Raw genomic sequence first — 56570 nt, forward strand, 5'->3', positions numbered from 1 at the left:
GAAGGAGACCGAGCAGTAGGATATACAGCGTATGAAGAAACACAGCAGCAGATTTATTTAAGTAAATTGTATCTCCATCAATCCACTAGAGGCAAAGGCTATGCCAGCCAAGTCTTTGATTGGTATGAGGAGATCGCCTCAGGCAAAACACTGCATTTAAACGTCAACAAACAAAACCAGCAGGCGATCGCTGTTTATGAGCATCGCGGCTTTACGCGCGTTTCTGAACGTACTGTTATGATTGGTTCGGGATTTGTGATGGATGATTTTATTTATGAGAAGAAAGTATAATTAAGTAGAAAATTCATTTGAAAAACTAAAAAACATTAAATGAATCAAGAATACTATTTTTGATTTTAATATCGTGCCTATTGGAAAACATTGCCAATAGGTTTTTTTGTATCAAGCTATTCAAAAATCCCTTATCAACACATAAATTTTTAAGTTTTGATATTGTGTAAAATTACGATGAATAAATGTTATTTTGAGTTGTTAAAAATAGTTTCGTCTATTCGTAAAAAACATATTTACTCCCAGGAAGCACTGTGCTATTATCCTTGTATAAACATTATAATGTTATAAACTAAGGAGGCAATTATGAAAGGGTTTGTAGAATTTATTGAACAGAAGTTGATGCCGATTGCAAATAAAGTGGGGATGCAACGGCACATGGTAGCGATTCGTAAGGGGATCATCGCTACGTTACCATTAACGATCGTTGGGTCTTTCTTCACGATCTTACTGAATTTTCCCATCGAATCAGTCGCTGCGGTGATCGAACCGTATCGGGAAGTTTTGGATATTCCCTTTCGTTATACAGTCGGATTATTGGCATTGTATGCAACATATGGGATTGCTTCATCGCTAGCCAAAAGCTACAAGCTGGATTCATTGACTGCGGGTATCTTAGCAACGATGTCCTTTCTTGTAACCGCTGCACCACCATTGCGAGTCTTTGATTCTGTGGAAGGCATCATTGATGCGGGACGTTATATCAATGTGGCAAACTTAGGATCAGGCTCTTTGTTTGGCGCGATCGTCACGGCGATCTTGTCCGTTGAAATCTATCGTTTCTTTATCGTAAAAAACATTACCATCAAAATGCCAGATGGTGTGCCACCAGAAGTAACGAATTCATTTATGGCGTTGATTCCTGGAGGAGCGATCCTGATTTTGTTCTGGGTGATCCGTCATATGTTAGGCTTTGATATCAATGGCTTTTTAAGTAACTTGTTGATGCCGTTAAAAGACGTGCTAGCTGGTAACAGCTTGTTTGGTGGTTTATTGACTGTCTTCTTGATCTGTTTCTTCTGGGTACTGGGGATTCATGGACCAGCCATCATGGGTCCTGTCATTCGTCCATTCTGGGATATTTCCATTGCTGAAAATATGGAAGCGTTCCAAGCATCTGGCAATGCGCATGAATTGCCTAATATTTTTACGGAACAATTTTTACAATGGTTCGTCTGGATCGGTGGAGCCGGTACGACCTTAGCGTTGGTCGTTTTGTTCTTCTTCTCCAAATCAAAATACTTGAAACAATTGGGCCGTTTGTCCATCTTGCCAGGCCTATTCAATATCAATGAACCAGTGATTTTCGGTGCACCGATCGTAATGAACCCAATCTTAGGCATTCCGTTCTTGGTGGCACCATTGATTACGACAACGATTTCTTACTTCGCGACTATTACGGGTGTCGTACCGATGATGGCTGCCAGACTTGGGTTTGCCATTCCAGCACCAATCGCCGCCTGGATGAGTACGGACTGGAGTATCGCAGCAGCGATTTTAGTAATCGTCAACTTCTTTATCACACTCGCAATCTACTACCCATTCTTTAAAGTCTTTGAGAAACAGCAGATTGCCCGCGAACAAGAAGAAACAGCCGCTTAAGCAAGACAAAAAAGAGTGAGGTGCAAACATGGGGATTTATGCCATTTGTTTATTTTTTGGTTGTCAAATTTGGTTAACAAAATCAGCACAAGGGAAAAAAATTCAAGAAGTGCCGTTTTGGCGGATGCTTTTGTTCGGGATTCTTGGCGTTGCTGCAGCGATCCTACTGAGCCGTCAGTTTCCGTGGGGACCATTTTTGACGATAACGGCGACGATTGTTTGCAGTTCGCTTTTACTGACACGTTTTACTGCTTTTTATGAAGAAATGAGGATGAGATAAGTTGAAAAGACAACTAGGAGTATCGGTGTATCCCGATCACAGTGATTTTGAAACAGACAAAGCCTATCTGCAATTAGCCCATGATTATGGCTTTAGCCGCATTTTTATGAGTATGCTGGAAGTGAGTGACGGCAAAGAAAACGTGCAGAAAAAATTTAAAGCGTTGATTGATTTTGCCAAAGGATTAGGCTATGAAACGATTTTAGACGTGGCACCAGCCATCTTTTCGGAACTAGGCATCTCCTATGATGACTTGACCTTTTTCCATGAACTAGGTGCCGATGGGATTCGTTTAGATTTAGGCTTTGACGGCAATAAAGAAGCGATGTTGACCTACAATCCCTTTGGTTTAGCTGTTGAATTGAATATGAGCAATGATGTGGCGTATTTAGACAATATTTTGACCTATCAAGCCAACATTCCTTACTTATACGGCTGCCACAATTTCTATCCGCAAGAAGGGACTGCCTTACCCTATGATTTCTTTGAAAAATGCAGTCGTCGTTTCAAGGAAAAAGGCATTCGAACCGCCGCATTTATCTCTTCTCAAACGGGAACGATCGGACCTTGGGATATTAATGATGGCTTACCGACCTTAGAAATGCACCGAAGAATGCCTGTAGAAACTGCCGCAAAGCATTTGTTTGCCACAGGCTTGATCGACGATGTCATTATCGGAAATGCTTATGCTTCTGAAGCAGAATTGGCAGCGTTAGGAGCGATTGATCGCTACCAGACTGCATTTGCTATTGAATTTGTGCCTGAAATCAATGAAGTTGAACGCCAAATCGCCCTGGACGAGCAGCATTACCGTCGAGGCGACATCACCGATCGGATGATCCGTTCCACAGAAGTTCGTAAAAAGTATAAGAACCATGACAATCCTGTCCATGACCACGAAGGCGTCTTTCAACGAGGGGACGTTGTGATTGGCAATGATCGTTTTGGCAAGTACAAAAACGAGCTGCAAGTCGTGCTAGAGCCTCACTCAGATCCACGAAAAAATAAAATCGGTTCGATCGTCGAACAAGAGTTAGTTCTGCTGCCCTTTATCCATCCGTGGTCGAAATTCACTTTCACAGAGAGGAAGGTGTAACGAAATGTTTGATTTGATTATTCGTCAAGCCCGCACGATCGATGAAGAAGTATTTGATATTGGGATTCAAGACGGCAAAATCACTGCTCTGGCACCCACGTTGCAGGAGCAGGCGAAACAAGAGCTGACCTTAGCAGAAGGGGAGTTCTTGTCAGCTGGTTGGATCGATGACCATGTCCATTGTTTCGAGGAAATGACGCTCTATTATGATTATCCAGACGAGATCGGTGTCAAACAAGGCGTCACGACCGTTATTGATGCGGGGACGACTGGCGCCGAAAATATCCATCGGTTTTATGATTTAGCCAAAGAAGCCAAAACCAATGTCTTTGCTTTAGTCAACATTTCCAAATGGGGCATCGTAGAGCAGGATGAACTTGCGGATCTGTCAAAAGTCAAAAAAGAATTGGTCAAAGAAGCGCTGCAGAAGTTTCCTGACTTTATCGTCGGGATCAAAGCCCGAATGAGCAAAACGGTGATCGGCGAAAATGGCATCACGCCGTTGAAATTAGCGAAAGCGATCCAAGCTGAAAATCAACCGCTGCCTTTGATGGTCCATATTGGTTCAGCACCACCGAATTTAGCAGAGATTCTTGCTGAATTGGAAACAGGCGATGTGGTGACCCATTGCTTTAACGGCAAAGCCAATGGGATTTTGGATCAGACGAACCAAACCATCAAGCCTTTCGTCTTTGGTGCCTATGAAAAAGGCTTGGTCTTCGATATTGGTCATGGGACAGACAGTTTCAATTTTGACGTGGCGGAGACAGCCTTTGCCAATCAGCTGAAGGCTTCTTCCATTAGTACAGATATCTACATTCGCAATCGTACCAATGGACCAGTCTTTGATTTAGCGACGACTATGGAAAAATTAGCGGTCGTAGGGTATGATTGGCGTGAGATCATCGAGAAGGTGACCAGTGCCCCTGCGAAGCAATTTCATTTACAAAACAAAGGCGAGATCGCATTGGGATATGATGCTGATTTTACGATTTTCCGCTTTGAAGCGGGCGAAAAGGAATTGACGGATTCTAACGGCAATCGTCGAATCACGACACAACAGATCGTGCCGCAAAAAGCGGTGATAGGAGGGGAACTTTTTGACACTGAATATTGAAGAATTAGGCTTGAAAGAAGTCATCAATGCTTCTGGCAAAATGACGATTCTAGGTGTCTCGAAAGTCAGCGAAAGTGTGCTTGTAGCCCAGCGCTATGGCGGGGAGCATTTCTTTGAAATGGCAGATCTAGCAGAAAAAACTGGTGCCTATTTAGCAAAATTGTTGAAAACGGAAGATGCACAGATCGTTTCTTCCGCTTCAGCGGGGATCGCCCAATCAGTGGCGGCACTCATCGGTCAAGGCGACAGCTATCATTTGTATCATCCATATAGTGAGAAAATCAGTAAGCGGGAGATCATTTTGCCCAAAGGCCACAACGTAGATTATGGCACACCAGTGGAAGTGATGGTGACACAAGGTGGTGGGAAGGTAGTGGAAGCAGGCTATGCCAATATGTGTACACCCGAGCACATTGAAGAGATGATCACACCCGAAACGGCGGCGATCCTCTACATAAAGAGTCATCACACCGTTCAAAAAAGTATGCTGACGGTAGCAGAAACGGCCCAAGTTGCCAAGGCACACGATCTTCCATTGATCGTTGATGCGGCTGCTGAGGAAGATTTGTTTGCCTATACCCAAGCTGGTGCTGATTTAGTGATCTATTCAGGTGCCAAAGCATTTTCAGGACCGAGTGCTGGCTTAGTGATCGGCAAGCAGCCCTATGTCTCTTGGGTGCGCCTGCAATCCAAAGGGATAGGTCGAGCAATGAAAATCGGTAAAGACAATATTTTCGGATTTACCCAAGCCGTGACGGATTATCTAGCGGAGGGAACAGAATCTGGTGCTTCGATGCAAGAGCGTCTGCAACCATTTATTGCGGCAATCAATGAAATCACTGGTTTCGAAGCAAAAATCGTTCAAGACAGCGCTGGCAGAGACATTTATCGGGCGAGTGTTAAAGTGAAAGAACCAAGTGCCAAAGCAGTGATCGACGCGCTAAAAGCAGGAGAACCAGCGATTTATACCCGTGAGTACCAAGCCAATAACGGCATTATTGAATTTGATATCCGAGCAGTCAATGAACAAGAAATGGCAGTGATCACTGATCGCTTACAAGAAATTATGTTAGGAGCAACCCAAAAATGAAAACTTCACCCAATTATTTCGCTGACCGTATCTGTCTAAATGTGTTAGCAAACTCCATCGACAATGCGAAAGCTTGTTACGAAGCAGCAGAGGGCAACATCGTCCTAGGTGTTTTATCAAAAAACTATGATAGTGACGAGGCGGCTATCGCTGACATGAAGAACTATCAAGTGGCAACAAATAATGCCCTTTCTGTAGGGCTTGGTGCTGGCGACCCCAATCAAAGTGAAATGGTCTCCCGAATTTCCGCTGTTCTTCAACCACAGCATGTTAACCAAGTGTTCACGGGAGCGGGGACCTCACGAGCTTTGCTAGGACAATCTGAAACGATCGTCAATGCCCTTGTTTCACCAACGGGAAAAGTCGGCTATGTCAATATTGCGACTGGTCCATTGAGTTCACAAACTCCAGCTGCAGAAGTCCCAGTTGAAACAGCGATCGCTTTATTAAAAGACATGGGCGCTAGTTCTATCAAGTATTTTCCAATGAAAGGGTTGGCTCATAAAGCAGAATATCAAGCGGTAGCCGAGGCTTGTGCCGCGAATGATTTTTATTTGGAACCGACCGGCGGTATCGATTTAGAAAACTTTGAAGAAATCTTGCAGATCGCTGTTGATGCAGGAGTGAAAAAAATCATTCCACATATTTACAGCTCGATCATCGATGGAGAAACAGGGGACACACGCCCTGGAGATGTACAGACATTAGCAGAAATGACGAAAAAGGTGTTGGCAGCAGCCAAATAGGGGGGATCAATGATGCGGATCGGTGCTTACGGTGAGGTAATGATGCGGTTGACGCCACCAGAATATCGAACGTTGGAACAGACCCACTCTTTGCGAATGGATTTTACGGGAACAGGGGTCAATCTGTTAGGCAATTTGGCGCATTTCGGCTTGACGACGTCGATGCTGACGCAGGTGCCAGCCAACCGATTAGGAGATACGGCAAAAGCCAGCTTGCGTTCCTATGGGATTCAAACGGCATTTGTTGGCAAAAAATATAGTCATATCGGCAGTTATTTCGCCGAGATCGGCTACGGCGCTCGTCCGACCTATGTGACGTATCAAAATCGCCATCATAGTTCCTTTGGCGTTTCAGGTCCAGAAGAATATGCTATCGATGGATTTTTAGAAACGGTCGATCTCATTCATATTTGCGGGATCTCTCTTAGTTTGACTGAGAAAACCTGGCAAACAGCTTTGGCTTTGGCGAAACAGGCCCATGCCAAGCAGATTCGCGTCTGCTTTGATTTCAACTTCCGTCCAAGCTTGAATGAAGAATTAAATCGGGAGGTACTGAAACGACGGTATGAAACGATCCTACCCTATTGTGACCTAGTTTTCGGCTCTGTCCGTGACTTGGAGGAGCTATTGGCTTATCCCTTAGAGGAAACAGAAGGCGCAGAGCTTGCATTGATCCAATCCTTTATTGACCAGTATCAACTAGAATGGTTCTGCGGGACACGGCGTCTAGCCGTGGAAGACAAGCAGTTTATCAGCGGAAGGATCATTACGGCACAAGATACCTACGAAACGGCACCGCAGCTGCTGCAAGTGTTGGATCGGATCGGTGCAGGGGATGCCTATGCTGCTGGCGTATTATTAGGCTATGCCGAAAAATGGTCGCTCCAACGCACCGCTGATTTTGCTATCACGAATGCAGTTTTGGCTCATACGATGCTGGGGGATGTCCCCTTAACGACCAAAGAACAAGTTGAACAAGTCTTACAGGCACCAGGGAAAGACTTAATTCGCTAGAAAAAACACTTGCGTCCTTCTCTTGATGGATGACTGCGCAAAAGTAGACCAATCGGCTGCTTGTGCGCAATCATTCACCGCTTTTAGGAGAAGGACGCAAGTGTTTTTATTGTTTTAAAAAGGTTTCTACTTTTTTCTCAGGGATCACCCACAACAATAGTACAAGACTATCCAGTGTGATGATAAATAGGGGATGGATCAGCCAGCCGAGGAGCAATGCCAGCACGTTGATAAACAACGTAAAGTAGAGTTTCTTGTATCCGCGAAACAGTTCCACGATGGCTTGATTGTCAGGATTGGCACGAACCAAGGATTTTCCAACTAGGAAATAGCTGAAATCCGTCAATAAAATGACAGCCCCGTATAGCAGCTGTGGGGCAAGAGCGACTGGATAACGACTGACCCATGACGTTACAAAAGGAAAGAGGGTCAGTGCCAGAATCAACAAATGATTCGCCCACAAGGTCCAACCGTCGATTTTAGACACTACTTGAAATAGATGATGGTGATTGTTCCAGTAGATCGCTAACATCAGAAAGCTGATCAAATAAATAATAAATTGCTGTTCCACTCCTAAAAAAGAAGCAAAGGTATCGCCTTCGGGCTGGTGCAATTCCAATACTAATAAGGTCATTACGATCGCAATGACCGCATCCGTAAAGGCTTCGATTCGATTTTTTGACATGTACATCCATCCTTTTAAGTTTCTGTTTACTGGATCAGTGTACGCGATTGTCAGAAATTCGTCGAATGATTATTCTCGGGACAAAAGCCAACGTTCCAGCTATTTCGCAATTGGCCCATTGCCTAGTGCACCGAATAAAAACAAATCGATCGCTTCTGGCATCTTGTCTTCTTTTTCTGGTGAGTCCAAATGAGCCGCCATCAGTACTAACAATTGACTGGTGACAAATTCTGGGTCGACATCCGAACGGAGATTGGAATCACTGCGACGAAACAAGTCAAGAAACGGTTCTTTGTAATTTTTCCGCCAAAGCAAGTACAGTTTTTTAGAAGTGTCCTCAGAAACGGTATGCTGAATGTCGTGCATCATCATATAAAAATTGATCCGATGCCGACTTCTTAAAAAAAGAAACATGTTCAAGATTTTTTCAGAGATCGTCAAGGAAGTATCTTCAACGGTCTGATTTAGCTTTCCAGAAACCTCTTGTGCCAAAGAGACCATCACTTCATAATAGATGGCTTCTTTGCCTTTGAAGTGATAATAAAGATTGGGTTGGGTGATGCCGACGGCTTCTGCGATCTGTCTAGTAGAAGTTGCTTGATACCCCTGCTGCATAAACAGGTTCTCTGCGACTCGTAATATTTTTTCTCGCAAGTTCAAAGTCAGCCCTCCCAACGTTCCTGACGAAGCATTTTTTTCGCGGTAAACAAAAGTTGGATTTTCCGTTGTTTCGGTACCGCTGTTTTTTCAGCAAATACTTGATAGTTGTTTTTGCGAATCACAGTCAAGATTTCCCGATAGATCAAAGCAGCTGCTAATAGAGCTTCACGGCAATCTTCATCGATTTGCGGCATCATGACAAAAGATTCTTGATAAAGCGTCTCTGCCAGTTGCGCCTCGTGTTCCCACATCTCGATAAACTGCGGGTTTTGATTGCCAGCTGCTAAAGCCTCTCGCGAAAGGTTGTATTGCGCCAAGACCGTTTGCGGCAAATAGATGCGGCCCATCCGCAGATCCTCGCCAATATCACGTAAAATATTGGTGCGCTGCATCGCTTCACCCAATTTGATGGCAGGCTCTTGAATCGCAGTGGCTGCTTGCGAGAGAATCGGCAAGAGCATCAGACCTACACTGCCAGCTACGTAGTAACTATAGTCAGAAAGCTCTTTTTCAGAGGTGGGCTGCTGGAAGTCAAGGTCTTGTTTTTGCCCCACCAATAGGTCGAAAAAGGGTTGAAATTGCAGATCAAACTGTTGGAAAGAAAGGGTCAATGCCCGCCAAATGGCTTCATCAGGATCTTCTTCCTTGACGGCTTGCGGCAAGTCGATCGTATCGTCTGATACTTGTTTTTGCATTTCTTCCAAGCGTTTTTTCATGGCTTCGATCAACAATGGGTCTTGCTTTTCATCGACGGCATCATCGGCACGTCGGCAAAAGGCGTAGACGGCATAGACGGCGCGGGCTTTGTCTTTTGGCAATTGAGAAAAGGCGGTATGAAAATTTTTCGAATGCTTTTTTATGATGGCCTCACAGTATAAAAAATCGTTGTCGTATTCATCAAAGACGCTTAATGATTTAACGGTCATCTTTTAACAACTCCTCCACAGCTAACTTGGCACTTTGCATCACGATTGGCACACCCGCTCCTGGATGCGTACTGCTGCCGCAGAAGTATAGGCCTTCTGCATAATCAAATTTATTATGGGGACGATAGTAATTGCTTTGGGCTAAGGTCGGTTTCAAGCCAAATGTCGCACCGTTGTAGGCATTGAACCGATCATTGAACGTATCTGGCGTATACATTTTTTCATACACGATGTGTTCATCGATATCCGTAAAGATCGTTTTTTCTTTTAATAATCCAATGATCTGCTGGCGGTAGCTTTGGATCGTTTCATCTGTCCATTGATCAAATTTAGATAATTCAGGTACTGGGACTAAAACATAAAGACCTTCTTGACCATCAGGTGCTAAGGAAGCATCTTTCAGGGTTGGACGATACAAGTAGAAGGAAGGATCTTCTGGCAGCTTGCCAGCCTCGAAAAGATCGTCTACATTGCGTTTGAAATCATTGGCAAAATAAATGCTGTGGAGTGCGCTATCCTCATATTTTTTGTCCAGACCTAAATAAAGCAAGAAACAAGAACAAGAGTAATCCATCGAAGCGATTTTTTGATTGGTGTATTTGCCGCGTTTTGATTCATCAGGAATCAAGCTTTCCATGGCATAAGGAAAATCAGCCGCACAAATCACGGCATCTGCGGTGATCGTTTCTCCATTGACACGAACGCCTTTGGTTTGCTTGTTTTCGATCAATAATTCATCGATCGGCGTATTGTAATGGATCGTACCGCCTAATTCTTGGAACAAACGTGCCATACCAGTGGCTAACGTATACATGCCACCTTTGATGAAATAGACCCCATACATCAACTCGATCATAGGGATGATCGTATAAAGGGACGGCCCTTGGTAAGGGGAGACACCGATATACAAGGTTTGAAACGCCAATGATTTACGCAGGCGATCATCTTTGACAAATTTAGAAATGGAAGAGTAGGCGTCACTAAACGTTCGCAGCTTTAACCCTGCCCATAATGATTTGGGATTGTAAAAATCTCGCCATGTCCGAAACGACTTGGTGATGAAGGACTCTTTGGCGATCACATAGCGTTTGTAAATATCTGCTAAAAAGGCAAAATAGCCTTGAGCATCTTCTTCTGAGATCGCTTCTAGCGTTTTGGTCAATTCTACTAAGTCATTTGAGAAGGTCAGCGGTTCGTCTTGGGCAAAATACAGCTGCAGCATCGGATCGACTTTCTCCATAGGAATATAGTCATTCGGATCAACGCCAGCAAATTCAAACACTTCACGATAAATTTCAGGCATCATCACGATGGTGGGGCCCACATCAAAGGTAAAGCCGTTTTCCTTGATCTGATTCATTTTGCCCCCAGGTTGACCTTCTTTTTCGTAGAGGGTGACGTCATAGCCAAGTTTTTGCAAACGGACAGCAGCAGCTAATCCTGACACGCCCGCACCGACAACAATAATTTTTTTCATGCTTGCTCCTTCTGCGAATCATCTGATTCGGCTTCTTTTTTCGTGTGTTCTTTTTCTTCTAAAAAGCCATCTTTCATGACGAGAACCCGATCACAATAATCTGTTAAACGGGTATCATGGGTCACCATAATGGTGGCTTTTTGTTTTTCTTTGGTTTCTTTTGCTAAGATTTTGACGACTTCGACGGCTTTTTTTGAATCAAGACTCGCCGTTGGTTCATCTGCCAATATGATGGTGGGATCATGATAGAGCGCTCGGGCAATAGCCACACGCTGTCTTTCACCACCAGAAAGTTCATCGGGGTATTTGTTCTGCAGCTTTTCGATCCCAAGTTGTTCAAACAATTCAGTTGCTGATTGCTCTTGGGTTTCTTTGCTGACCTTATCCACTAATTGGAGTTGCTTTTTGACCGTCAAAAAAGGGACAAGGTTGGAAGCTTGTAAAATAAAGCCGATCTTTTTGAAACGAGTTTTTGCCCGTTGCTTTTCTTTTTGTTTACTGAAGGGTTCGTCATTGATAAACACTTCGCCTTCAGAGGGGGCTTGCAGACCACCGGCGATCGTTAGAAAGGTACTTTTCCCAGAGCCAGAAGGACCGATGATGGCGACAAATTCGCCTTTTTCTACCGAAAAGTTGGTTTCTTTCAAGGCTTCAATTGTCGCGTCCCCATCTTTAAATGATTTTTTGACTTGTTTGAATTCAATGGCACTCATGTTTTTTCCTCCTATCCGATTGCTTTCAATGGGTCGATTTTTACAATCGTTCGCACCGAGAAGAAAGCACCTAGCATCGCGATCAGAATCATCATGACACTGATACTAGCAAAGAATAATAGATTGATTTGGAATGGCACTGCCGCAGGTAACACGAGGGCGGTACCGATCGTTGCCAAACCACCGATCAAAACACCCGAGGTTGCCAATAAGAACGTTTGGGCGATCACCGAAAAAGCAATGTAGCGGCTAGAGATCCCTTGAGCTTTCATGACACCAAAAATTTCTGATTTTTGCATCGTTAGCACATAGATAAAAATACCGATAACGATGGCAGCGATCACGATCAAGAACCCGATCATAAAGCCAAAGGTCAGCACTTGTGCGTTGTAACCAGGCAATTCATTAATAAATTTGCTGATATCCGTAGCGACCAGATCATCTGGCACTTCTTTGATTTTGCCGCGAGTCACGATCGCGTTGATACGGGCATTTTCAGAATCATCTTCTTTTTCAAAACGAATTTCTTGATAAGCACCGATCGAGGTGTAGAGGACCGGAGCGACACTGAAGCGGGCGTTATCTGTAAAACCGACGATTTTCAATTTTTTGTCACTGCCTGCTAATTTGATGGTGTCACCAATGGAAATCCCGTATTCTTCCTCAATACTGCTGTCGGCGACCGCTTCATCATCTGAAGCAAACATCTCGCCATCGGTAATATTGGGTGCTAAAAATTGATCTGGATCAATGCCGAAAAAGGTGACATCGACTTTTTCACCGTTGTCTTCTTTGGTCACAACTCCAGCGGTTTGCGCCAAAACTGCTTTTTCTGGTGCATCGACTTCATCATAAAGACTGCGAGGAAGCATCGACATGTTTAAATTATCATTTGCTTCTTCGGTCAACAAAATTTGATCTGCCTCCCATTTGTCGACCGCCATCCGATTATCTTGAGCCAACCCATAAGCTAACCCAGTTAAAAAAAAGACCAAATAGGCGATTAAAAACATGACCCCTGTGACTAGGGCGTAACGCAATTTGGAATGGCGTATTTCATTGATTGCCAAAAACATAACGATTCCTCCTAATATTTTATCACTTGATAAAATAAAAATACCATTTTTTTTATTTTCAGCAAACTATCTTGCTTACAAAGAGTAAATTCGGTGAAAAAAGGAAGGTTATTTAGAAGGGGCGTCTGTTGATTGAAGAAAACCACTTGCTACCCTTTGATTTGAATAGGCGCGTAGGAGCAACGAAGGAGCGGGGGTTTTTAGTGGAGAAAGAACGTTTAGAATAACAGTAAAAGCCCTCTGATTCAGTGCAGACACAACTGCGGCGCTGAATCAGAGGGTTCCTATTTGAAGTCTGGTGCTGGATCAAAGTGTCAATCGTCAGTTTCTTTGCTTGTAGCGATAACTAACGGCACGATTTTTTCAAAGGAGTGACGGAAGCTTTCAGGTTGTGCTAATTTTTGATAGATGATCGCCAAACCGTCTTGGTTTTTGCGATAATCCAACCAAACCTTCAGCTCACTTTGAGGACCGTATTTCTTTGAAATGTACTGATACGCTTCATGATGCAATTGTTCTAAATCTGTCAGCTGCTTTTTCTCATAAGCAAAAAGCAAGGTTCGATTGAGGATTCGCTCAAAATCTAAGTCGCGATCGGCTTCGGAAATAATTTTGCCATAAAGCGAGCGAGGCTCATAGGGCAGCGAGGCGCGATGATCTTCTACAGCTTCGCCGATCATTGAAATGACTGGAGGAGAGAAAAAGCGTGGCAACACAGCATCTTGTTCAACGATCTTGCGGGAATTGCTTTCGTGGTTTTTGCGGCCATAGAGCAAGCCGATATCATGGTAGGCAGCTACCGTATAGACGATATTCAGGTCAACGGGCAATGTTTCAGCAATTTCAAAACTATTTTGGATCACTTGGTGGACGTGCGCTGGGGAGTGACTGCTATCCAATTGGTTGTATTGCGGGATGATGGAGCTTTCAATATAGTGCTTTAGTTGTGGATCAATCGGTGCATCAATCTTCATTTGTCTGGTTCTCCTGCCTTTCATGTGCTAGATGAGGGGGAATTGAGCCAGTGCCAAATCGATCAATTGTTTCTAGACCTAGCGGCTGACGACAAAAGCCAAAGGGCTGTCCATCAATGGTGATTTGCTGCTTGAGCCACGGAAGGTAACTGATAGTATTGGTTGGATCGCCAGCAGCTGCTTGTTCCATATTCTGCCATTCATTCGACGTAGAAATCGTTGCATCACCTTTCAATAAGCCCTGCCAAATCACCTGGATCTCCTTGGGACAAAGGTTTCCTGCCATTGATGACAGCCCGTTAAACCCTAGTGCGACCTTTTCCTCCAAGTCCGCTTCACCACCAGCATAAAAGCGAAAATCGGCAGCCATCTTTGTTTTTAGTTGAGGCACTCGCTCCTTCCTGCCAGCTTCTTTTAAGCCGATCACCCGAGGGTCAGCGATCAAGGTCAAGATACTTTCTGCAGATAAATCAAAGCCCGTGCGGCGGGGATTGTTGTATAAAATAACTGGTTTTTCGCAAGTATGGATCAATCCCTGAGCATAGAGCACGGCTTCCTTTTGCGTCAGGAAAAGATAAGGGGGAAAGCCTAAAACCACACCATCGATTCGGGGATTTTTGCTGACTGCTTCTGCCAACGCGAGCGTTTCATGAAATACGATGCCAGCTAAACCGAAGAGGACTTCGAAATCGGCTGCCCAGCTGGTTTCTTGCGCTAAGGCATGTAGAAGCTGTTTTTTTCTGTCAAGGTCAATGAGTGCTGTTCACCGGTGGAGCCGCACACCAAAACCGATTTGATCCCTTGCTTTTGCAGTTGCAAGATATGAGCGATCGTTCTTTTCGTGTCAAGTCTTTCTGCATGATCAAATGCTGTTGGGACGGCAACATGCAATGAGTGATTCAATGAAGTCATCCGATTCATCCTTTCTTGTGATACGTTTAGCCAGCGTTGTTCTTCTTGCTTCTGGTGCAAGCCAAGGAAGACGAAACAACTGATTATCCACTAAGTGTAGCAAACTTCTCGTTTCAGCAAAAGGCTTAGCAAAATATTTTTCAAACGGTGGTTGCGTTTTCAAATAAAGCATGATATTATGCAAGTAATAAAACAGGCATGTGACTGGTAATGCAGGCAGGACCTATAAAAAACATGGAAGGGATCGTTGGATTCCGTTCAATGTTTTTGTAGGTGCTGCCTGCTTTTTTCTTTGTTTGGCCAACAAAGGAAAACTAATTAAAGGAGAAGAAAATTATGAATGTAAAAGAAACGGCAACTGCCATCGTTGAGTTGATTGGCGGAAAAGAAAATATCGCACATTTGGAACATTGCTCCACACGCTTGCGCTTTACCTTAAAAGACAATAGCCTCGTACAAAAAGATGCCTTGGAAAAAGTCGATGGCGTGATTGGGGTGCGACAAAATGTCCAATGCCAAGTCATCATCGGCAATGATGTCGTCGAAGTGTATGATGAGGTTATGAACGTGTTAGGTCATGAGCTAACAGCGGATGGAGGAAGTGAAACGAAACAAAAACAATCGTGGGGTGCGGTCCTGCTTGATTTTATTATCTCGATTTTTCAACCGTTGATTCCAGCGGTCGCTGGTGGGGGCGTCTTGAAATCCTTACTGTTACTTGCTTCTGTCACTGGATTGATGGACAATACGAGCCCGACGTATCAAATTTTGAATCTGATCGGTGGCGCACCATTGTATTTCTTACCGATTTTAGTGGCGATCACCACGGCAAATAAATTAAAGGTCAACCAATTGGTGGCGGTTTCCGCTGTCGGTGCCTTGATTTTGCCTGAACTAACGACACTATTGACAGATGGCGCAGCGTTCATGGGCTTCGGTTTACAAAATATCGCCTATGCGTCACAAGTATTTCCAGCCATTTTAACGGTTTTATTTTACGCTCAAATTGAAAAGCTGTTTACCCGAATCTCACCAAAACCGATCCGTATCTTCTTTGTTCCAATGATGAGCTTAGTTATTACGGTTCCAGTTGCTTTATTGATTTTAGGCCCATTAGGCTTTGAAGTCGGAACGATTTTTTCAGCCGCGATCATTTGGCTGTATGCCCATTTAGGTTGGGTGGCAACAGGGATTTTAGCCGCTGTTTTACCATTGATGGTGGTTACTGGTATGCACAAAGCCATGATTCCCTATGCTGTTTCGTCCATGAGTGAGATGGGGGCAGAGCTGTTATACTTGCCTGCCTCATTGGCACATAACATTGCAGAAGCTGGTGCTTGTTTTGCGGTGAGTGTTCGGACCAAAGACCAAAAACTTCGTTCAACCGCTGTTTCTGCAGGCATCTCCGCCCTTTTTGGCATCACCGAGCCTGCTTTGTATGGGGTGACGATCCTGCATAAACGAGTGCTTTACGGCGTGATGGCTTCCAGCTTAGTTGGTGGTGCGGTGGCAGGTTTGTTTGCCATCAAGGCCTTCGCATTAGTTGGCCCTGGTCTAGCAAGTATCACTATGTTCGTGGATGAAGCCAACCCGATGAATCTTGTGTGGGCATTGGTCACGTTAGGGGTATCCTTTGCTGTTTCTTTTGTCCTTGTCCTTTTCTTATTCAAAGACAAAGTGGTAGAAAACAAGACGACGGTTGCCGATCCCAAAGCCGAAGTATTGAGCAAACCAGTAGATGGGCAAGTGGTAGCTTTATCTGAAGTCAACGATGAAGTCTTTTCAAGCGGTATGATCGGAGAAGGGTTCGGGATCATCCCGACATCTGGCGAATTGATCGCACCGGAAGATGGCGAGATCACGATGTTGTTTGAAACCAACCATGCGATCGGGTTAAAAACTCGTAATGGCGCAGAATTGCTCTTCCATATCGGCTTGGATACCGTTCAATTAGAAGGCAAACACTTTACCCCATACGTAAAAGCGGGGGATCAAGTGAAACAAGGACAACCGCTGATCCAATTTGATCTAGATGCCATCAAAGCAGCTGGGTTTGATCCAATCGTGATCTGTGTGGTCACCAATCAAGAAAACTTTACGGTCAAAACGATCGAATCAACCGATGAGCAAAGCGACCAAGGCGTTCTATCGATCGCACCGCTCGTCTAAACCAATGAGCAAAGCAACAAAAACAATGTAAAAGGGGATTGAAAAAATGACTGAAACAACTTTTCCAAAGGACTTCTTATGGGGTGGCGCTATCGCCGCAAATCAAGTAGAAGGAGGTTGGAATCTTGGCGGCAAAGGCTTGTCGGTGGTGGATGTGGCGACCTACAAACCTCATGTCGATAACAAAGATTATGCGGCGCACATGAGCGTGACCGTAGAAGCCGTCAAAGAAGCGATGGCAGATCCAACAGATACCATCTATCCAAAACGGCGAGGAATCGATTTCTATCACCGCTATCCAGAAGATTTGGCTTTGTTTGCGGAGATGGGCTTTAAAGTGTTGCGATTGTCGATTGCGTGGACCCGTTTGTTCCCAACCGGGGAAGAAACGACACCCAATCAAGAAGGGATCGCTTTTTACCGCAATGTCTTTCAAGAAATGCAGCGCTTGGGGATCAAACCGATCGTAACGTTGTCTCACTATGAAATGCCGCTAGCGCTTAGCTTGAAGTACAATGGCTGGGTGGAACGCAAAGTGATCGATGACTTTGTCCGCTTTGCAACTGTCTGTTTCGAAGAATTTGGGGAGTATGTGGAATATTGGCTGACCTTTAACGAAATCGACAGTATCCATCGTCATCCCTTTACAACAGCAGGCATCATTCCAGAACAATCAGAAGCAGGCAAAGAAGAACAGGATGTGTATCAAGCGCTCCATCACCAATTTGTTGCCAGCTCATTAGTGACCAAAATCGCTCATGAGAAAAACCCAAACAATAAAGTTGGCTGCATGTTAACGAAGCTAATGACATATCCATTGACTTGTGACCCATTGGATGTTGAATTGACCTTAAAGAAAAACTTGGAAAATGATTTTTATGCGGACGTTCAAGTCAAAGGGGCTTATCCCCGAATGATTGAAAAAGATCTGGAAAAACGCGGCATCAAAATTGAAATGGCACCAGAAGACCGCCAAATCTTAAAAGATCACACCGTTGATTTTCTTTCCTTTAGTTATTATATGTCTATGGCCGAATCAGGTGATCCAAATGCCGAACGGACACCGGGCAATACGGTTTTAGGGGTAAAAAATCCCAAGCTGCCATCAACTGAATGGGGCTGGCAGATCGATCCTAAAGGCTTGAAAATCTCCTTGCTTTCATTGTATGATCGGTATCAAGTGCCATTAATGATCGTTGAAAATGGTATGGGCGCCGTGGATGTCCTTGAAGACGGCCAAGTGCATGATCCGTATCGGGTCGATTATTTCAAGGCACACTTCAAACAAATGAAGGAAGCCATCGATGAAGGGGTCGATTTGATTGGTTATACTTCTTGGGCACCGATCGATCTGGTCAGTGCTGGTACGTCACAAGTGACGAAACGCTATGGCTTCATTTATGTGGATGCCGATGATGAAGGAAACGGCAGTTATGACCGTTTGAAAAAAGATTCCTTCGACTGGTACAAAGAAGTGATCGCCACCAATGGCGCAAGTTTGGCAGAATAAACAGTGAGGAGCGAGAGTGCATGATTTACATCAAGAAAGTCTTAAATTCAAGTGTCGTACTTGTTGATAAGGAAGGCCAAGAAATGATTGCACTTGGGAAAGGCATCGGCTATGGAAAGAAAGTCGGCGACAGCATAGCCGATACCCAGATCGATCAAGTTTTTCTGCCAATCGATGAAAAAAAATCAGGTCAGTTTGCCGATTTAGTGGATGAGATTCCGTTGTACTATTTTGAAATGACCAAAGAAATCGTCCAGCTGGCGCAAAAAATGCTGCCATATCCGCTAAATTCAACGATTTACCTCACCTTATCGGATCACTTGCACTTTGCTGTAGAACGTCAGCAAAAAGGCTTGAGTGTGACGAATCGGCTCTATTGGGAAATCAAGAATTACTATACAGATGAATTTCGAGCCGCCGAACAGGCACTACGTTTGTTGAAAGAGAAGTATCAAATTGAGCTGCCAGAAGAAGAAGCCTCCAATATCGCGTTTCATTTGATCAATGCCCAGTCGAACACCGAGGAAAATCAAGATGGGTTGAAAAAGGCCAAATTGATCGGGTTGATCGTCAATATGGTGCGCTACTCGATCCAGCAAGACGTCAACACCAATTCGATCCATTACAATCGCTTTATCACCCACGTGCGTTTCTTCGTTGACCGATTCTTTTTGGATGGGCTGCTGCAAGAAGAAGATGAAGGACTATACCGTCAAATGTGGGCTCTTTATCCGAATGCTATGGAGATTGCGACAAAAGTCAAAGCCTATATCGATAAAGAATACCAAACGAAGATCCCTGTCAATGAAATCGTCTATCTAGGCGTTCATATCAATCGATTGATGAATCATTCAGCAATCAATTCCTAAGCGTCCTCATTTTAACAAACATAAACAAGCCGTTTCCCTTTGCTGGAGAAACGGCTTGTTTGTGTTTAGTAGGCTTGCTTGTTAGGAATCACGCCTCGAACGCCGCCGTTTGGCTGCTCCACGTCGCCTTGGTAGCGTGGGATCAAATGACAATGGCAATGAAAGATCGTCTGTCCAGCAGCCTCCCCGCAATTGAAGCCGATGTTGAAGCCGTCTGGTCGATAGGTTTCCAATAAATAAGCTTTGCCTTCCTGCAACAAAGCCTGCAAGTCTTGTAATTCCTCTTGGGTGAGAGCAAAATAATCCCTGCGATGCGCTTTGGGGATCAATAGCAAGTGTCCAGGGGTGACGGGGTACTTATCAGGGATCGCATAAAAGCGTTCGTTTTCAATGATCGCATGTTTTGAGGCAGTACAAAAAATACAAGTCAAAATTTTCCACTCCTTTTTTTCAGCTAAAAAGCGTATCAATATCTGATCTTAGTGTACCAAAAGCTGATTTGAAATGAAACGCACGACAAAAAGCATGTCCTTTTGAGTCAATTGACAGTAAAATAAAAAAAAGTTTATAGATTCGCTTGACTTAGAGTGCACTTCAACCTGTATGCTTAGTGTAACTTAAAAAAACAGGAGGACGTAAAAATGGACTATGTAAAATTTGGCAATACAGGACTTGATGTGTCACCTTTGTGTTTAGGGACAATGGGATTTGGCGATCCCAACAGCGGGTTTCATGAGTGGGTGTTAGAAGAAGACGACAGTCGTGAAGTCATCAAAAAAGCCTTGGATCTGGGCATCAACTTTTTTGATACGGCAAATGTCTATTCTTATGGAGCGAGCGAAGAAATCGTCGGTCGAGCATTGAACGATTTTGCGCCCCGGGATGAGATCGTGGTTGCCACAAAACTATATTCTAAAATGAAACAGCGACCTAACAGTGGAGGCTTGTCCCGAAAAGCGATTTTTTATCAAATCGAACAAAGCTTAAAACGCCTGCAAATGGACTACATTGATTTGTATATCATCCATCGTTGGGATTACCACACGCCAATTGAAGAAACCATGAAGGCATTACATGATTTGGTAGTTTCTGGAAAAGTACGCTATATCGGCGCATCTGCGATGTACGCTTGGCAATTTGCCAAAGCACAAGCAGTTGCAGAGAAAAATGGCTGGACCAAATTTGTTTCGATGCAAAATCACTTGAACTTGCTTTATCGAGAAGAAGAGCGGGAAATGATGCCCTTGTGTGCCGATCAAAAAATTGCCGTGACGCCATATAGCCCATTGGCTGCTGGACGGTTAACAAGAGATTGGGGTGCAGAGACTAAACGGTACTTAACGGATAAAACCGCCAATCAAAAGTACGACAAAACGATGGAACAAGACCGAGAGATCGTGGCGCGGGTCGCACAGATCGCTGACAAACACCAAAGCAAACGGGCGCAAATCGCCTTGGCTTGGTTATTACAAAAAGAACAAGTGGTCGCACCAATTATCGGCGCAACAAAAGAAAGCCATTTATTGGATGCATTGCCTGCCCTTGATCTAAAGCTGACTGCCGAAGAGATTGCGTATTTGGAAGAGCCTTACTTGCCTCATGCAGTGGTAGGAGCGGAATAACGAGTAATAAAAGGGCTTCTGGCTCGTAGCATACAAAACGATCTAGGAAAAAATGCAAAATAAGGAAGTGAAGCCATGAATATCAAGAAAGTCAGTGAATTGAGCGGTGCTTCCGCTGATACCATCCGTTATTATGAAAAAATTGGGCTGATCCCGGCAGTCAAACGCAACAAAAATGGCGTTCGTGAATTCGATGAAGATGATTTAAAATGGATCACCTTTACCAGACAAATGCGCAACGCTGGACTATCGATTGATGGGCTAAGTCATTACCTGGCTTTATTTGAAGAAGGGCGAGGAACGGTTCCTGAGCGTAAGCAGCTGTTAGCCGAACAAATTGCAGTTTTGCGGGAGAAAATCTCAGATATGACGGAAGCTGTTGAACGTTTAGAATACAAATGGGAACATTACGACGAGCATGTTCTGCCGACTGAAGAACGACTGCGTCAACGCAAAGCCAATCTCGTCAACCAGACTTTATGACAAGCCATTTTTTCTACTCAAAGAACGAGGCTTGAATTTTTCAAAAATGAAAGGGAGCTTATGAAACGACTTGCGATTTTAGGTGCTGCTGGCACGATCGGTCAGCGATCACGGCGAAAACTTTTGGAAAGAACCAATCGACCACTCGTACTCTATGACCGCCGTGCAACGGAGCGTTTGCATGAGATCGATGCTGCGCGTGAGACGATCATTGATGGTGACTTTCTCGATTTAGGACGACTCGTTCGGGCATTGCAAGGCTGCCAGTCGGTTTTTTTGACGGATATCCATGATCCTCGGGCAACGCTGCGGGTGATCGAGGCAATGAAATTAGCAGAGGTCAACCAATTGATCAGTGTCGCACCCGAAAAAGGACTTTGTACATCGGAGGCATTGAAGCAATTGGCAGACTTAACAGCGCCTTTTCTTGCCCCTGAAAAGCATCAGCTGCTCTTGCAGCAAAAAAATCGCTTAATGTCCTACCAATTGATTGTAGGCTCAGAGTTGGCTGTTCGCTTTGTTCATTTGCCATCAATGGAAGAATGCCTGTTACAGCCAGTGGGATGGCAAGAAGCAGTCGCAGAAGAAATGCTTGCGATGTATCACTGCTATACAGCCTAAAGCCTGTGCATTTGTGATGAAAACCAACATGCTTTCTTGAAGTTCAGAATCATTTTTTTCATGTTTTCATGAAAAAAATGGTTCTTTCTTTTGAGCTTTTTTTGATAGAATAGACAGAAGCTTTTATCCATAAAATTAGTTGCCAGATTGAAAGGAGAACGTTGATGGAATCACTTATCAAAAAAAATCTTGCTTTATTGCTTGGGGTGCTGTGGATCTGCATCGCATTAAACTTTTTCCTTTTGCCTCACAGTATTGCTTCTGCTGGTGTCGGGTCGATCGGCTACCTGATCGAAACCGGCTGGTCGATCAATCGTCATATCGTTGTCTGGGGGATTAATTTATTGATGCTGGCGTTGGCATTTTTGCTTTTAAAGCGAGAGGTCTTTGTCAATACGGTTATCGGCAGTCTGGCATTTCCCGTTCTTCTGGCGCTTTTACCAGAAATTATGCTGCTGCGCTTTTATTCCATCTCATTGATTTTAGGTAGTTTCTTCTTTAGCTTTGGTATCTTTTCGCTCTACAAAATCGGCGCGTCTAATGGCGGTGTGACAATTCCGCCACTAATTTTGGAAAAATACTATGGCATTCGCAGATCCAGTGGGGTTTTCTTGACCAATTTGATCATCATCTTATTGAACCTCCTGATCTTTTCTTGGCAAGAAGCACTTATTTCTGCCTTTTCGATCTACTTGATTGCCTTCTTCATGCGGCTCTTCATGCGAATCGAACAAAAAATGCAGGCCAAGAAATCTGTGAAAGTCCAAGGAACAGCAAAATAGAGTAACATATCAGAAGCAAAACATCGGTGCAAAAAATCTGCACCGATGTTTTTTAATATTTTCTTTTTCTTAGAACAGCTATGGAACCAGTCAAACAAGCGATGATCAAAAAGCAAGTTAACAACAGTGCTGGCAGCAGTTCCCCTAGTTTGATTTGGTCGGTTAAGTAGTTAGGAAATTGGCTGGAAAGGGAATAAGGATTCCAGTTTGTTACTTGACTCCATAGGTTGCCTAACATGCCCATCAGATAACAGACGCCAATAAACAACAAACCTTGATAGATACTTTTAGCAAAGCTGGAACCTAGCAGCAGGATGCTGATTGCTAGTAAACCGAAAAGCCAATAGCTGACCAAAGCGCTAGGAACTTGAGCAGCGCTAGAATCATCGAAATAGATCAAGGTATAAAAAGCACTGACACTGGCACTTAGGAGGTAACTCAAAGACCAAAGAATCATTAAATAGCAAGCTTTGGCACAGACGATCGTGGTTTTTGGTAAGCCTCTGGTGATCAGCTGAATAAAGGTACCCTGATTTATTTCGGCTGACAGCGTATCGGTAAAAAGAATCACAAATACTAGCAGACCAATCGTGCCGATGTTGCTGTAAAACTGAAGCCACGCATCGATCGATGTCGGATCAGCAATCGTGATTTCAATCGATTCCGGCATCATACTGGCCATCAGATCTGGCATGATTTTGGCAGTAAAGGGAGAAAGCATACCAATCAGGGCAAACAGGATCAAGCAAATCAGCAGTTTTTTGCTGCGAAGACCACCGAGAAATTCTTTCTTTAAGAAAACAAGAAACACCTTCATTTGATCACCTCCAAATAAATCGCCTCTAAAGTCGGTTCGATCCGTTGAAAGGATTCAGGTACTATCTGTTGTTCATTGAGCAATCGCAGCAACTGCTTTCCAACATTCGTGTCGGCAGTTTCGTCGATCAGTAATTGATTGTTCTTTCTTTCTGACGCAATGCCGTGGGATGCTAACAGATTGGCAAATTTCGAATGGTCACCTTCGTTGGTAAAGACAATCCCAAAGGCGGTTTTTCGATAACGTTTTTTTAAGGAATCCATCGGTTCAAACGCCTGGATCTGGCCTTTGTGCAAAATCGCAATGTAATCTGACAGCTGCTCGACATCTGCGAGAATATGGGATGAAAAAAGAACTGTCGTTTCTTCTTTGATTTTAGCCAATACATCAAGAAAGGCCTTGCGACCTAAAGGATCGAGTGCAGAGGTCGGCTCATCACAAATCAAGATGGCGGGGCGGTTGATCAGAGCTTGGGCTAACCCGAGACGTTGCTTCATACCGCGAGAAAAGCCAGCGATTTTTTGTTTCGAAGCCTCCAGGCCTACCAACGCTAAAACTTCCATCACCCGCTGAGGCTGAAAAGGTTCTTGATTGGGCTGGATCTTTCCGCAAAAAGTCAAATATTCTACAGCTGTCATAAACGAGTAAAACTGCGGTACATCTGGTAAATAGCCGATCCAGCGATTGGTCTTGGCTGAGCCAAACTGTACTGGTTCGCCACAGACAGTGATTTCGCCTTCATCAATGGGGAGCAATCCTAAAATCGCCTTCATGGTCGTTGTTTTGCCGGCGCCGTTTTCCCCGACAAACCCCACGACGCTGCCCTTTGGAACCGAAAAGGTTAGGTCTTGCAGCACTTGTTTGCGCCCAAAACGCTTGGATAAATGGTTGATCTCGATCATCTTCATTGTTGGTCCTCTTTTCCGAAAGCAAAATAAAGGATAGGACCGATCAGGCTAACAAAACAGGCGATGAAAAGCCAAAGAATGCGGGAGCCGAATTTAAACTGTTCTTGTTTTAAAATATCGCGAACCGCCAAGACGATCAAGACCAATTGCAAAACAATCAAGGGGATCAGTACGGGCAAATAATCAGACATATTTTCTGGTATATTTAGTGAAACATTATTCATGTGAAGCCTTCCTTTGTGGCTCATTTTCTTGTTCGGACAGTTTTTGCAGCTGCTGAAATAATTCTTCAAATAGTGGTTGCTTCAGATAAGGTTCAAATAATGATGTGAACTGCGCGATTTCGAGAAATTGTTTTTTGACACTACCTGAGTTCCGCGGGATCTGACTGCCTAATTCTAATTCGCTGATCCACTCATCGATGCTGTTGAAATAATCGTCTCCTTTCAAAACGATTTCCTCAGGCGTGTCTGCTAATGTTTTGACATACAGTGTTAATGCTTGCAGCAATAAGCTTTCCTTTCCTAAAGCCGCAAACGAAACCATCCCAGCGGCTAGAAAATTCAGTAAAGAAATAGGATGCAGCTGGGCCAGTTGGAAGCTCTCGCTGAGTGCCAGCCCACGTGCAAAGGTTTTTTCCAGTTGCTCCTCGTCTTGTGTGAGCATTGCTAAATAATTCGTTAGCAAACTCATAGAAATAATTAAGTACTGGTAAATCGCACTTTGCGTAACGAGCTCAGCTTGTTGCAACTGATTGTTTTGCTGAAATGCTGCGGCAATCAACGGTTCGCTGGGTAAAAACGAGAGAGTTTTCGTGCCAAGGATCGCCAAGACTTCTTCTGGCTTGTTTCTCATCAGAAGACAATAAGCATCGATCTGTTTCGCTTGTTGTGCCAGCTCACTGTCGCCTTGGTCCATGATGCGTTGGTACAGGGTTTCTGCTTCCTTCAAATAGGTATTTTTCTTTGCTTCCATCAAAGCGTCTTCGTAAGTTTGCCCTTTCGGGACGCCTTCTACGGGGACATCTGGCAGCAGATCCCAATGATTCAAGTAAAAGGACCCCATTTGTAATAAGAATGGATAACAAGAGTAATAGCGCTTGGTAAAACTTTGAGCAAGTGCGAGAACTTCCGTTGGTGTTTGTGTTTGAAAGGCGTCTTTTAGTAATTGGTAGATTCGCTGGATCTCTTTAGGGGATAGCTGCGAGTCCAAAATCAATAATTCATCGACGCTGCAATCAAAATACGCTGCTAATAAGGGTAGCGAGGTGATATCTGGATAAGACTGTCCCGTTTCCCATTTCGAAACGGATGCTTTGGACACATTCATAAACACTGCTAATTCTTGCTGGGTAATACCTCGTTGTTTTCTTCTCCGAGCGATTTCCTCGCCAATTGGTAAGTCCATAGTGCACCTCCGATAGGTTTGTTTGGTATACTTCTATCATAAGAGGATAAGAGATGACTTACAATGGATTGCTAGTTAATTTTTGGTTGATTTAATTAACTAAAAGTTGATTATAAGGCGAAGTATTCCAATCTTTGGGAAAGAGATGATCGTAAATGAGAGGTAGAAAATTGAAAGTTGTAGCAGCGATCGATTCCTTCAAAGGAAGTGCCACTTCCGCAGAACTAAATCAAGCGGTCTTAAGCGGGTTTTCAGACCAGTGGGAAACACGCAGTATCCCAATCGCTGATGGGGGAGAAGGGTCAATGGCAGCAGTCATTGCTGCGCTGGGAGGCAATTACGAAACGGTTTCAGTGACCGCTCCATTAGGCGGTAAGTTGCAAGCCCGTATGTTGGTCACAAAAATCAAGGAAGAAAAAATTGCCCTGATTGAATCTGCAGAAGTGATTGGGTTGCAACTCGTGGAACCTAGTGACGAGACCACCCGCAATAGCTCTTCTTTTGGTTTAGGCCAAATGGTCTTAGCAGCTTGCAGGCAAGGTGTGAAAAAAATTTACCTGACCCTTGGCGGTAGCGGCACTTCTGATGGGGGCGTAGGCTTTTTACTTGCGCTAGGAGCAACCATTCAAAGAAACGAGCGGATGGAAAACAATCCTTTGCTGCAAGCAGAATCTCTGGCGCTCAGCCAGTTGAACCCTCTGCTTGCACAAATTGACCTATTTGCATTAGCCGATGTAACGAATCCCTATTTTGGCAATCAGGGATTTGCGCAGGTTTTTGGTCCGCAAAAAGGGGCATCCCAAGAAACGATCCAGCAGTTGGATCAGCAGGCAAAGCGCTTGGCTGAGCACATCAAGCGGACCGCGGGGATCGATCTGGAAGTCCCTGGTGCTGGTGCGGCAGGTGGGCTTGGTGGTGCTGTTCGTTTGGCAGGTGGTCAATTGGTTCCTGGATTTGCGACGATCGCTTCATTGGTTGGATTTGAGGAAAAAATCAAAGAAGCAGATTTGTTGATCACGGGTGAAGGACGCATCGATGGGCAAACCGCTGGGGGAAAAGTACCCTATGGCGTCACGTTGCTCGCCCACAAACATCAGGTCCCGGTTGTTGCCATCTGCGGCTCCCGAAGCGACGATCTAGGAAAACTGCCGCAACTACTATCTGCCGTCTTTTGTATCCAGCAAGGTCCGATTTCGTTGACAGAAGCGATGGAGAAAAAGCGAACCTTAGTGAATGCTCAACAGACTGCTCAAGCCATCGCTGGTTTTGTGGAACAGTGGCAAAAAAAGACTGAATCAGACGCTTCAAATAGGACTGAATAAGAAGATAACACCAAAAAAACTTCGTATTGGCTACTGCCTTTTGTACGAAGTTTTTTTGGTGTTTCTCTCTGTGCTTAAGCCAAGGTAGCTTGTGCTTCAATCTCTACTTTAAATTCAGGGGCAACCAAGCCGGCAACGATGACGAGACTCATGGCTGGTTTGTTTTCTGCCAAAATAGTTGTAAACGCCGTACGGACAGCAGCTAAGTAGGCAGCATCTGTTAAAAAGACGGTCATTTTGACCACTGATGACCAAGTCAACTGATTGGCTGATAGTAGCTGTTCGATCTTTTTCAAAACGATGGTTGTTTGCTCTTGCGGGTCCTCAGGTGTGGCTCCGTCTTGCGACGGCGTTTGACCAGAAATGAAAAGAAAAGGTCCTTGAGCGATTTTTGTATCGGTATAGATTGCCATTTCTTTGGCTCCTTTCGTCTATCTTGCCTTTGGATGATGGGACAGATAGAAATTGATTGGGTGTGTCCTAGTTTACTTGATTCCACCTGCAAAAACAATCAACGGACGTTTTCAGTTGGTTGTGTGAAGCCACGCGACCAAGCCGCTCTTCCCCTTTAATAAAAGCACTCATTTTTTTCAGGCCCCGCTGAAATTATCGCCAGAATTTTATGGTTTCAATGTCTTATACTATGTTCAGATCAAATAAATAAACAAGGAGGAAAAAAATATGAATTGGTACAAAAACACAATAGAAGAACTATTACACACGTTGCAAACAACACGGCAGGGCCTTTCCTCCGAAGAACGCAACCAGCGTTTAGCAAAGCAAGGTGAAAATACAATTACTGAGGCAGCGCAGATCCCCACATGGAAGAAATTCGGCAAGCACTTTACCGACTTACTGATGTTGGTCTTGATCGTCGCAGCCGTCTTAAAAGGGATTTCTGGTGATTATATCGAAAGCGGCATTATTATGGCAGTCGTCGTCATCAATGGATTCGTCGGCTACTGGCAAGAGCGCAAAGCCCAAGAATCACTGGATGGATTGAAGCAGTTCATGGGGCAAGAAGCAACGATTTATGTTCACGGCCGCAAGAAGAAAATTGCTGTTTCTTCCTTAGTAAATGGAGATTTAGTCGTTTTAGGACCAGGAGATGTTGTACCAGCAGATATGCGCTTGATCGAAACCCATGATCTTGTGATTGAAGAGTCGATTTTAACTGGCGAATCTGAGCCTGTTCAAAAAATGACCGAGCCTATTACTCAAGAAAGTACGATTGGCGACCAGCGAAACATGGCGTTTTCTGGTACCCATGTAGAAAGCGGAACTGCCAGCGGGATCGTCGTTGAAACAGGGGACGATACACAAATCGGCCAGATCAATCAAGCAATTCAGTCTGTGAAAGCGCAAGAAACCCCGTTGATCAAAAAAATGAAGCAATTGAATCACCAAATCTTTAAAGGCATTATCGGATTAGTGGTTTTCTTGATCTTCTTTACTACCTTCCGCTACGGCTTTGATCTTGATCTCTTGTTCTCATCAGGTATCGCCTTAGTGGTAGCGATGATTCCTGAGGGCTTGCCAGCCGTGCTGACCATGATTTTATCGATGGGTGTCAAGGAAATGTCTGAGGAGCAAGCAATCATCAAAACGATGCCATCAGTGGAGACACTAGGTGCCATGACGGTGATTTGTTCAGACAAAACAGGAACCTTGACCAAAAATGAAATGACGGTCGTCGATGTTTTAGTTGAGTCAAACGTGGATAAAGCAACGGTGCTTGATATCATGGCAAATTGTCAAGACTTGAAGCAAGACGAAGGACAAAAGGCTGCGGATCTGGTTGGGAACCCAACCGAAAAAGCCTTGTTACAATACGCAGAATCAGCGCAGCAACCATTGCGTAAAACAGTCGATAAGATTCCTTTTAGTTCCTCTTACAAGTACATGGCAACACGCCATCAAAATCAAGAAGAGCCGAATGCCTCGGTAGTTTTTGTCAAAGGTGCGCCCGAAGTGTTGCTTGAGAAAAGCCAACTGACTTCAGATCAAAAGCAATGGTGGTTAGATGAAAGTGTAAAATTAGCAGCGAAAGGGCAGCGGCTGATCGGCTTTGCGCATCTGACGCTGTCGGCACAGGAATCCTTGTCCCACGAAGGGCTAACCAATTTAACCTTTGTCGGGATCGCTGGCATCATTGATCCTCCGAAAGATAGTGCCATCAAAGCGGTAAAAGAGTGCTTGCAAGCGGGCATCCAAGTCAAAATGATCACAGGAGACCATGGCAAGACCGCTCAAGCCATCGGCAAGCAAATTGGCTTGAAGCACACGAATCACGTGTTGGAAGGGCTAGAAATCGATCTGTTGTCGGAGGAAGAATTGCAGCAAGCAGTCCAAAAGACAGACATCTTTGCTCGAACGACCCCTGAGCATAAATTACGGATCGTTAGTGCTTTGCAGGCGAATGAAGAGATCGTCGGAATGACCGGTGATGGCGTAAACGATGCACCAGCGCTGAAAAAAGCCGATATTGGGATCGCTATGGGGATCAAAGGCAGTGAAGTAACCAAGCAAGCAGCCGATATGGTTTTGGCAGACGATAATTTTCATACGATCGCCAATGCCGTCCGAGTGGGTCGTCGAATCTACGATAATTTGAAGAAAACCATCAACTTCTTCTTACCAACTGCGGTTGCCCAAGGATTGATCGTTATTGCGGCACTCTTGTTGAACCGACCACTACCACTGACACCTGTCCAAATTTTATGGGTAAATATGGTTACAACGATCACGCTTTCTTACGCACTCGGTTTTGAAAAGGCAAGTGCGGATGTCATGAATCGACCACCACGGCCAATCAAAGAAGGTATCTTATCTTGGTACAGTCTGTTCCGCATCTTCTACGTCTCGCTGTTGATCATGATTCCTTCCTACATCTTAGCGATTCAGTTTGAAGGAACGGTCCTTCAGCAAAGCATGCTACTGCAAAGTATCGTCTTTGCTCAAGCAGTCTACTTGTTGAACTGTCGTGAGCTGGTCAAGCCAGCCTTGAATCGCCAACTCTTTGCCAATAAAGCACTCTTAGTCTCCCTGGCACTGCTGATCGTATTACAGGCAGCGATTTTCCTAACCCCTCTTGGGCACCAGCTTTTAGGGATCGGTTCTTTGACCTTGACGCAGCAGTTGAGTATCGCTGCTAACGGCGCACTCCTTTTCGCAGTCGTCGAAGGTGAGAAATTTATTACAAACAAGCTGCAAGGACGGCAAAAAGCCGCCCCAGTGAAACAATAAAGGCAGCTTGATGATTCTAGTGATAACTTAAATAATAGGTTTGGATGAGCTCAGTCACTTGATTGAGCTCATTTTTCGTTGGTACCATCGATAAGTAAAAAACTGGAACAGATACTTCCTCTAAAGGGAAATTTGAGAGAATAAAATCAACCTCGATTTTCGCCAACGCTTCTAGTTGACCAGGCTCGATCGCCGATAAAAGGATGCGGGCACCGAGGAAGTCATTCAATTCTTGCAGGAGATAAGCTTTCCAGGCAGGCTCACCTTGGAAAACAAAATATCCTTTTGCGCGAATGGGATTGATTTGTAAAATCGCTTGTTGGATCAGTAAGGTGGTGGTTGACCATAATGGAAAACTCATTTCCGATTGACTGGCTGTTTGCTCTTCTAAAAAGTCATGGATCGTCGCTTCGATCGATAGCGAATAGGGTTGATTTAACCGTTGGATCTCGTGAAATTCTAGCCCGAACAATTCTGAGAGCTTGGCTGACTCTTGCGATTTGATCAAAAGCAACAGTAGATTCTCAATCAGTTGTGTATCACTAGCTAAAGACAACTGCAACAAGCGGTCTAGTTTTCCAACAAAATGGGTCGTTTTCTGATAAATAGTTTGGTAGGATTCAAGGGTTGCTTGGATCGTTGCGGACCAGTCGTTATTGTAGTTCCAACTTTCTAAGAAGCAGTAGAAGCTAAAGAAGTGTTCGCTGCGTTCTAAATAAACGCCTTCTTTTTGATACAGCTGGCTTAATGGCTGTTGGAAAAGGCTATAAAGGGGATCGTCCCCTTGAAATTCAAAGGAATCGATACGGCAATTGGCTTTGATGCGAATCGTATTGATAAAAAACCAGCAGGTACCGTAGATTTGTTCCACTTCGATCTGCAGCTTGGCTTTTGCTAAGCGATCCAAGAAATGAAAATAGTGGGACTCATGAATCGTATATTCCTCAAAAAAGTAATTGTTATGGGTGTATGGCAGTAACAGGCGATGAAAAAAAACACGGATGTTGATCTCACTTCCTTCAAAGCGGATCATGCGATTGGTGATCCGAATCCGCAACGAAAAATCAGTGAGACTTTTGTTTAATTTTGTCACATGTCGTCGCAAGGTCTCATAGGATGTCCCTGTTTGGCTAAGAATATCTTGCGTACGGAGTTCGCTGGAAAAAAGCAATGCTTTCATCAAAGAAACACCGATCGATTGAGGGAAAAACGTTTCCCAGAGCTGACTCATCAACAATGGCCCATCATGGGTCAGAGCAAAGCCACTACTGGCAGCTTCGATCTGCCAACCATCAGGCAATTGTTGGCGAATATAGGTTAGATCGGAAAAAACGGTTCGCTCCGTCGTATCGATCAATTTTGCTAGTTGCTTGGCAGTGATCATTTTGTGATTCGCCAGTTGTTCCAAGAGAAGGATCTGACGTAATAAATCCTTCTCCGTAATGATTTTTTTCATCATCCCATCCATGACAAAAACTTCCTTTCCGAGTCTTGAAGGTCAAAAGAGTCACATTGACTGTTTTGATGAAAGACAACTCTTTCGTGTTCTTTTTGATTTTATACGAAAAAGGCAAGTTTTGCTATTTCCAATTCACTGGATGATGTTTTTTTTATTAAAAAAGATGGGATCGGCAACCTTCTGAGTAACTGTCTAAAGGAATGCGTTTGTTTTATGTGTTTTAACGGTTAGAGGTCTATCATGTGTTCGTATTTCTTCATTCGCAAATACATAGAATAACTTTCTTTCGACAATTTTATTTTTGAGGAAAAAAGACTCTTTTTGCGAGAGGCGTAGAGTTTTCGATGGAGCGCAGAATTGATGATCCATTCAATTTCTGCTTGTTCTTCCTCGGATAATTCGACTTTTTTCTCATTGGATCGAATGAGAGAGTAAGTAAATTCTAAGCAGCTCATTTTATAAATAAAGGTGGAAAAATATAATTTGTCTATGTGCATTTAATCACCCTTTCTTACATTCGGTTCAATCATATAGAAGAATATTTCAAATAACAACTTTGTTTTTTCATGATGTTATGAAAATTTTGGATAAATGTCGATTTTTTGGCAAAATTATAGCAAAGTTTTCACTCTTTGATCTTCACGCAAGGGTTATAAAAAAACAAATATTATTTAAATAGAGTGGCAGCTATAATAAAGTACGCTGAAAGAAGTGAAGGAGATTTTTGTCCTAAAGAATGTCTTTTTATTTTGGTTAAGGCAACCCATTGTAGGTTGTTTTCTTGTATTGTCAAAAGGAGTCAAAAAATAAAATTCGCTTTTTTCTGTTGACAGATCTGCAAAAGCCACGTAATATAGCTACCAATAACTAGTAAAGACCAAACAAAAGAGAAGTATGAGGACGTTCGTCTTGCAGAGAGCTGATGGTGGTGTAAATCAGCAGATTGACGCTTCAGAAATGGACTTTTGTGTCGAAAGGCTGAAATCAGTAGGCTTTTTTCGGGATCTCCCGTTACAGAGAACGATCGTTGATAGACGATCTAGAGAACCAATTGAGGTGGCACCGTGAGTAATCGCCCTCATGCAGACGAGTTTGTTTGCATGAGGGCTTTTTTGTTTTTCTTGCCCTTCAACCAATAGAAAAATAAACGTAAAATCAAACTAAGAGAAGTACTTGAGTCTTTTTTGGTTACAGAAAGTCGGCGGTGATGAGAGTCCGATACCAAGAAATCAAGGAAATGGCCTTAGTCGATCATTTTTTGAACCCTTTTTTGGCAGTAGGAAAATGCGGGAACTCCCGTTATAGAGGAAGACCGTTGTTAGACGGTTGATAGAGAAGAAGTTGTTTCTTTAGGCAACTTTCAATTGAGGTGGTACCGCGGTCATTCGCCCTCAAGCAGACGTTTTTATGATGTTTGCATGAGGGCTTTTTGTTTACAAAGAAAGGAGCAGCTTATGTATCGAATGGAACGAATCAACAGCGATTGTTTGACACCTGTCTCAGTGTTTTTACGGATTCAAGGGGCGCATAAATGTTTACTGGAAAGTATTCCCAGAGAAGAAGATACCGGACGCTATTCGATCCTCACTTTTGATCCTGTTCAGAAACTGACCTTTAAGGATGGTGTTTTTCAAGTGGAGGATCTTTTGGAAAAAACGGTCAACAAGTATCCCTGTCAGGACCCTTTAAAAGAAATGGAGCGGTATGTAGTCAAAAAAGAAATCACCGCTTTATCGGATCTGCCGTTGCAAAGTGGGGCGATCGGGTATGCGGGCTATGATATCGCCGCTTGCTATGAAGATATTGGACAACTGCCCGCAGATGAATTGCAGGTGCCTGATATGGCCTTTTGGCTTTTTGAAACTTTTCTCGTTTTGGACCATCAGACGGAAACTTTAACGATCATTCTTGAAAATTGCTACAGCCAAAGGGGGACCGCCGAGATGAAGCAGGTACTCCAAGCGGTGCAGCAGCAATTAAGGACACCGGTCGCAGCTGAGACCCGTGGGTTATCGAATGAAAAGCTGCATTTTACAAGTAATGTTACCCAACATGCCTATGAAACGATCGTTCGTGAGGCAAAAGCCCGAATTACGGCAGGGGATATGTTTCAAGTGGTTCCTTCCCAACGTCTGCAAGCAGCATTTACACAAGATCCTTTTGACTATTACCGAAAACTGCGAGTGACGAATCCGTCTGCCTACCTTTATTATCTTGATTTCGATCACGGATTCAAAGTGATCGGCAGTTCACCTGAAAGCTTGATTCGGGTTCAAGGAACAACGATCACCACAAATCCAATCGCTGGTACCCGCAAACGAGGGGCAACCAAAGCAGAAGACGAAGCTTTGGCGGCGGAACTATTAGCAGATGAAAAAGAACGTGCAGAGCACCAAATGCTGATCGATCTGGGGCGCAATGATTTGGGACGAATCGCTGAACATGGCACGGTTCATGTTCCTTTATACATGGTGATCGAGAAATACCGCTATGTCATGCATATCGTTTCGGTGGTGGCTGCTAAGCGCAGAGCAGGTGTGACGGCAATGGATGCCTTGAAAGCAACCCTGCCAGCAGGCACGGTCAGCGGGGCACCAAAGATTCGTGCCATGACTCGCATCTATCAGTGGGAAGCTGTTCGAAGAGGGGTCTATGCGGGAGCCGTTGGGTATTTTTCTCGAAATTGTCAAGCGGATTTTGCCATCGGGATTCGGACATTGGTATTGAAAGACGAGATTGCTTATGTCCAGGCAGGGGCGGGTGTCGTTTATGATTCTGATCCCTCATCGGAATACCACGAAACCTTACACAAAGCCAAAGCACTATTGGAGGTGTCAGCCAATGATCTTACTCGTCGATAACTATGATTCGTTTACTTACAATCTTCTCCAGCTCTGTCCAGAAGAAACAGTCGTCTTGCGAAATGATGATCCAGACCTTTTCCTTGTTGCTAAAGAAGCAGATGCCATCATTTTTTCCCCAGGACCAGGACGGCCCGCAGAGGCAGGATTCATGATTCCTTTGATCAAAGCCTACCACGATAGCAAGCCGCTTTTAGGTATCTGCTTAGGTCATCAAGCCATTGGGGAAGCGTTTGGTGCCACAGTGATCCAAGCACCAGCTATTATGCACGGCAAGCAATCGAGCCTTACGTATCAGAAAAAAGGCGTGTTCGAAACCTACCTAGGAGATATGACGGTCATGCGCTATCACTCGCTGGTTATTGAGCCAGCGACCCTTCCTGCACAATTTGAGGTATTGGCTGAAACAAAAGGGATCATCATGGCGATCCAGCATCGACAAAAGCCGATCGTAGGACTCCAGTTCCACCCTGAATCAATGGGGACAAACGAAGGGGCGTTTTTTATCCAACGGTTTCTTGAACTCATTTCAGAAAACTCAGCAAAAAGCAGCAAATGAAAAAGGAGGAACTTTTTATGGAAGCAGTCAAAATACAGCAGCCACAGCAAATCACCCAGCAGCTTTTTAATGGCCGTCATTTAAGTTATCAGGAGATGCGTCACTTTGCTCAAGGAATTTTAAGCGGGGTGTTTTCAGAAAGTCAATTGGGCGCAGCATTAGTTGCTATGAAGATCAACGGCATCACAGCTGCCGAATTGACTGCTTTAGCAGAAATTATGTTAGAGCATGCCGTGACCATTCCTTATGAAGGAGGAGACGCCATGGACAATTGCGGCACTGGCGGCGACCACTCCAATAGTTTTAATGTCTCCACTACGGCTGCCTTCGTTTTAGCAGCCGGGGGAATCACGATGGCAAAACACGGCAATCGCAGTATTTCTAGTCGTTCAGGCAGTGCCGATGTCTTAGCCTGCTTGGGGGTATCGATCCAAGCATCACCAGAAAAAATCGCTGAGCTATTAACGACTGTCGGCATCGCGTTTCTCTTCGCTCCCTCGTTGCATCCAGGCATGAAAGCAGTGATGAAGATACGGCAAGAATTAGCGACGCCAACGATTTTCAATCTATTAGGCCCCTTGATCAATCCTGTTCCGTTGACTACGCAACTGATTGGGACATACGCAGGCGAGAGCTTGGCCGACACCGCTCAGGCGTTAGGCAGTCTTGGTCGGCAAAGAGCAATGGTGATCCATGGATGCAACGGAATGGATGAAGCCAATTTGGCAGGTGAAACGGCGATCAGCTTTTATCAAGGAGGAGCGGTAGCCAATTTTTCTTTGGATCCACAAGCATACGGCTTTAAGCCAGCACCGATCGAGGCGATCGTCGGCGGGGATGCCGTTCAAAACGCCGCGATCTTAACTGCGGTGTTGAAAAATCAACCCTCCGTTTATCTAGAAACGGTGGTCTTAAATGCAGGGTTAGGTTTTTACGCTAACGGCAAAGCCGCCACGATAGCGGAAGGGTTTGCGATGGCACGGGCGTGTATCGCTTCGGGCGCCGCCTATGACAAACTGCAGGAGTTGATCCGCCAGTCAAATAGTCAATAATTACGAAAGCTGTAAGGAGGAGAATCATGGATTTTTTAGAAACGATCATCCAGAAAAAAGTTGAAGAAGTTGCCGCGATGCCACAAGAAACCGAAAAGGTCGTAGCGAAACGCCCATCATTTTATCAGCAAGTCAAGGAACGACCACAAAAGATGCACCTCATTGCTGAAATCAAGCGAGCTTCACCTTCAAAAGGAGACATTAATCAAGCGATCGACCCAGTCACGCAAGCGCAAGCTTATGAAGCCGCGGGTGTCAGCGGGATTTCCGTTTTGACCGACCAGCAGTTTTTCAAAGGGTCGCTGGCAGATCTTGAAGCAGTCAGTAAGGCTGTTTCGGTGCCTATACTATGCAAAGACTTCATTATCGACAAAAAACAATTGATTCGCGCCAAGAATGCAGGTGCCAGTATCGTTTTATTGATCGTGGCTGCGTTGGAGCCAGCCCGTTTGGTCGCGCTGTATCAAGAAGCCGAAGCACTAGGGTTGGAAGTACTCGTTGAGACTCATAATGCGGCTGAATTTCAACAAGCCCAAACATTAGGTGTCAAAATCATCGGCGTCAACAATCGTGACCTAAAAACCTTTGACGTTTCCTTGGATGTCAGTGTTGCTTTAGCACCTCAGCCGTCAGAGGCGGTTTACATCAGTGAATCTGGTATTCGAACTGCCTCCGATGTGCTGCAGCTTGCACCGTTTTATCATGGAGTTCTCGTTGGAGAAACGTTGATGAGAAGCAATCGAATTGCTGAAACAGCTGCAGATTTGCAGGTGAGCCGCCGATGACCAAAGTGAAAATTTGTGGACTCACCGAACGGCTGCATGTCGAAACTGCCATCAGTGCAGGAGCAGATTACCTTGGCTTTGTTTTTGCCGAAAGCCGTCGGAGAATCGATCCGACCCAAGTCCGCAAGATAACGGAGCAAGTACCCCAAAATGTAGGGAAAGTCGGGGTTTTCGTTTCTCCAAGTGTTGAAGAAGTGCAAGCGGCAATTCAAGCCGCCCAACTGACAGCGATTCAGCTCCATGGAAAGGTTCTGCCATCTTTGCAAACAGCCATTCAGAAGGGCGTTTTTGCTCATCAAAAGATCGCAGTGATCCAAGCCTTTGATGGAGAAGCAGAGACTTTAGAGCAAGATTTCCTGAGCTGCCAGGCAGATTTTGGGTTATTGGACGCTCCGGTAAGAGATCACCCTTATGCTGGCGGCAACGGCCAGTCCTTTGATTGGCAAAAAGCGGCGAGAGAACCGTTGCCGTTGTCTGAGCGATTTTTTATTGCTGGCGGGTTGCACGCGGAAAATGTAGAAGAGGCGATCCAACTTTTTAGGCCTTATGCTGTCGATGTTTCTTCAGGCGTTGAAACCCGGGGCAAGAAAGACAGTCGGAAAATCGAACAATTTATTCATTTAGTAAAGGAGAAAAAAAGATGACTCAGTATCCCACAAAAGCAGGATTTTATGGTTCTTTTGGCGGACAGTTTGTGCCAGAGACATTGATGTATGCAGTCAAGCAATTAGAAACTGTCTACCGTGAAGCACAAGCGGACCCAAGTTTTCAAGCTGAATTACAGGAATATTTGCAAGAGTATGTAGGAAGAGAGACCCCCCTTTATCATGCACAGCGCTTGTCACAACACTTAGGCGGTGCCAAAATTTATCTGAAGCGAGAAGATTTGAATCATACGGGTGCCCATAAAATCAATAATGCACTTGGCCAAGTCTTATTAGCAAAACGGATGGGGAAAAAGAAAGTGGTAGCGGAGACCGGTGCTGGGCAGCATGGCGTCGCCACAGCAACTGCGGCCGCGTTGTTCGGTATGGAATGCACGATTTTTATGGGCGCGGTAGATGTTCAGCGGCAAGCACTAAACGTCTTTCGAATGGAATTGTTGGGAGCAAAAGTGGTTTCAGTCACATCAGGCAATCAGACATTGAAAGATGCTGTCAATGAAGCGCTGCGCTACTGGGTCGCAACCGTCGAGGACACTCATTACGTGATGGGTTCGGTACTCGGTCCGCATCCTTTTCCAGAGATCGTTCGAGATTTTCAAAGTGTGATTGGCAGTGAGACACGGCGGCAACTATTAGAAAAAGAAGGACAACTGCCAACGACAGTCGTTGCGTGTATTGGCGGCGGCAGCAATGCGATGGGAATGTTTTACCCTTTCATCAACGATCAAACCGTTCGTTTGATTGGCGTTGAAGCAGCTGGAAAAGGCGTGGATACTACCGAGCATGCGGCGACTTTAACGAAAGGCAGTATCGGTATTTTACATGGTACCAAAATGCATTTGCTGCAAGACGATGATGGGCAAGTGATTGAACCCTATTCGATTTCAGCTGGTTTGGATTATCCAGGGGTCGGTCCCGAGCATTCTTATTTGAAGGAAATTGCACGTGCGGAGTATTTCGCGGTCACTGATGAAGAAGCTGTTGACGCCTTTTATCTCTTGTCTCAAATCGAAGGCATTATTCCCGCTTTGGAAAGTGCTCATGCCGTTGCCTATGCTTTAAAGTTAGCGCCAACGATGACAGCAGAAGAACGCTTAGTTATCTGTTTGTCTGGGCGAGGGGACAAAGATGTTCAACAAATCAAAGATCGGAAAGGGGAAGCGAAATGACCAGCAAAACATTGACGATGAAACTAAAGGAGCGCCAAAAACAAGGCAAGCCTTTGTTTGTACCTTATATTATGGCGGGAGCCAACGGACTGGAACGCCTGCCAGCAGAAATTGAGCTATTGACGACACATGGCGCAGCCGCCATTGAAATCGGCGTGCCCTTTTCAGACCCAGTCGCAGATGGAGCGGTCATCCAAGCAGCTGGAACGCAGGCATTAGCCAATGGCACCACTTTAAAAAAGATCATTGTTGCACTGCAAAAGATCCATTCTGAGGTTCCGCTGGTATTGATGGGGTATGCCAATTCATTCTTTCATTATGGGATTGAACAGTTAGCAAATGAGTTAAAAACGACAGATGTGAAAGGGTTGATTATTCCAGATTTGCCATTTGAACATCGATCACTAGTAACGCCTACGTTTGATGTGGCGGATCTCGCGCTGCTCACACTGGTCTCTTTGACCAGTCCTCCAGACAGAATTCAGACGCTGATCGAAGAAGCGGAAGGATTCGTTTATGCTGTGACAGTGAACGGTGTCACTGGAGAAGATCGCCAATACAACGAACAGCTGGATCAGCATTTGCAAGCCATTTCGGAAAAAAGTCCGATTCCTGTACTAGCTGGTTTCGGGGTCTCGACCCACGCAGACGTGCAGCGCTTTGCCCGAGTGTGCGATGGGGTAGTGATCGGTTCAAAAATCGTAGCAGCCTTACAGAACGAGCCACTGCCTAAAGTCAGTGAGCTGTTAGCAGAACTTGTCGGTATTTCATAGAAAATCAAGGTGAAGGAAAGAACCCGAGTTGGGTTCTTTTTTTTATGAGAAAACTAGTATTCGAGATACTGATGGGCTGCTATGGAAAAAGAACACGATGTGTGAAGAGGAAGAAAGGCTGATGGAAGATCAGCCTAAATTGTTGTGATTATGCCAGTGTATCGGTGTCGATGGTGACTGTCTCGCAAAAATGCCCTCTGCCCCCAACATAAACACGTTGGATTTCCTTTCGCGAGGACGTAGCTAGTTTGACAAAGATTTCAGAAGGTTCACCTAAATTGCTGCCTTGTTCAAAGCGATACACTTCTTTTTCAAGGGAACATTTTTGATGCAAGAAGCAAGCCAAAGCGGCATTGGAAGTACCTGTGGCAGATTCTTCATTGATGTCAAACAATGGGGCAAAGTTACGGCAAACGATTCGTTCTTTTTCCATTGCATATAAGTGCATGCCAACTACTTGTTGCAGCGCACTTACTTTTTTTATTTCCTCAAAATCAGGTGAAACATGCGGCAACTGGGCCGTTGTTTTGATTGGAACAAGGATATCTTTTAATCCTGTAGAAACGATTTGAATAGGAATTTGATCATTGATAGCATTGATATCGAAACAGTCAGCTAATTGTTCTAGTGAAAGGACATCTGAAAACAGCGGTTTGTTCTGTTCCATGAAAATGACACCGTCTTTGATGGTGATCGACAAACGTCCGGCGTTGGTGTCGATGCGATACTGTTGCTTGGAAAGTTTGTTCAAATATGACAATAGAGCAAAGGAAGCAATTGTTGCATGTCCGCATAAGTCAACTTCTTCTTTTGGTGTAAAATAGTCAAATCGGAAATCGGCCTCCGGGGATTTCGATAAAAAAGCTGTTTCTGAAAAGCCTAACTCTTTTGCGATGGCTAACTTTTGTTGTGGTGTAAGGGGCTGTTCCAGCAAAACGACTCCAGCCTTGTTGCCACCTGTTTGATTTTTACTAAACCCGCTTGCGATATATACCGTTATCTCCATAGGACACCTGCTTTCTTTATTCTTGTCAAGCATAGCATAATTTTTGCAGGGGGAGGATAAGAAAAAGGATTGGTTGAGCGTGTTATACTGAAGGTACGACAGAGGAGGGACTTCATGAAGAGAGGGAAAGTAATTGTAGTCAGTGGTGTTACAGCGTCCGGCAAAACGACATTGGTTCGTGAATTGAGTAGATTGGCAGATGGAATAGTGATCTCCTTTGATGATTATAGTATCGATGCATTGCCCTCAGCACCATCTTTTGATTATTTTTTACAAGATCCCCGCGCAGCGATCAATCAATATGACATCAGTCTGCTACTGAAAGATCTGAAGAGAGCGATGCTACTTTACCCAATCATTTTTGTGGACTTTCCCTTCGGATATGAGCACCAAGATTTGCGTCAGTTGATCGATACGGTGATTTATTTGAAAACACCACTAGATATTGCTTTTGCTCGTCAGATTAAACGGGATTATACGAACGAATCAAAAGAAGCGATTTTGACTTGGGCAGATACTTATCTTTCCTATGCAAGGGAGCTATTTGTTTTACACGAACAGATCATTGCTGAAACAGCCGACTATGTACTGGATGGTGCTCGACCAGCTGATCAGCTAGCAGAACAAGTAAAGTATTATCAAGTATTTTAAGAAGCGCTTTTAAGTAAGATTTAGTCTACTGAGTTTTGTTTAAACTCCCTTACTATCTGTTTCAAAGGTCAAAAATGCCGCTGCTTCCTCTAAAGAGAGCGCTGCTCCATTGAATGTGGGCCACGCATTGATACCGTCACATTTTTTTCTCGGAATCAAGTGAAGATGAAAGTGAGGGACTGATTGACCCGCTGCTTGATTTGCTGCGCTTAGCAAATTAATCCCATCAAATCCTAAGCGAGTGACACAATGATCTGCTATTTTTTGAACCGTTTGAATGAGGTGAGCAAGAAGAACGGGGTCGCAGTCTAAAATACTGGTGTAATGTTTTTTAGGAATAACCAGCATATGATAATCCACGTCTTTGGCATGATCAAGGAAGGCGCAAACACTGTCATCTTCATAGATTACATGGCTTTTTATTTTTCCAGAGACGATACGGCAAAAAGGACATTCTTCCATCAAAATTCCTCCTACGGAATAAATTTTGTTAGTTGTGTTCGAGAAGTATAATATCTAAAAACGTGAAGCTACTGGATTATGGGAAACCATAAACGAGCTTTGCAATTAAGCCGCTCTTTGAGAGGATAATATCATATTTATTTAGCAGTTAAAACTATATGTGATAATTAATGATGTTTTAGATAATTAGTTAATAGGTTGTTTGCAAAAGAAAAGCACCGTGCTGCTGATTTGTGGTAAAAGTGACGTTTGAAAAAAGTGGCTTTTAAAAAATTTGTCAAAAAAATCGCTAGGAATAAAGATTCCTAACGATCTGCTAGCGCTATGCACGATAATATAACGTTCCAGGAGGGATTCGAACCCCCGACCGTTCGCTTAGAAGGCGAATGCTCTATCCGGCTGAGCTACTGGAACAAATAATTTTCAGCGAATGCTCACTTCGCCTAAGCTGTTGAAATCAATCAGCAACAAATAACATTATAGAAAAAGGGCGCAGCAATGTCAATCTCTTTTCGCCCTTTTCTTATTTTTTCTTTGAAAAAAGGAAGCGCAGCTGCCCTCAACCTTTCTCAGGTTCCTCAAGGATTACGCTATCTGCTTCTTTCGTAATGAGAATCACGCCATCTCCTAAAGGGACGAGGGTGGAGGTCAGCTGAGGATGGTTCATCACGGTATCCAAGAAAAGATTCAACTTGCGATGGATCGCTCGCTGGTTGCGAGGGATGTCTTCGATGGGTTGTAGAATCGTTCCAGCTTGAAACACGTCATCCACCATCAACACACCGCCTTTGCGTAATAGACGCAGACATTCTGGTAAAAATTCAATGTATTTCGATTTGGCGCTATCCATGAAGATAAAATCATAAGGACCACTCAATGTAGGCAGGACGTCTGCCGCTTGTCCTTCTAATAGCGTGATTTTGTCTTCATTTCCTAAGCGAGCATAGGTTTCTTTGGCTTTGCGGATCATGACGTCAAAGCGATCGATCGTTGTGACATGGCCCTCTTTCACACATTGCGCCATCAAGCTTGAAGAAAAACCGATCGCTGTGCCGATCTCAAGGATTTCTTTTGGCTGAAGCTGTCCCAATAAAAACTGCAAAAAGACCACAGTTTCATGTGGGATGATTGGCACTTCTTTTTCATGAGCGGCTTGCTCGATTTCACCAAGTTCGCCGGGTAATTGTTTTTGTTTTTCACGCATAAACGCCACTAGTTCTGGTTTGACTACTGGACGATGCATCATTTCGTTGCGCATCTTCATCCTCCTCATTTATCGCTGCCCCTTATTATACGAATAACTCACCTTAAGTTCAATCTTTTCGAGTCTTTGGAACAACAAAAAAACCAGTCATACGACTGGCAGGATAAAGGGGTGAAAAATATTTTTGGGATATTTCTATCATAACGGTGTTATGTGGAGGTTTGGTTAAAATCCTGTGAAGATCTCGTCAGGTTCTGCTTAAATTTTCATCAAGGAAGAAAAGCAACCCATCATCAGGGCGAAAACGAACTTTTTATCGAAATATTCAGAAAATTCAGGGAAAAGTGTTGACAGAGGAACCTGCTGTTTGGTATCTTCATAACAAGATAAAAAAAGTGATAGGTGACGACGATGGATAAACGATTGAAACAAACAGCTGCATTTTTATTATTATTATCGTAAGGACTCTTTTTCTATGACCCGCCTTTTTTAAGGCATCATTTGAAGAGTCCTATTCGCATTGCATGAAGGAAACCCTTTATGGAGTGCTTTTTTTATACCATTTTTTCAATTGTGTTTGAATGAGGTCGCGCCAAGCGTGCTCCTACCACTGCTAAGGAGGAAATAGTGATGAGAAAAATCCAGTTTTTTGATACGACATTGCGAGACGGTGAACAGACCCCGGGAGTCAACTTTAATACGAAAGAGAAGGTTCAACTGGCGCTGCAATTAGAAAAATGGGGCATCGATACGATCGAAGCAGGTTTTCCGATTGCATCAGAAGGAGATTTTCAAGCAGTCAAAGCGATTGCTGGGGCGGTGACGAAAATGACCGTTGCAGGACTTGCCCGTTGTCAGAAAAAAGATATTGATCGTGCCTATGAAGCTCTTTATCAAGCCGTCGATCCACAGATCCATGTCTTTCTAGCAACGAGTAAGGTGCATCGCCAGTACAAGCTGAATATGACGAAAGCAGAAGTACTCGCTTCCATCAAAGAACATGTGACTTATGCGCGTGAACGCTTTGAAAAAGTTCAATTCTCGCCAGAAGATGCCACCCGCACCGATAAAGCCTTCTTGCTTGAGGCGGTTCAAACAGCGATTGATGCCGGCGCGACGATCATCAATGTGCCCGATACAGTAGGGTTTACCAATCCTACAGAATATGGTGCGCTTTTTGCCTATTTGATCGCCAATATCAAAAGCGAGCAGCAGATCATTTTTTCTTCCCATTGTCATGATGACTTGGGAATGGCGACAGCCAATGCGCTGGCGGCTATTGAAAATGGTGCTGATCGGGTGGAAGGAACGATCAACGGGATCGGCGAACGAGCGGGCAATACCGCACTAGAAGAAGTGGCGCTGGCGTTGCATATTCGCAATGATTTCTATCAGGCTACCTCCAACATCAAGTTAAACGAAACAAAACGCACCAGCGATCTGGTGGCACGTTTGTCTGGGATCACGGTACCGAAAAACAAAGCAATCGTCGGCGGCAATGCCTATGCTCATGAATCTGGGATTCATCAAGATGGCGTCTTGAAAAATCCTGAAACTTACGAAATCATTACCCCGCAACTGGTAGGCGTACAAACCAACTCACTGCCTCTTGGCAAACTTTCTGGCCGCCATGCGTTTGTCGATAAAATGCAGCAGCTGGGGTACCAGTTTGACCAAGAAGAAACCAATGAATTGTTTAAACGCTTCAAAGAGTTGGCAGATAAGAAAAAGCAAGTGACCGAACAAGATTTGCTGGCTTTGGTGGCCGATCAAGGCCGCAGCCAAGAAGGCGGCTGCGAGTTGGACGCCGTTCAGCTACAATACGTGTCCAATGGCCATCAAGGAGCAGTGGTTTCTATCATCAAAGACGAGGAAAAACAAGTGGCATCAGCCATCGGTGCCGGCAGTATCCAAGCTATCTACAACTCGATCGATCAGATTTTCCAGCAGCAGCCGAAGTTGTTGAATTATGAGATCACTGCCTTGACCAGTGGGGAAGATGCGCAAGCGGAAGTGCACGTGGTCATTGAATGCCAGGAAACCAATGAAAAAATCAGCGGGATCGGCTTAGACTTTGATGTCTTGCAGGCGTCAGCCAAAGCATATGTACAGGCTAGTGAAGCTCTAAAGAATCGAGGTGTCCTTGTTTGAAAAAGATCGTGGTTTTAGCAGGAGATGGCATCGGACCAGAAATTATGGACAGTGCCCTTGCGGTATTGAAAGCGGCTTGTCCGAACCATCTCCAACGCTTTCATTTTGACCAGCGGCCATTTGGTGGGGCGGCGCTGGCACTTACTGGAGAGCCATTGCCGCAAGAAACACTACAAGCTTGCCAGCAGGCGGATGCGATCCTTTTAGGAGCCATCGGTGATCCAGCTTGGGAAAACGCACCGACAACACCCGAGAAAGGACTTTTGAATCTGCGTCAAGCGTTAGGGCTATACGCCAATATTCGACCCATCAAAGTAGTTGATGCGGTGATTGCTTTGTCTCCCATCAAAGAAACGATCCTTCGAGGGACAGATTTTGTCATCGTTCGTGAGTTGACTGGCGGTATCTATTTTGGCGAAAAAGCAGAAAAACCTGAAGAAGCCTACGACATCAATCATTATCACCAAGCAGAGATTCGACGGATTTTGCGTAAAGCCTTTGAGATCGCCCGTACGCGGAAGAAGCGGGTTCTCTCTGTCGATAAAGCAAATGTGTTGGCGACTAGCCGGCTTTGGCGCCGATTAGCGGAAGAAACGGCACAGGAATTCCCGGATTGTCAGTTGACTCATCAATATGTTGATTCCGCCGCTATGAAAATCATCCAAAATCCCAAAGACTTTGATGTAATCGTGACCGAAAATCTCTTTGGCGACATTTTAAGTGATGAAGCCTCGGTTTTGCCGGGGTCATTAGGGGTGCTACCAAGCGCAAGCCATGGTGCAGAAGGGGTTTCTTTATATGAACCGATTCATGGCTCTGCACCTGATATCGCTGGGCAAAATTGCGCCAATCCGGTTTCCATGATTTTATCTGTCGTCATGATGCTAAGAGAGTCCTTTCAAGAGGAAGAGCTGGCGGATACCATCGAAAGTGCTTGTTACGAGGTAATGAATGCGGGGATCTTGACCCGTGATCTAGGTGGTACAGCAACGACAACTGCCTTTACAGAAGCGGTTATTGCACAGTTAGGAGTGAGCAATTATGGGGAAAACGCTGTTTGATAAACTATGGGATCGGCATGTCATCACAGGAGAAGAAGGGCAAGCGCAGCTGCTTTATGTCGATCTGCATATGATCCATGAAGTGACGACACCGCAAGCCTTCGAAGGATTACGGCAAGCGGGACGGACAGTCCGTTGTCCCGAAAAAACCTTCGCAACGATGGATCACAACGTGCCTACCAAAGATATTTTTACCATCACTGATCTGGTTGCAAAAAAGCAAATGGACACGTTACGTAAAAACTGTCGAGATTTTGGGATCGAATTGTGTGACAATGGCTCTGCCAACCAAGGAATCGTCCACATGGTTGGCCCAGAAGTTGGCTTGACCCAACCAGGGAAAACGATCGTTTGCGGGGATTCCCACACTGCCACCCATGGTGCTTTCGGTGCGATCGCGTTTGGGATCGGTACGAGTGAAGTAGAGCATGTCTTTGCGACACAGACGATTTGGCAGACAAAACCGAAACGCATGGGAGTTGAGATCACCGGTCACCTGCAGCCGGGAGTGTACGCCAAAGATATTATTTTGGCATTGATCGCGACCCATGGCACTGATTTTGGTGGTGGCTATGCCGTAGAATTCTTTGGCGAAACGATCCGTAGCCTGACGATGGAAGAACGCATGACCATTTGCAATATGTCGATCGAAGGTGGGGCGAAAATGGGCTTGATCGCCCCTGATGAAACGACCTTTGCTTATGTGAAGGATCGACGCTTTGCGCCACAAGCGTTTGCCAGTGCGGTGGCTGATTGGCAAAGCCTTTATACCGATGAAGATGCTAACTATGATGCTCTGATCACCCTAGACGCAACAACCTTAGAACCCTATATCACTTGGGGAACCAATCCAGAAATGGGGGTACCAGTCAGCGAAGCGTTTCCTGAAGTGCGGGATCACAATGATCAGCAAGCCTATGAATATATGGCGCTGCAACCTGGACAGACAGCTGCTGATATCCCCATTGAATACATTTTTATTGGATCGTGTACCAATGGTCGTTTGTCTGATCTGCAAGAGGCAGCGGCGATTTTGAAAGGTCAGACCATCAAAGAAGGGGTCACTGGTATTATCGTTCCTGGTTCACGCCCTGTTCGTAAAGCAGCGGAAGCGATCGGTTTAGACAAAGTCTTTATTGACGCTGGTTTTGAATGGCGGGAGCCTGGCTGTTCCATGTGCTTAGGAATGAATCCTGATAAAGTACCAGAAGGCGTCCACTGTGCCTCCACATCAAACCGCAATTTTGTTGGACGGCAAGGGAAAAACGCGCGGACGCACCTCTGTAGTCCAGCGATGGCGGCAGCAGCTGCGATTCATGGGCGCTTTGTCGATGTACGAGAAGTGTTTGGAGGTGTTGGTTAATGGAAGCTTTTACGCAATTTGAAGGTACGACGCTGCCTTTGATGAATGACAATATCGATACCGATCAAATCCTACCGAAAAATTATTTGAAACGCGTTGAAAAAACGGGCTTTGGCGAATTTTTATTTGACGATTGGCGCTATTTGCCGCAACGCAAGCCTAATCCAGCATTTATCTTGAATGATCCAGCATATCAGACCGCTCAAGTCCTCGTCACTGGTGATAATTTTGGTTCTGGCTCTTCTCGAGAGCACGCGGCATGGGCGCTGTTGGATTACGGCTTTAAAGCCGTGATTGCTGGCAGCTTCGGTGATATTTTCTATATGAATGCCACCAAAAACGGGCTGCTGCCCATCGAGCTGCCATTGGATGTTCGCCAAAGGATCGCTTCGCTGCCTGCTTCAGAAAAAATCAGCATCGACTTGCCGAGGCAATGTGTGACCGTTGCCGGGGAGGAGCATTTCTTTGCAATCGATGCTACCTGGAAACACAAATTGATCCACGGTCTCGATGAGATCAGTATCACGTTGCAGGAAGAGGCGAAAATCACCGCCTATGAGCAGACGATTCCAGCGTATTGGCAGTAGGGCTAGGGGACTGGTCGTTATTCGTCGGCTGGTATTTGTGAGAGAATGTTTCTTAACCCTCGCCAATCGGCTTCGATTTGCGGAGTCAACGTTCGATTGTAAAAGATCGCAGCGGGATGATACATCGGCACGATCAAATATTCTTTTTCCGACCATTGATAGCCATCTTTTGTTGGATTGCTTTCTTGTATTTTGGAACGGATCACTTCGCCATGGTGATCTTTGATATAATAGGCGTTGCCTAATAATCGCTGCAGTCCGATATTGCCAACAGTTGCAATGACGGGTGGATCTACAACGGACAACTCGTAGTCAAGCAGCGGTGCGTGTAGCAAGACTTCTTTTTTGGTAGGTGTCCGATTGGGATGGACGATCTCATGGGCACCGCTGCGTTTGTTGATTCGTTCTTTGATGGAATATGGGCGGCTGCGGACAGCACTGGTGATGTAGACATCCTCACGGGTCAAACCGGCTAAAGCCAACGATTTCATCAATTCTTTTCCTGCTTGTCCGCTAAAAGGAATAAAATTCTCGATTTCGGTTCGACCAGGGGCTTCCCCGACGATCATCAATTTGGGCTGCAGCGGTCCTTGACCGGGAACAAATCCTTCCAACGGATAACTGCGGGATGCCTGTTGAACGGCAGTGGCTAATTCTTTTGGGTATTGCATGAAAACTCCTCCAATTCTGTTTCACTTGTGCTCTTTCTTCTATAGTAATAGAAAACAAAAAATGCACAAAAGGAAATGACTAGTAGCAAAAGAATTCTGTCTTTTCCTTAATTAGTGATTGACTTTAGGAAAACATTTTGATAAAGTTAATCTGTTGTAATTGTGGACTCCACAGCTACAACCGCACAGAACAAGTAGTAAGTACGAAAGTCACTTGGGATGGCGAGTCTAAGTATATTATAAGGAGGTGCTGTAGAGCATGTACGCAATTATCAAAACTGGTGGGAAACAAGTAAAAGTTGAAGTGGGTCAAGCAATCTACGTTGAAAAATTGGACGTTGAAGCTGGACAAAAGGTTACTTTTGATGAAGTTATCTTAGTAGGTGGCGAATCAACAAAAGTTGGTGCCCCAATCGTTGCAGGAGCAACTGTTGAAGGGACTGTTGAAAAACACGGCAAACAAAAGAAAGTCGTAACTTTCAAATACAAACCTAAAAAACATTCACACCGTAAACAAGGTCACCGTCAACCTTACACAAAAGTTGTTATTGACGCGATCAACGCTTAATTCTTACGAAAAGCAGGGTAACGAATATGATCAAAGGGACATTCAAACGAAATGACTCTGGTCGGATTGTTTCTTTTGAACTAGCTGGACACGCACAAGCAGGAGAATACGGCAAAGACATCGTCTGTGCTGCAGCATCCGCTTTAGCGATCAGTGCAGTCAATGGGATCGATGCTTTGGCTGGCGTTGCGCCAAAAGTTGAAGCAGATAACGAAAATGGTGGGTACTTATTAGTCACACTGCCTTCTCGTTTAACCCAAGAGCAGTCGAATATCGCACAAATTCTTTTAGAAAATTTGTTGATCGGCTTGCAATCAGTTCAAGAAGAGTACAACGATTATATCCAAATCAAAACTACTAAAGAAAACTAGGAGGTGCATCTCATGTTGATGAAAATGAATTTGCAATTCTTCGCTCACAAAAAAGGTGGGGGTTCTACTTCTAACGGACGTGACTCTCAATCAAAACGTTTAGGTGCGAAACGTGCTGACGGTCAAACCGTTTCAGGCGGATCAATCCTTTATCGCCAACGCGGTACTAAAATTTACCCAGGGGTAAACGTAGGTATCGGTGGAGATGATACATTGTTTGCAAAAGTTGATGGCGTTGTTCGTTTCGAACGTAAAGGCCGCGACAAAAAACAAGTATCTGTTTATCCAGTAGCGCAAGAAGCATAAGAAAATGACATCCAGATTACGTAAAAGTAACCTGGGTGTTTTTTTATACACCAATGAAACCGTTTTAATGAAATAGTTATTTGTAATGGCTTAGATAAGGAGAGAAGCAATGATTCAGTTAAAAGAAATCACGAAAGAAAACTATCGTGCGTGCATGAATTTGAAGACAGCGAAGGAGCAAGAAGACTTTGTTGCGCCCAATTGGTACTCAATGTTAGAGGCGATCTATGAGGAACCTCGTCAGGCATTTGCCCTATACAATGGTGAGGAAATGGTCGGCTTTATCCTATTTAGTTTTTACGAGGCGGATGAGGATTATCCAAAAGCTTCGTGGTGGATCGAGCGGTTTATGATCGCAGAAAAATTCCAAAATCAAGGGTTAGGCACTCAGGCGTTTCTTGCTGGGTTAGATTGGTTCAAAACCCATATCCAAGCGCAAGAATTAAGGATCTCCGCTGTGGATGGCAACGAGATCGCAACGAAGCTTTACGAACGCAATGGCTTTGTTTTGACGGGTGAAATGATTGAGAACGAGCATGTACTCTTGTTGCAGCTGCCAACGGATCAAGGGTAAATGACTCTTTTTACAGTAAGAGAATGAGGTCAAAAGCAGAGGTGCTTAAGGGAATCCTCTGCTTTTTTTGTATTGTTTCGTAAAAAAAAGTGTGCGGTCATCTTCTGGTTAGACGTTTCAAGAAAATTTGTGCACTCGGGGTAAGAATGACGAGTGTGTCCATGCTTTGTTGTTCACAAAGTTCCTTTTGCTGTTAACAGAATCTTTACACGTTGACAACACAAACCTTATATTCATTTGATACTCTGAAGAAGTAGAACAAATGGAAAGAAACTTTCGAAAAACGTTGATTATTGAGAATGTGCTCACGAATGATTTCGGTCAAAACACGAACATTGTCAAAAAAGAAAACGTTCGTAATTCGAAAAAGATTGTTTTTAATTCGGTGGTTTTTTATAATCAAAAAGGAAAGTTCGGAATTCCATGAGTTCGATTTTTTATATGAAAAGGAGAAAAAGTGATGAAAGTTTGGAAGAAAACGGCAATGTTTGGTTTAGGTTTGGTGGCAGCAGTTACGCTGGCGGCATGTGGCTCAGGTGGAGCAAGTACTGACTCGGCGGCTGAGGAAGCAGGATATGTACCAGAAAAGTTGACCGTTCAATTTGTCCCATCACAAGCAGCAGAAACATTAGAAGCAAAAGCAAAACCACTTGAGCAATTGTTAAGTGATGAATTGGGGATTCCAGTTACAGTGAGTGTTTCCACTGACTACAATACAATCGTCGAAGCAATGGCTTCGAAACAAGTAGATGTCGGCTTTTTACCGCCGAATGCCTATGTTTTAGCAAATGAGCAAAGCAATGTAAAGGTGTTATTGCAAGCACAGCGTTATGGCATCAAGCAGCCTGGTGGCGAATCAACGGATGAATTGGTTGATAGCTATCGTTCAATGATCGTCGTAAAAAGCGGCAGCGACATCAAAGAGTTGGAAGATTTAAAAGGCAAAACGATTGCCACGCAAGATGTTACTTCTTCTGCCGGTTATGTTTGGCCAGTAGCAGAAATGAAAAAAGCAGGCATCGATATCAATACGGATGTGACGACTGTTCAAGTCAAAGGCCATGACCAAGCGGTCTTATCTGTCTTGAATGGCGACGTTGATGCGGCGTTCGTTTTTGAAGATGCCCGTAACACGGTCAAAAATGATTACCCAGAAATCATGGATGAGGTAGAACCAATGTACTTTACCGAACCGATTCCGAACGATACGATCAGTGTTCGCAGCGATATGAGTGAAGAGTGGGACAAAAAAATCCAAGATGCCTTTATCGCGATCGGAAAAGATGAAGAAGGAAAACAAATCATCTCTGATATTTACTCTCATGAAGGATACGTTGTTTCACAAGACAGCAATTTCGACATCGTAAGAGAGTATGCGGAACAAGTCGGACAATAATTAATAGATGAATAGATCGGGAGGGTACCGGTAGTTGAGGTACCCTTTTCGAATGGACAGCAATTTTTACCTAATGGAAAGAAAGTAGGAGAATCATGGCTCTAGAGAACGAAACGATTATTTCATTTCAGAATGTGACCAAGCAATACCCAAATGGGGTGTTGGGGTTGAAGGACTTGAACATCGATATCAAAAAAGGGGAATTTGTCATCGTAGTGGGTTTGTCCGGTGCAGGTAAATCGACGATGCTGCGCTCCATCAATCGACTGCACGAGATCACAAGCGGCGAGATTTTAATCGATAACAAGTCGATCACAAAAGCAAAAGGAAGAGAGCTGCGCTTGATTCGTCGAGACATTGGCATGATTTTCCAAAGCTTCAATTTGGTGAAACGTTCGAGTGTCTTGCGAAACGTCTTAACGGGGCGGGTGGCTTATCATCCCACGATCAAAATGCTGCTTGGTCTGTTTCCGCAAGCGGACAAAGAGTTGGCGTACCAATCACTGCAGCGGGTCAATTTAGCAGAAAAAGTCTATACCCGAGCCGATGAATTGTCTGGCGGTCAGCAGCAGCGGGTTTCGATTGCCCGGGCGTTGACGCAAGAGCCGAAGATTATTTTAGCGGATGAACCAGTTGCTTCATTGGATCCGTTAACCACTGAAAAAGTCATGAATGACTTAAAACGGATCAATCAAGATCTGGGGATCACCATCGTAGTCAATTTACATTCTGTCCAATTGGCAAGAGAATACGGCACGCGGATCATCGGGTTGCGAGACGGAGGCTTGGTTTTTGATGGCCCTGTCAGTGAAGCGACCGATCAGCGATTGAAACAGATTTATGGCAGTGAGATCATGGAAGAGCAGGAAGGGGCGGGACAATGACGACAAATACGTTGCCGAAACGCAGCGGACTATGGAAAAATGTTCTTTGGCTCGTCATTTTTTTAGTGGTATTGTTCGTTAGCGGCTCTATTTCAGGTGTTGATTTGGCACGGTTCTTTAGCAATAGCAGTCAAATGAATGTCATCTTACAAAAGATGGCTCATCCTGATTGGGCATATGCCAAAATCATTGTTGAGCCGATTTTGCAAACGATCCAAATGGCGATCATCGGCACAACCTTTGGTGCACTGGCGGCCTTTCCGTTTTCACTTTTAGCAGCACGAAATATCATGACCAATCATTGGATCAGTGGTTGTTTCCGTTTTGTTTTGAATATCATTCGGACGGTACCCGACTTGATGCTGGCGGCTTTATTTGTTGCCATTGTCGGAATTGGTCCCGTTGCAGGGGTGATCTCCATCTCTGTGTTTTCTTTTGGGATGATCACCAAATTGTTTTATGAATCGATTGAAACGATTGATGAAGGTCCGATCGAAGCGATCACGGCTTCTGGAGGATCGAAGTTTGATATCATCCGCTATGCAGTCGTACCGCAAGTCATGAGTCATTTTCTTAGTTACTTGCTTTATGCCTTTGAGATCAATGTGCGGGCATCGACGATTCTTGGGTATATCGGCGCAGGCGGAATCGGTGTTTTCTTACAACGATCTTTAAGCCAATTTCGATATGACCAGACGTCGATCATCGTCTTAGTGATTTTTGCAGTTGTTTTGGTGATTGATACCATTAGTAATAGAGTAAGGGAGCGATTATTATGATGTTGCCAGCAGAACCGAAAAAGAAAAAAATACGGAATTGGCTGATCGCTGTAGTCGTTATCCTCCTTTATATCTGGGCTTTTGCTGGCGTGCCCTTTGCTGGTGTTAAAGAAAATGTCGGTCAAATTGTCGGCTCGATCTTTTATGGCCTGATCCATCCTGATTGGGGCTATGTTTATACCGGTGATGGCGAAGATTTGATCAGTCTGATGATCGAAACCGTCGCGATTGCCTTTGTTGGGACCTTTTTGTCATCGATTTTAAGTATTCCTTTTGCCTTTTGGGCGGCGCGCAGCAAAAACAGCCCTCGCTGGTTATCGGGATTTGGGAAAATCGTGCTGACGGCGATTCGAACGTTTCCAGAAATCGTCTTAGCCATCATGTTTATCAAAACGGTAGGTCCGGGCTCCTTTGCTGGTGTCTTGGCGGTCAGTGTCCATTCCATTGGGATGCTGGCAAAGCTTTACAGCGAAGCGATCGAAAACATGGACCATGGTCCCTCGGAATCCGTCATTAGTGCGGGAGGAAGCCGCTGGGATGTATTAGGCTTTGCGACATTGCCGCAACTGATCCCGGAATTTCTTTCTTTTACCTTGTATCGATTTGAACTGGCTGTCCGTTCAGCTTCGATCTTAGGGATCGTAGGGGCAGGTGGGATCGGTACACCGATGATCTTTGCCATCAATGCGCGTTCATGGAGCCGTGTAGGGATCATTTTATTAGGGATCGTGGTGACGGTCACGATCATTGATTTTATTTCTGGGCGTTTGCGTAAACGATTGGTTTAATAAAATGAAGTGAGTACTCGAAAAAACACAGTCTGATTAGGCTGTGTTTTTTTTGTAGGGGGATAGGCGGAGGTCGTTTAAGACAGGTTTCGTGAAACTTGTTATACTGGATTCATAGAAAATGAACCCAAACAAGGAGGCTGTTTTATGAAAGCATTATTGATCGTCAATCCAAGCTCTGGTGGGGAAAAGGCCCAGGAATATGAGCAGCTGGCAGAAGAAAAGTTGCGGGAAGCTTTTTCAGAAATCGTGGTCAAACATACCGAAAAAGAAGGAGATGCCACACGTTTTGCCTCTGAAGCGGCAGCAGAATTTGACAGTGTCTTTGCAATGGGCGGTGATGGTACCGTCAATGAAGCGGTCAATGGCTTAGCCCCTCATGACAAACGACCAAATTTTGGTTTCTTCCCGCTGGGAACAGTAAATGATTTAGCCAGAGCATTAGCGATTCCACTAGATCCTAAGGAAGCTATCGAATCATTTGCAGTGGATCACACCCGCAAAATCGATATTGGGCAGGTCAATCAAGACTATTTTACCAATGTGGTGGCGATTGGTATGATTCCAGCGGCGATCAACAATGTGGAAGTTGAAGAAAAAACCAAGCTGGGAAAAATGGCCTATTTTGTTTCTGGTCTACGGGAAGTGCGGAAAAATGAAAGTCATCCGTTTGAAGTGACCGCCGAAAATAATGGCGAAAAAACGACAATCGAGGTTGAAAGCAGTACGATGATCGTTGGTTCATCCAATACGATCGGCGGTTTCGAATCTCTTTTGCCTAAAGCGAGTACCGATGACGGCAAATTACATCTGATCTACTTAAAGGATACGAATCTTTGGGAAACTGTCAAAAGTGTGCCTGAGCTTCTCAAAGGAGTTACGGAATCAAATGATGTTCTTGGTTATCAAACTTTTGATAAAGCTGCGATTCGTTTGACGAATGGGGCAACGATCGAAACGAATGTCGATGGTGATCCAGGGCCGGAATTGCCAATCACAGTAGCGGTACTGCCACAGCATCTTACCGTGTATTGCGGAGCTGAAAAAGCCCGCTAAATCATTTATCACTAGGAAACGATCCGTCAAAAGCGGATTGTTTTTTTTGTTCAGAAAGAGTATACTGGGAAAAAATTTACTGAAAGAAGGGATTCTATGACGATACGTTCTGCCACGATTGCAGATGCCCAAGCCTTGACAGCGATCTATGCTTATTATGTAGAAAATACACCGATTACCTTTGAAACGGAGGTGCCATCGGTTCAAGAATTCGCGGAACGCATCGCCAAGACCTTGAAACGCTACCCGTATCTCGTTGCAGAAGAGGCTGGTGAAATCGTCGGTTATGCCTATGCGTCAGCTTATAAAGAACGGGCTGCGTACGATTGGACCGTTGAAGTAACCGTTTATTTAGCACCGGATGCCAAAGCAAAAGGGCTCGGCACCGCTCTTTATCAAGCGCTTGAAGAAAAATTAAAAGCGCAAAACGTGGTCAATCTGACTGCATGCATTACAGGAGGCAATCAACAAAGCGAGGCTTTTCATGAGAAGCTTGGGTATCGGAAAGTTGCTGATTTTGCGCAGGTCGGCTATAAGTTCAATCAATGGCACGATGTGATTTGGATGCAAAAAGAACTGCAATGGTTTCCTGAGAAGGTACCAGCGTTCATTCCCAATGAAAAAGCCTAACGCATCCTGACTTTTGAATATCTTTTTTTGGCAAAATGCTTTATGCTGAGAGTAGCATGTGATAGGACGTTCTATTGCTCTTTCGAACAAAGTATTTTGCTTTTTCTGTGCGGAAAAAAAGTTGCTTTTTTATAGAAAAATGAGTAAAGTATTCAAGTGGAAAAAACAAGGAGGCGAAGCTGTTGGGCAAGCGAATCGAACGGATTTATCAATATATCGTCGAAAATACGATGAGCGGCTTAGGGGAAAAGAAAGGGTTGTCTACTTCAGAAGTTGCCGATCATTTAGCCATTCAGCGCAGTAATGCCAGTAAGGATTTAAATA

Annotated in this window: 58 protein-coding genes, 1 tRNA gene, 1 pseudogene and 3 other annotated features (2 of these 63 only partly in view); of the genes and pseudogenes, 40 read left to right on the plus strand and 20 right to left on the minus strand. The window is 44.5% G+C overall.

Features of this window, described 5'->3' with window-relative positions:
* The 8 genes from IGJ44_RS06360 to IGJ44_RS06395 all read left to right on the plus strand — a co-directional run.
* Window positions 1-291, plus strand: the 3' portion of a protein-coding gene (locus IGJ44_RS06360; protein WP_074535644.1) for a GNAT family N-acetyltransferase. Its footprint begins 195 nt before the window's first position; the window shows 291 of its 486 coding nt (coding positions 196-486); its start codon lies off the left edge, out of view; its stop codon occupies window positions 289-291.
* A gap of 306 nt (window positions 292-597) precedes the next feature.
* Window positions 598-1893: a PTS sugar transporter subunit IIC gene (locus tag IGJ44_RS06365; RefSeq protein WP_074535645.1), complete on the plus strand. Its 1296-nt coding sequence runs from the start codon at window positions 598-600 to the stop codon at window positions 1891-1893.
* 28 nt (window positions 1894-1921) lie between these two features.
* Window positions 1922-2173: a hypothetical protein gene (locus tag IGJ44_RS06370; protein WP_005225703.1), complete on the plus strand. Its 252-nt coding sequence runs from the start codon at window positions 1922-1924 to the stop codon at window positions 2171-2173.
* A 1-nt stretch (window position 2174) separates the two neighbouring features.
* A complete protein-coding gene (locus tag IGJ44_RS06375; protein WP_074535646.1) occupies window positions 2175-3269 on the plus strand; it encodes a DUF871 domain-containing protein in 1095 nt (364 codons plus the stop codon).
* A gap of 4 nt (window positions 3270-3273) precedes the next feature.
* Window positions 3274-4386 carry an amidohydrolase/deacetylase family metallohydrolase gene (locus tag IGJ44_RS06380; RefSeq protein ID WP_074535647.1) on the plus strand — a complete coding sequence of 371 codons (1113 nt, stop codon included), beginning with the start codon at window positions 3274-3276 and terminating at the stop codon, window positions 4384-4386.
* Complete coding sequence (locus tag IGJ44_RS06385) at window positions 4370-5476, plus strand: DgaE family pyridoxal phosphate-dependent ammonia lyase (protein WP_430606437.1); 1107 nt, start codon at window positions 4370-4372, stop codon at window positions 5474-5476. Before IGJ44_RS06380 ends, IGJ44_RS06385 begins: the two co-directional genes overlap by 17 nt.
* Window positions 5473-6222, plus strand: a complete 750-nt coding sequence (gene dagF, locus IGJ44_RS06390; protein WP_074535649.1) for a 2-dehydro-3-deoxy-phosphogluconate aldolase — start codon at window positions 5473-5475, stop codon at window positions 6220-6222. The genes IGJ44_RS06385 and dagF overlap by 4 nt, the downstream gene beginning before the upstream one ends.
* A 9-nt stretch (window positions 6223-6231) precedes the next feature.
* A complete protein-coding gene (locus IGJ44_RS06395) occupies window positions 6232-7236 on the plus strand; it encodes a sugar kinase (protein WP_005225708.1) in 1005 nt (334 codons plus the stop codon).
* A 106-nt stretch (window positions 7237-7342) separates the two neighbouring features.
* Here the strand turns inward: IGJ44_RS06395 and IGJ44_RS06400 are convergent, their stop codons facing one another.
* From IGJ44_RS06400 to IGJ44_RS06435, 8 genes and pseudogenes are all read right to left on the minus strand, one after another.
* On the minus strand, window positions 7343-7921 hold the full coding sequence (locus tag IGJ44_RS06400) for a TMEM175 family protein (protein ID WP_430606440.1): 579 nt from the start codon (window positions 7919-7921) through the stop codon (window positions 7343-7345).
* 99 nt (window positions 7922-8020) lie between these two features.
* Window positions 8021-8581: a TetR/AcrR family transcriptional regulator gene (locus IGJ44_RS06405; protein WP_010747950.1), complete on the minus strand. Its 561-nt coding sequence runs from the start codon at window positions 8579-8581 to the stop codon at window positions 8021-8023.
* A gap of 2 nt (window positions 8582-8583) precedes the next feature.
* On the minus strand, window positions 8584-9507 hold the full coding sequence (locus IGJ44_RS06410) for a phytoene/squalene synthase family protein (protein ID WP_430606442.1): 924 nt from the start codon (window positions 9505-9507) through the stop codon (window positions 8584-8586).
* Window positions 9497-10984, minus strand: coding sequence for a phytoene desaturase family protein (locus IGJ44_RS06415; RefSeq protein ID WP_005235239.1), 1488 nt, complete (start codon window positions 10982-10984; stop codon window positions 9497-9499). Before IGJ44_RS06415 ends, IGJ44_RS06410 begins: the two co-directional genes overlap by 11 nt.
* Window positions 10981-11697 carry an ABC transporter ATP-binding protein gene (locus IGJ44_RS06420; protein ID WP_167826717.1) on the minus strand — a complete coding sequence of 239 codons (717 nt, stop codon included), beginning with the start codon at window positions 11695-11697 and terminating at the stop codon, window positions 10981-10983. Before IGJ44_RS06420 ends, IGJ44_RS06415 begins: the two co-directional genes overlap by 4 nt.
* Before the next feature lie 11 nt (window positions 11698-11708).
* Complete coding sequence (locus IGJ44_RS06425; RefSeq protein WP_005235249.1) at window positions 11709-12773, minus strand: ABC transporter permease; 1065 nt, start codon at window positions 12771-12773, stop codon at window positions 11709-11711.
* A 314-nt stretch (window positions 12774-13087) separates the two neighbouring features.
* Window positions 13088-13747: an HD domain-containing protein gene (locus tag IGJ44_RS06430; protein WP_430606445.1), complete on the minus strand. Its 660-nt coding sequence runs from the start codon at window positions 13745-13747 to the stop codon at window positions 13088-13090.
* Window positions 13737-14659, minus strand: a pseudogene (locus IGJ44_RS06435) (dihydrodipicolinate synthase family protein). Before IGJ44_RS06435 ends, IGJ44_RS06430 begins: the two are co-directional and overlap by 11 nt.
* A gap of 336 nt (window positions 14660-14995) precedes the next feature.
* On the opposite strand from IGJ44_RS06435, the gene IGJ44_RS06440 reads away from it, so the two are divergent.
* From IGJ44_RS06440 to IGJ44_RS06450, 3 genes are read left to right on the plus strand one after another with little or no spacing between them, the layout of a single operon-like run.
* On the plus strand, window positions 14996-16828 hold the full coding sequence (locus tag IGJ44_RS06440; protein ID WP_167826715.1) for a beta-glucoside-specific PTS transporter subunit IIABC: 1833 nt from the start codon (window positions 14996-14998) through the stop codon (window positions 16826-16828).
* Window positions 16829-16874: 46 nt separating this feature from the next.
* Complete coding sequence (locus IGJ44_RS06445) at window positions 16875-18338, plus strand: glycoside hydrolase family 1 protein (RefSeq protein ID WP_430606448.1); 1464 nt, start codon at window positions 16875-16877, stop codon at window positions 18336-18338.
* 20 nt (window positions 18339-18358) lie between these two features.
* Window positions 18359-19207: a PRD domain-containing protein gene (locus IGJ44_RS06450; RefSeq protein ID WP_015509473.1), complete on the plus strand. Its 849-nt coding sequence runs from the start codon at window positions 18359-18361 to the stop codon at window positions 19205-19207.
* Window positions 19208-19272: 65 nt separating this feature from the next.
* Here IGJ44_RS06450 and IGJ44_RS06455 read toward each other — a convergent pair whose 3' ends face one another.
* Window positions 19273-19638, minus strand: coding sequence for an HIT family protein (locus tag IGJ44_RS06455; protein WP_430606450.1), 366 nt, complete (start codon window positions 19636-19638; stop codon window positions 19273-19275).
* A gap of 210 nt (window positions 19639-19848) precedes the next feature.
* Between IGJ44_RS06455 and IGJ44_RS06460 the strand changes: the two genes are divergently transcribed.
* The 4 genes from IGJ44_RS06460 (at window position 19849) to IGJ44_RS06475 (ending at window position 22715) form a co-directional block, all read left to right on the plus strand.
* On the plus strand, window positions 19849-20829 hold the full coding sequence (locus IGJ44_RS06460; protein WP_413131436.1) for an aldo/keto reductase: 981 nt from the start codon (window positions 19849-19851) through the stop codon (window positions 20827-20829).
* Between the two features lie 75 nt (window positions 20830-20904).
* Window positions 20905-21312, plus strand: a complete 408-nt coding sequence (locus IGJ44_RS06465; protein WP_430606453.1) for a MerR family transcriptional regulator — start codon at window positions 20905-20907, stop codon at window positions 21310-21312.
* Between the two features lie 60 nt (window positions 21313-21372).
* The gene (locus IGJ44_RS06470; protein WP_430606455.1) at window positions 21373-21933 is read left to right on the plus strand and encodes an NAD(P)H-binding protein; all 561 of its coding nucleotides are present in this window, start codon (window positions 21373-21375) and stop codon (window positions 21931-21933) included.
* 164 nt (window positions 21934-22097) lie between these two features.
* Window positions 22098-22715, plus strand: coding sequence for a YitT family protein (locus IGJ44_RS06475; RefSeq protein ID WP_151195351.1), 618 nt, complete (start codon window positions 22098-22100; stop codon window positions 22713-22715).
* A gap of 52 nt (window positions 22716-22767) precedes the next feature.
* Here the strand turns inward: IGJ44_RS06475 and IGJ44_RS06480 are convergent, their stop codons facing one another.
* From IGJ44_RS06480 to IGJ44_RS06495, 4 genes are read right to left on the minus strand one after another with little or no spacing between them, the layout of a single operon-like run.
* A complete protein-coding gene (locus IGJ44_RS06480) occupies window positions 22768-23532 on the minus strand; it encodes an ABC transporter permease (RefSeq protein ID WP_167822892.1) in 765 nt (254 codons plus the stop codon).
* On the minus strand, window positions 23529-24440 hold the full coding sequence (locus IGJ44_RS06485) for an ABC transporter ATP-binding protein (RefSeq protein WP_151195349.1): 912 nt from the start codon (window positions 24438-24440) through the stop codon (window positions 23529-23531). The genes IGJ44_RS06480 and IGJ44_RS06485 overlap by 4 nt, the downstream gene beginning before the upstream one ends.
* Window positions 24437-24664: a PLDc N-terminal domain-containing protein gene (locus tag IGJ44_RS06490; protein WP_167826712.1), complete on the minus strand. Its 228-nt coding sequence runs from the start codon at window positions 24662-24664 to the stop codon at window positions 24437-24439. The genes IGJ44_RS06485 and IGJ44_RS06490 overlap by 4 nt, the downstream gene beginning before the upstream one ends.
* Entirely contained in the window at window positions 24657-25847 is a 1191-nt protein-coding gene (locus IGJ44_RS06495; RefSeq protein WP_430606457.1) for a helix-turn-helix domain-containing protein, read from the minus strand. The genes IGJ44_RS06490 and IGJ44_RS06495 overlap by 8 nt, the downstream gene beginning before the upstream one ends.
* Window positions 25848-26017: 170 nt before the next feature.
* On the opposite strand from IGJ44_RS06495, the gene IGJ44_RS06500 reads away from it, so the two are divergent.
* The gene (locus tag IGJ44_RS06500; protein ID WP_167826879.1) at window positions 26018-27169 is read left to right on the plus strand and encodes a glycerate kinase family protein; all 1152 of its coding nucleotides are present in this window, start codon (window positions 26018-26020) and stop codon (window positions 27167-27169) included.
* Between the two features lie 74 nt (window positions 27170-27243).
* Here the strand turns inward: IGJ44_RS06500 and IGJ44_RS06505 are convergent, their stop codons facing one another.
* A complete protein-coding gene (locus IGJ44_RS06505) occupies window positions 27244-27582 on the minus strand; it encodes a RidA family protein (RefSeq protein WP_074535663.1) in 339 nt (112 codons plus the stop codon).
* Between the two features lie 268 nt (window positions 27583-27850).
* On the opposite strand from IGJ44_RS06505, the gene IGJ44_RS06510 reads away from it, so the two are divergent.
* Entirely contained in the window at window positions 27851-30415 is a 2565-nt protein-coding gene (locus IGJ44_RS06510; RefSeq protein ID WP_167826710.1) for an HAD-IC family P-type ATPase, read from the plus strand.
* A 16-nt stretch (window positions 30416-30431) separates the two neighbouring features.
* Here the strand turns inward: IGJ44_RS06510 and IGJ44_RS06515 are convergent, their stop codons facing one another.
* On the minus strand, window positions 30432-31883 hold the full coding sequence (locus tag IGJ44_RS06515; protein WP_074535665.1) for a helix-turn-helix domain-containing protein: 1452 nt from the start codon (window positions 31881-31883) through the stop codon (window positions 30432-30434).
* Window positions 31884-32744: 861 nt separating this feature from the next.
* Window positions 32745-32957, plus strand: a binding site (T-box leader).
* Window positions 32958-33023: 66 nt separating this feature from the next.
* Window positions 33024-33270: a binding site (T-box leader), on the plus strand.
* Between the two features lie 58 nt (window positions 33271-33328).
* Between IGJ44_RS06515 and trpE the strand changes: the two genes are divergently transcribed.
* From trpE to trpA, 7 genes are read left to right on the plus strand one after another with little or no spacing between them, the layout of a single operon-like run.
* Window positions 33329-34735, plus strand: a complete 1407-nt coding sequence (gene trpE / locus IGJ44_RS06520) for an anthranilate synthase component I (RefSeq protein ID WP_430606459.1) — start codon at window positions 33329-33331, stop codon at window positions 34733-34735.
* Window positions 34716-35294 (plus strand): aminodeoxychorismate/anthranilate synthase component II, encoded by a 579-nt coding sequence (locus IGJ44_RS06525; protein ID WP_074535669.1) that lies wholly within the window; start codon window positions 34716-34718, stop codon window positions 35292-35294. Before trpE ends, IGJ44_RS06525 begins: the two co-directional genes overlap by 20 nt.
* Before the next feature lie 17 nt (window positions 35295-35311).
* On the plus strand, window positions 35312-36346 hold the full coding sequence (trpD, locus tag IGJ44_RS06530) for an anthranilate phosphoribosyltransferase (protein WP_074535670.1): 1035 nt from the start codon (window positions 35312-35314) through the stop codon (window positions 36344-36346).
* Window positions 36347-36372: 26 nt separating this feature from the next.
* The gene (trpC, locus tag IGJ44_RS06535) at window positions 36373-37131 is read left to right on the plus strand and encodes an indole-3-glycerol phosphate synthase TrpC (RefSeq protein ID WP_074535671.1); all 759 of its coding nucleotides are present in this window, start codon (window positions 36373-36375) and stop codon (window positions 37129-37131) included.
* Window positions 37128-37775, plus strand: a complete 648-nt coding sequence (locus tag IGJ44_RS06540; RefSeq protein WP_074535672.1) for a phosphoribosylanthranilate isomerase — start codon at window positions 37128-37130, stop codon at window positions 37773-37775. The genes trpC and IGJ44_RS06540 overlap by 4 nt, the downstream gene beginning before the upstream one ends.
* Window positions 37772-38965, plus strand: coding sequence for a tryptophan synthase subunit beta (gene trpB / locus IGJ44_RS06545; RefSeq protein ID WP_074535673.1), 1194 nt, complete (start codon window positions 37772-37774; stop codon window positions 38963-38965). The genes IGJ44_RS06540 and trpB overlap by 4 nt, the downstream gene beginning before the upstream one ends.
* Complete coding sequence (gene trpA / locus IGJ44_RS06550; protein WP_074535674.1) at window positions 38962-39738, plus strand: tryptophan synthase subunit alpha; 777 nt, start codon at window positions 38962-38964, stop codon at window positions 39736-39738. Before trpB ends, trpA begins: the two co-directional genes overlap by 4 nt.
* 148 nt (window positions 39739-39886) lie before the next feature.
* On the opposite strand, the gene IGJ44_RS06555 is transcribed toward trpA, so the two are convergent.
* Window positions 39887-40744, minus strand: a complete 858-nt coding sequence (locus IGJ44_RS06555; protein ID WP_074535675.1) for a PhzF family phenazine biosynthesis protein — start codon at window positions 40742-40744, stop codon at window positions 39887-39889.
* 114 nt (window positions 40745-40858) lie between these two features.
* On the opposite strand from IGJ44_RS06555, the gene IGJ44_RS06560 reads away from it, so the two are divergent.
* Window positions 40859-41395 (plus strand): AAA family ATPase, encoded by a 537-nt coding sequence (locus IGJ44_RS06560; RefSeq protein WP_074535676.1) that lies wholly within the window; start codon window positions 40859-40861, stop codon window positions 41393-41395.
* 39 nt (window positions 41396-41434) lie between these two features.
* On the opposite strand, the gene IGJ44_RS06565 is transcribed toward IGJ44_RS06560, so the two are convergent.
* The 3 genes from IGJ44_RS06565 to IGJ44_RS06575 all read right to left on the minus strand — a co-directional run bounded on the left by IGJ44_RS06565 (window position 41435) and on the right by IGJ44_RS06575 (window position 43115).
* Window positions 41435-41857, minus strand: coding sequence for an HIT family protein (locus IGJ44_RS06565; protein WP_373192075.1), 423 nt, complete (start codon window positions 41855-41857; stop codon window positions 41435-41437).
* Window positions 41858-42197: 340 nt separating this feature from the next.
* Window positions 42198-42271 (minus strand) — tRNA-Arg (locus IGJ44_RS06570).
* Between the two features lie 145 nt (window positions 42272-42416).
* Entirely contained in the window at window positions 42417-43115 is a 699-nt protein-coding gene (locus IGJ44_RS06575) for an O-methyltransferase (RefSeq protein WP_005225745.1), read from the minus strand.
* A gap of 576 nt (window positions 43116-43691) precedes the next feature.
* Between IGJ44_RS06575 and IGJ44_RS06580 the strand changes: the two genes are divergently transcribed.
* Genes IGJ44_RS06580 through leuD form a run of 4 tightly spaced genes read left to right on the plus strand, consistent with a single transcriptional unit; the run spans window position 43692 to window position 48223 of the window.
* Window positions 43692-45212 (plus strand): 2-isopropylmalate synthase, encoded by a 1521-nt coding sequence (locus IGJ44_RS06580; protein WP_074535678.1) that lies wholly within the window; start codon window positions 43692-43694, stop codon window positions 45210-45212.
* A complete protein-coding gene (gene leuB / locus IGJ44_RS06585; RefSeq protein WP_074535679.1) occupies window positions 45209-46273 on the plus strand; it encodes a 3-isopropylmalate dehydrogenase in 1065 nt (354 codons plus the stop codon). The genes IGJ44_RS06580 and leuB overlap by 4 nt, the downstream gene beginning before the upstream one ends.
* Entirely contained in the window at window positions 46254-47636 is a 1383-nt protein-coding gene (gene leuC / locus IGJ44_RS06590) for a 3-isopropylmalate dehydratase large subunit (RefSeq protein ID WP_074535680.1), read from the plus strand. Before leuB ends, leuC begins: the two co-directional genes overlap by 20 nt.
* Complete coding sequence (gene leuD, locus IGJ44_RS06595; RefSeq protein WP_074535681.1) at window positions 47636-48223, plus strand: 3-isopropylmalate dehydratase small subunit; 588 nt, start codon at window positions 47636-47638, stop codon at window positions 48221-48223. Before leuC ends, leuD begins: the two co-directional genes overlap by 1 nt.
* Before the next feature lie 17 nt (window positions 48224-48240).
* Here the strand turns inward: leuD and IGJ44_RS06600 are convergent, their stop codons facing one another.
* Window positions 48241-48894, minus strand: a complete 654-nt coding sequence (locus tag IGJ44_RS06600; RefSeq protein WP_005225750.1) for a uracil-DNA glycosylase — start codon at window positions 48892-48894, stop codon at window positions 48241-48243.
* Window positions 48895-49063: 169 nt separating this feature from the next.
* Window positions 49064-49134, plus strand: a sequence feature (ribosomal protein L21 leader region).
* Window positions 49135-49153: 19 nt separating this feature from the next.
* Between IGJ44_RS06600 and rplU the strand changes: the two genes are divergently transcribed.
* From rplU to IGJ44_RS06655, 11 genes are all read left to right on the plus strand, one after another.
* On the plus strand, window positions 49154-49462 hold the full coding sequence (gene rplU, locus IGJ44_RS06605) for a 50S ribosomal protein L21 (protein WP_005225751.1): 309 nt from the start codon (window positions 49154-49156) through the stop codon (window positions 49460-49462).
* A 26-nt stretch (window positions 49463-49488) separates the two neighbouring features.
* A complete protein-coding gene (locus tag IGJ44_RS06610) occupies window positions 49489-49833 on the plus strand; it encodes a ribosomal-processing cysteine protease Prp (RefSeq protein ID WP_005225752.1) in 345 nt (114 codons plus the stop codon).
* Window positions 49834-49845: 12 nt separating this feature from the next.
* The gene (gene rpmA, locus IGJ44_RS06615) at window positions 49846-50139 is read left to right on the plus strand and encodes a 50S ribosomal protein L27 (protein WP_003126181.1); all 294 of its coding nucleotides are present in this window, start codon (window positions 49846-49848) and stop codon (window positions 50137-50139) included.
* Between the two features lie 109 nt (window positions 50140-50248).
* Window positions 50249-50713, plus strand: coding sequence for a GNAT family N-acetyltransferase (locus tag IGJ44_RS06620; protein WP_074535682.1), 465 nt, complete (start codon window positions 50249-50251; stop codon window positions 50711-50713).
* Window positions 50714-51173: 460 nt separating this feature from the next.
* A complete protein-coding gene (phnD, locus tag IGJ44_RS06625; protein WP_005235326.1) occupies window positions 51174-52109 on the plus strand; it encodes a phosphate/phosphite/phosphonate ABC transporter substrate-binding protein in 936 nt (311 codons plus the stop codon).
* A 95-nt stretch (window positions 52110-52204) separates the two neighbouring features.
* Entirely contained in the window at window positions 52205-52993 is a 789-nt protein-coding gene (gene phnC / locus IGJ44_RS06630) for a phosphonate ABC transporter ATP-binding protein (protein WP_016610305.1), read from the plus strand.
* On the plus strand, window positions 52990-53772 hold the full coding sequence (gene phnE, locus IGJ44_RS06635; RefSeq protein WP_074535683.1) for a phosphonate ABC transporter, permease protein PhnE: 783 nt from the start codon (window positions 52990-52992) through the stop codon (window positions 53770-53772). The genes phnC and phnE (IGJ44_RS06635) overlap by 4 nt, the downstream gene beginning before the upstream one ends.
* Window positions 53769-54560, plus strand: a complete 792-nt coding sequence (phnE, locus tag IGJ44_RS06640; protein ID WP_010747988.1) for a phosphonate ABC transporter, permease protein PhnE — start codon at window positions 53769-53771, stop codon at window positions 54558-54560. Before phnE (IGJ44_RS06635) ends, phnE (IGJ44_RS06640) begins: the two co-directional genes overlap by 4 nt.
* Before the next feature lie 147 nt (window positions 54561-54707).
* Window positions 54708-55616, plus strand: a complete 909-nt coding sequence (locus tag IGJ44_RS06645; protein ID WP_074535684.1) for a diacylglycerol/lipid kinase family protein — start codon at window positions 54708-54710, stop codon at window positions 55614-55616.
* 96 nt (window positions 55617-55712) lie between these two features.
* Window positions 55713-56246 carry a GNAT family N-acetyltransferase gene (locus IGJ44_RS06650; RefSeq protein WP_005225759.1) on the plus strand — a complete coding sequence of 178 codons (534 nt, stop codon included), beginning with the start codon at window positions 55713-55715 and terminating at the stop codon, window positions 56244-56246.
* Between the two features lie 230 nt (window positions 56247-56476).
* Window positions 56477-56570 carry the beginning of a sigma-54-dependent transcriptional regulator gene (locus IGJ44_RS06655; protein WP_074535756.1) on the plus strand. 2681 nt of this gene lie beyond the right edge of the window, so the window shows 94 of its 2775 coding nt (coding positions 1-94); it begins with the start codon at window positions 56477-56479; its stop codon lies beyond the right edge, outside the window.

This window comes from Enterococcus sp. DIV1368d, assembly GCF_050542975.1.
Lineage (GTDB): Bacteria > Bacillota > Bacilli > Lactobacillales > Enterococcaceae > Enterococcus_D > Enterococcus_D casseliflavus.

What these genes read in the sequence shown, in the direction of transcription:
- IGJ44_RS06470 (WP_430606455.1), top strand. Translation starts at nt 21,373, where the DNA reads ATGAAACGACTTGCGATTTTAGGTGCTGCTGGCACGATCGGTCAGCGA.
- IGJ44_RS06560 (WP_074535676.1), top strand. Translation starts at nt 40,859, where the DNA reads ATGAAGAGAGGGAAAGTAATTGTAGTCAGTGGTGTTACAGCGTCCGGC.
- IGJ44_RS06565 (WP_373192075.1), bottom strand. Translation starts at nt 41,857, where the DNA reads ATGGAAGAATGTCCTTTTTGCCGTATCGTCTCTGGAAAAATAAAAAGC.
- IGJ44_RS06600 (WP_005225750.1), bottom strand. Translation starts at nt 48,894, where the DNA reads ATGCAATACCCAAAAGAATTAGCCACTGCCGTTCAACAGGCATCCCGC.
- IGJ44_RS06445 (WP_430606448.1), top strand. Translation starts at nt 16,875, where the DNA reads ATGACTGAAACAACTTTTCCAAAGGACTTCTTATGGGGTGGCGCTATC.
- trpA (WP_074535674.1), top strand. Translation starts at nt 38,962, where the DNA reads ATGACCAGCAAAACATTGACGATGAAACTAAAGGAGCGCCAAAAACAA.
- IGJ44_RS06450 (WP_015509473.1), top strand. Translation starts at nt 18,359, where the DNA reads ATGATTTACATCAAGAAAGTCTTAAATTCAAGTGTCGTACTTGTTGAT.
- rpmA (WP_003126181.1), top strand. Translation starts at nt 49,846, where the DNA reads ATGTTGATGAAAATGAATTTGCAATTCTTCGCTCACAAAAAAGGTGGG.
- IGJ44_RS06485 (WP_151195349.1), bottom strand. Translation starts at nt 24,440, where the DNA reads ATGAAGATGATCGAGATCAACCATTTATCCAAGCGTTTTGGGCGCAAA.
- IGJ44_RS06465 (WP_430606453.1), top strand. Translation starts at nt 20,905, where the DNA reads ATGAATATCAAGAAAGTCAGTGAATTGAGCGGTGCTTCCGCTGATACC.
- IGJ44_RS06395 (WP_005225708.1), top strand. Translation starts at nt 6,232, where the DNA reads ATGATGCGGATCGGTGCTTACGGTGAGGTAATGATGCGGTTGACGCCA.
- IGJ44_RS06505 (WP_074535663.1), bottom strand. Translation starts at nt 27,582, where the DNA reads ATGGCAATCTATACCGATACAAAAATCGCTCAAGGACCTTTTCTTTTC.
- rplU (WP_005225751.1), top strand. Translation starts at nt 49,154, where the DNA reads ATGTACGCAATTATCAAAACTGGTGGGAAACAAGTAAAAGTTGAAGTG.
- phnE (WP_074535683.1), top strand. Translation starts at nt 52,990, where the DNA reads ATGACGACAAATACGTTGCCGAAACGCAGCGGACTATGGAAAAATGTT.
- IGJ44_RS06575 (WP_005225745.1), bottom strand. Translation starts at nt 43,115, where the DNA reads ATGCGCAACGAAATGATGCATCGTCCAGTAGTCAAACCAGAACTAGTG.
- IGJ44_RS06555 (WP_074535675.1), bottom strand. Translation starts at nt 40,744, where the DNA reads ATGGAGATAACGGTATATATCGCAAGCGGGTTTAGTAAAAATCAAACA.
- IGJ44_RS06540 (WP_074535672.1), top strand. Translation starts at nt 37,128, where the DNA reads ATGACCAAAGTGAAAATTTGTGGACTCACCGAACGGCTGCATGTCGAA.
- IGJ44_RS06480 (WP_167822892.1), bottom strand. Translation starts at nt 23,532, where the DNA reads ATGAAGGTGTTTCTTGTTTTCTTAAAGAAAGAATTTCTCGGTGGTCTT.
- IGJ44_RS06525 (WP_074535669.1), top strand. Translation starts at nt 34,716, where the DNA reads ATGATCTTACTCGTCGATAACTATGATTCGTTTACTTACAATCTTCTC.
- IGJ44_RS06490 (WP_167826712.1), bottom strand. Translation starts at nt 24,664, where the DNA reads ATGAATAATGTTTCACTAAATATACCAGAAAATATGTCTGATTATTTG.
- IGJ44_RS06650 (WP_005225759.1), top strand. Translation starts at nt 55,713, where the DNA reads ATGACGATACGTTCTGCCACGATTGCAGATGCCCAAGCCTTGACAGCG.
- trpB (WP_074535673.1), top strand. Translation starts at nt 37,772, where the DNA reads ATGACTCAGTATCCCACAAAAGCAGGATTTTATGGTTCTTTTGGCGGA.
- phnE (WP_010747988.1), top strand. Translation starts at nt 53,769, where the DNA reads ATGATGTTGCCAGCAGAACCGAAAAAGAAAAAAATACGGAATTGGCTG.
- leuD (WP_074535681.1), top strand. Translation starts at nt 47,636, where the DNA reads ATGGAAGCTTTTACGCAATTTGAAGGTACGACGCTGCCTTTGATGAAT.
- IGJ44_RS06380 (WP_074535647.1), top strand. Translation starts at nt 3,274, where the DNA reads ATGTTTGATTTGATTATTCGTCAAGCCCGCACGATCGATGAAGAAGTA.
- trpC (WP_074535671.1), top strand. Translation starts at nt 36,373, where the DNA reads ATGGATTTTTTAGAAACGATCATCCAGAAAAAAGTTGAAGAAGTTGCC.
- IGJ44_RS06420 (WP_167826717.1), bottom strand. Translation starts at nt 11,697, where the DNA reads ATGAGTGCCATTGAATTCAAACAAGTCAAAAAATCATTTAAAGATGGG.
- IGJ44_RS06620 (WP_074535682.1), top strand. Translation starts at nt 50,249, where the DNA reads ATGATTCAGTTAAAAGAAATCACGAAAGAAAACTATCGTGCGTGCATG.
- IGJ44_RS06415 (WP_005235239.1), bottom strand. Translation starts at nt 10,984, where the DNA reads ATGAAAAAAATTATTGTTGTCGGTGCGGGCGTGTCAGGATTAGCTGCT.
- dagF (WP_074535649.1), top strand. Translation starts at nt 5,473, where the DNA reads ATGAAAACTTCACCCAATTATTTCGCTGACCGTATCTGTCTAAATGTG.
- trpD (WP_074535670.1), top strand. Translation starts at nt 35,312, where the DNA reads ATGGAAGCAGTCAAAATACAGCAGCCACAGCAAATCACCCAGCAGCTT.
- leuC (WP_074535680.1), top strand. Translation starts at nt 46,254, where the DNA reads ATGGGGAAAACGCTGTTTGATAAACTATGGGATCGGCATGTCATCACA.
- IGJ44_RS06580 (WP_074535678.1), top strand. Translation starts at nt 43,692, where the DNA reads ATGAGAAAAATCCAGTTTTTTGATACGACATTGCGAGACGGTGAACAG.
- phnC (WP_016610305.1), top strand. Translation starts at nt 52,205, where the DNA reads ATGGCTCTAGAGAACGAAACGATTATTTCATTTCAGAATGTGACCAAG.
- IGJ44_RS06370 (WP_005225703.1), top strand. Translation starts at nt 1,922, where the DNA reads ATGGGGATTTATGCCATTTGTTTATTTTTTGGTTGTCAAATTTGGTTA.
- IGJ44_RS06365 (WP_074535645.1), top strand. Translation starts at nt 598, where the DNA reads ATGAAAGGGTTTGTAGAATTTATTGAACAGAAGTTGATGCCGATTGCA.
- phnD (WP_005235326.1), top strand. Translation starts at nt 51,174, where the DNA reads ATGAAAGTTTGGAAGAAAACGGCAATGTTTGGTTTAGGTTTGGTGGCA.
- IGJ44_RS06475 (WP_151195351.1), top strand. Translation starts at nt 22,098, where the DNA reads ATGGAATCACTTATCAAAAAAAATCTTGCTTTATTGCTTGGGGTGCTG.
- IGJ44_RS06510 (WP_167826710.1), top strand. Translation starts at nt 27,851, where the DNA reads ATGAATTGGTACAAAAACACAATAGAAGAACTATTACACACGTTGCAA.
- IGJ44_RS06515 (WP_074535665.1), bottom strand. Translation starts at nt 31,883, where the DNA reads ATGGATGGGATGATGAAAAAAATCATTACGGAGAAGGATTTATTACGT.
- IGJ44_RS06400 (WP_430606440.1), bottom strand. Translation starts at nt 7,921, where the DNA reads ATGTCAAAAAATCGAATCGAAGCCTTTACGGATGCGGTCATTGCGATC.
- IGJ44_RS06410 (WP_430606442.1), bottom strand. Translation starts at nt 9,507, where the DNA reads ATGACCGTTAAATCATTAAGCGTCTTTGATGAATACGACAACGATTTT.
- IGJ44_RS06425 (WP_005235249.1), bottom strand. Translation starts at nt 12,773, where the DNA reads ATGTTTTTGGCAATCAATGAAATACGCCATTCCAAATTGCGTTACGCC.
- trpE (WP_430606459.1), top strand. Translation starts at nt 33,329, where the DNA reads ATGTATCGAATGGAACGAATCAACAGCGATTGTTTGACACCTGTCTCA.
- IGJ44_RS06460 (WP_413131436.1), top strand. Translation starts at nt 19,849, where the DNA reads ATGGACTATGTAAAATTTGGCAATACAGGACTTGATGTGTCACCTTTG.
- IGJ44_RS06440 (WP_167826715.1), top strand. Translation starts at nt 14,996, where the DNA reads ATGAATGTAAAAGAAACGGCAACTGCCATCGTTGAGTTGATTGGCGGA.
- IGJ44_RS06495 (WP_430606457.1), bottom strand. Translation starts at nt 25,847, where the DNA reads ATGGACTTACCAATTGGCGAGGAAATCGCTCGGAGAAGAAAACAACGA.
- IGJ44_RS06610 (WP_005225752.1), top strand. Translation starts at nt 49,489, where the DNA reads ATGATCAAAGGGACATTCAAACGAAATGACTCTGGTCGGATTGTTTCT.
- IGJ44_RS06430 (WP_430606445.1), bottom strand. Translation starts at nt 13,747, where the DNA reads ATGAAGATTGATGCACCGATTGATCCACAACTAAAGCACTATATTGAA.
- IGJ44_RS06645 (WP_074535684.1), top strand. Translation starts at nt 54,708, where the DNA reads ATGAAAGCATTATTGATCGTCAATCCAAGCTCTGGTGGGGAAAAGGCC.